The organism is Cohnella zeiphila (assembly GCF_014212055.1).
GTDB classification, from domain to species: domain Bacteria; phylum Bacillota; class Bacilli; order Paenibacillales; family Paenibacillaceae; genus Cohnella; species Cohnella zeiphila.
Map to the genome: position 1 here is coordinate 57,431 of NZ_JACJVO010000022.1, position 48,454 is coordinate 105,884.

Genomic DNA, 48,454 nt, shown 5'->3' on the forward strand with positions numbered 1-48,454 from the left:
AAAATTTTGTACGGCGTCGAAGCAAACGTCGTGAACGACGCGGTGCCGATGGTGCTGAATCCGAGAGAGCAGCGCCTCGACGAAGCGACTTACGTCGTGTTCGATATCGAGACCACCGGCTTGTCGGTCACCGCCAACAAAATCATCGAGCTCGCGTGCGTGAAGATGAATAACGGCCAGGAGATCGCCCGATTCGCGACGTTCATCAACCCGCATGAACCGATCCCGTACAATATCCAGCAGCTCACCAACATCAACGACGAGATGGTAAAGGACGCGCCGGAGCTGGAACCGAAGCTGCATGAGTTTCTGGCATTCATCGATGACGCCGTGCTGGTCGCCCACAACGCGCGGTTCGATATCGGCTTTATGCAGGAAGCCTGCAAGCAGCATGGGCTGCCGCCGATTCCGAATCCGGTGCTCGATACGCTGGAGCTGGCGCGATTCCTTCATCCGACGATGAAAAACCACCGGCTCAATACGCTGGCCGATCTGTACAAAGTCAGCCTTGAGAGCCATCACCGGGCAATCGACGACACGATCGCGCTCGGCGGCATCCTAAACGGGCTGATCAAGGATTCGGTCGCCCGCGGCGTCACGCAGCTGGACCGGCTCAATTCGGTCAACGTGAACAGCTGGAAGACGACGCGCCCATTCCACTGCGGCATCTATGCGTTGAACGCGGCGGGCAAGAAAAACTTGTTCAAGCTGATCTCGCTGTCGCACACCGATTATTTTCACCGAGTCGCCTGCATTCCGCGAAGCAAGCTGGTTGAAATGCGCGAAGGGCTGCTCGTCATCTCCGGTTGCGAAAGAGGCGAGCTGTACGAGACGGTGCTCAACAAGTCCGAGGAGGAAGCGGAGGAAGTCGCGGCGTTCTACGACGTGCTGGAGATTCAGCCGCTCGACTTCTACATGCATCTGCTCGACAAAGGGCTGGTCGGCAGCCGCGCCGAGCTCGAAGAGGCGCTGCGAAAGATCGTCCGGATCGGTCAGAAGACGGGAAAACCGGTGATCGCTACCGGCAACGTGCACTACCTGGAGCCGCGCGACAAGCTGTTCCGCGACATTACGATCCACGGCATCACCGGCTTCAGCCCGTTGAAGGACCAGCGCAAGCCGGACGCGCATTTCCGTACGACGACGGAGATGCTGGAGGCATTCGCTTTTCTGGGCAAAGAGAAAGCGCACGAAGTCGTCGTCAAGAACCCGAACGAGCTGGCCGACCGGTTCGAGGAGTATCCGCTGTTCCCGGACGAGCTGTACACGCCGATTATGGAAGGGGCGGACGACGAGATTCGCAATACGTGCTACGAGACGGCCAAGTCGATGTACGGCGAGCCGCTGCCGGACGTCATCGTCCAACGTCTGGAGAAGGAACTCGTGCCGATTATCAAATATGGCTTCTCGGCCAACTATCTGATCTCGGAGCGGCTCGTGAAGAAGTCCAACAGCGACGGCTACCTGGTCGGTTCGCGGGGTTCGGTCGGCTCGTCGGTCGTCGCGACGTTCCTCGGCATCTCAGAGGTCAATCCGCTTCCGGCGCACTACTTGTGCCGCGTTCCGGAATGCAAGCACAGCGAATGGATTCTCGACGGCAGCGTGCCCAGCGGCTTCGACTTGCCGGACAAGCCGTGTCCGAAGTGCGGCCAGACGATGAAAGGCGAAGGGCAGGACATTCCGTTCGAGACGTTCCTCGGGTTCAAGGGCGACAAGGTTCCCGATATCGACCTCAACTTTTCCGGCGAATACCAGCCGCACGCGCACAACTTCACGAAGGTCATGTTCGGGGAGAAAAGCGTGTTCCGCGCCGGGACGATCGGCACGGTGGCGGAGAAGACGGCATTCGGCTTCGCCAAAAAGTACGAGGAGGAGCACGGCAAACAGTGGCGCGGGGCGGAGCTGAACCGGCTGGCGGCCGGATGTACCGGCGTCAAGCGCAGCACGGGCCAGCATCCCGGAGGCATCGTCGTCGTTCCCGACTATATCGAAGTGGAAGACATCACGCCGGTCCAATATCCGGCGGACGATACGAGCGCCGATTGGAAGACGACGCACTTCGACTATCACGCCTTCGACGCGAACCTGCTCAAGCTCGATATTCTCGGGCACGATGATCCGACGATGATGCGGATGCTGCAGGATTTGACCGGGGTCGATCCGACGACGATCCCGATGAACGACCCGAAGGTGATGAGCATCTTCAGCTCGGTCGCGGCGCTCGGCGTTACGCCCGAGCAGATCCGCACGCCGGTGGCGACGTACGGCGTTCCGGAGATGGGAACGCGGTTCGTACGCCAAATGCTGGAGGAGACGAAGCCTTCGACATTCGCCGACCTGCTGCAGATTTCCGGCTTGTCCCACGGAACAGGGGTATGGCTCGGCAACGCGCAGGAGCTCATCAAGAACGGCACTTGCACGATCAAGACGGTCATCGGCTGCCGCGACGACATTATGCTTTATCTCATTTATAAGGCGGGCATGGACGCGTCGCTCGCGTTCAAGATTACGGAGAGCGTGCGGAAGGGCAAGGGGCTGACGCCGGAGTGGATCGAAGAGATGCGGAAGTGCGGCGTTCCCCAATGGTACATCGACTCCTGTCTTCGCATCGAGTACATGTTCCCGAAGGCGCACGCCGCGGCTTACGTCATTTCGGCGGTGCGCACGGCCTACTTCAAACTCTATTATCCGATCGAATATTACGCGACCTACTATTCCGTTCGGGCCGCGGACTTCGATGTCGAACTGTTCTGCCAAGGGTACGACGCGATTCTGAAGACGCTGATCGAGATCGAGCAGAAAGGCTTCCAGGCGACGACGAAGGAGAAAAGCATGATCTCCATTCTCGAGATGGGGCTGGAGATGACGGCGCGCGGCTTTCGCTTCAAGCCGATCGACCTGTACCGCTCCGAAGCGACGCGCTTCATTATCGACGGCGACGCGCTCATTCCGCCGTTCGGAGCGATCGCCGGCATCGGCGAGAACGCCGCGAAGAATATCGCCGCCTCGAGGGAAGGCGGAGAGTTCCTGTCGGTCGAAGACTTCCAGCAGCGTTCGAAGGCGAGCAAGACGATCGTCGAAATGCTAGCCGGCATGGGCTGCTTCCGCGGTCTGCCGGAGACGAACCAGCTGTCGCTGTTCTAGGGACCGGTAAAATTTCGGTTGCGTACCGAAAAGGGGTTATGGTATATTAATTCTGGTAATCATGTGGATATCACTGTCTGCAGAAGAGTGGGGAAACCCACTCTTTCCGTTTTGCCATGGGCCTTTTTGGGCTGCGGCGCGGCGCGGACGATCCATTGGGGCAGGTAGGAGGTCGTGCATTGAGCGCACCGAAAATCAAAAGCGAAGTAGAATCCTTCATTACGCCGTATTTGGACGAGAATGGCTACCAGCTCGTTGACGTCGAATACGTAAAAGAAGGAAGCAACTGGTACTTGCGGATATACGTGGACCGGGAAGAAGGCGGCATCGACATCGACGATTGCGGCCGCATCTCCGAATTCGTCAGCGCGAAGCTCGACGAGCTCGATCCGATCGAAGGCGCGTATTTTCTGGAAGTCAGCTCGCCCGGGGCGGAGCGGCCGCTGAAGAAGCCGGAAGACGTGGCGAAGGCCGTCGGCAAGCACGTATTCGTGACGACGTACGAACCGGTAGGCGGTGCGAAAGAATTCGAAGGAAGGCTGGACAGCTTCGACGGCAGCGTCATCGAGATCACCGTGAATCGCCGCAAGCATGCCATCCCTTACGATAAAGTGGCCTCGGCACGCCTGGCCATCGTTTTCTAAACTTTGAAGGAGGAATCATTGTCACATGAGCATGGAGTTTATCGAGGCGCTGTCCGAAATCGAGCGAGAGAAGGGCATCTCCAAGGATGTTCTGATCGAAGCTATCGAAGCGGCACTGATCTCCAGCTACAAGAGGAATTTCAACACGGCCCAGAACGTGCGCGTCGACATTAACCGGACGACGGGACTTATTAAAGTGTACGCCCGCAAAACGATCGTCGAGGAAGTGCTCGATCCCCGCATGGAAATCTCGCTGGAGGCGGCCAGGGCGATCAACCCGCACTACCAGCTGGAGGACATCGCGGAGATCGAAGTGACGCCGCGCGATTTCGGCCGCATCGCCGCGCAGACGGCGAAGCAGGTCGTCACCCAGCGGATCCGCGAAGCGGAGCGGGGACTGATCTACAACGCCTACGTCGACAAAGAGCAGGACATCGTCACCGGACTCATCCAGCGGATCGACATGCGCAACCTGTACGTCGATCTTGGCAAAGTGGAAGCGGCGCTTCCGCTGACCGAGCTCATGCCGACCGACAAGTTCAAGCAAGGCGACCGGGTCAAGTCGTACATCACCAAAGTCGAGAATACGAGCAAAGGGCCGCAGATCATCCTGTCCCGTACGCATCCGGGATTGCTCAAGCGGCTGTTTGAGCTGGAAGTTCCGGAAATTTTCGACGGAACGGTCGAGATCCGCTCGGTGGCGCGCGAAGCCGGCTTCCGTTCGAAGATCGCGGTGTATTCGCGCAATCCCGAAGTCGATCCGATCGGTTCCTGCGTCGGTCCGAAGGGCGTACGCGTCCAGACGATCGTCACCGAGCTGAAGGGCGAGAAGATCGACATCGTCCAGTGGTCCGATTCGGTCGAGGAATACGTCGCGAACGCTCTCAGCCCTTCCAAGGTGCTGGAAGTGATCGTGTTCGAACCGGAGAAGATGGCCCGCGTCATCGTGCCGGACTATCAATTGTCGCTGGCCATCGGCATCAAAGGGCAGAACGCCCGGCTGGCCGCCAAGCTGACCGGCTGGAAGATCGACATCAAGAGCGAGACCCAGGCGGAGCAGGAGTATGGCCGTCCCAGAACGGGGAGCGGCGAGGTCATGCACCAGGACAGCGTGACGATCGACTAGCTGCCGATGATATGCGGTAACAAGGCGGGGGAGGGATCCAACCTTGAAAGTCAGAAAAATACCGCAGCGCAAGTGCGTCGCCTGCCAGGAGATGAAGCCCAAAAAGGAGCTGATCCGCATCGTCCGCACGCCCGAAGGGGATATCCAGATCGACCTGACGGGCAAGAAGGCGGGACGCGGCGCCTATCTGTGCGGCAAGGTGAGCTGCTTCAAGCTGGCCAAGAAGTCGAAGGCTTTTGAACGGGCGCTTAAAGTTCCGGTGGCCGCTGAAATTTACGACCGGCTGGAAGCCGATTTTATAAAAGTGGAAGACGAGTTCCTTGCCAAAAAGGAGCTGGAGCCGGACGATGACGACGAATAAGGCGCTGTCCCGGCTCGGGCTGGCCAGACGCGCTGGGAAGCTGGTGTCCGGCGAGGAGCTCGTGCTGAAGGCGATCCGGTCCGGCGAAGCTAATCTGGTGCTGCTCGCTGAGGACGCTTCGGCGGGTACGCGCAAGAAGATCTCGGACAAATGCGCAAGCTATGGAGTGGAACTGCTTGTCGGGTATAGCCGCATCGAGCTGGGGGGAGCCGCGGGCCAGCCGGAGCGGGTGCTGTTCGCCGTGACGGACCGAGGCTTTGCGGAGATGATCCGAAGCGGCTGGGTTCAACATTCGGAGGTGGAGAATATTGAGTAAACAAGATACCAATGACAACAAGGATAAGCTGCGAGTATACGAGTATGCGAAGCAGCTCAACATGAGCAGCAAAGAGGTTATTACGATTCTTAAGCGGGTGAACATGCCCGTCAACAATCATATGAGCGTTATGGAAGACGGAATGGTCTCGGCGGTCCAGAAGTTTTTCCACGACGTTAAGGCGAATGCCGCGGCGAAAATGGCGCAGAGCGGCGCGAAGCAGCAGGGCGGCGGAGCCCGCCAGGAAGGCGGAGCCAGACAGGGCGGCGGAGAGCGCCGGCAGGCCGAAGGGCAAGGCGCTTCCGGCGGCCAGGCGCCGTCGCGGCGCGCGGAAGAAGGCGGCTCCGGAACGAGGCCGGCGGCCGTGGCGTCCAGACCGGCTCCTACGCCAAGTTCTTCGCCTGCGCCGGCAGAGGCGGCGCCGAGCCGTCCGCAAGGCGGGGATCGGCCGCAAAGCCAGAACGATGGAGGCGGGAACCACCGTCAGGGCGATCGTCCGCAAGGCGAACGCGGGCAAGGCCAGAACGGCGGCGGCGGATATAACCGTCCGCAGGGCGATCGTCCGCAAGGCGATCGCCGGCAAGGCCAGGGCGGCGGCGGGTATAATCGTCCGCAGGGCGACCGCCCACAAGGCCAAGGCGGCGGATACAATCGTCCGCAGGGCGACCGCCCGCAAGGCCAAGGCGGCGGATACAACCGCCCTCAGGGAGATCGTCCGCAGGGCCAGGGCGGCGGATACAACCGTCCGCAAGGCCAAGGCGGCGGGTATAATCGTCCGCAAGGCGACCGTCCGCAAGGCCAAAGCGGAGGCGGGTACAACCGTCCGCAAGGCGACCGTCCGCAGGGCCAAGGCGGAGGCGGATTCAACCGTCCGCAAGGTCAAGGCGGCTTCGGCGGCGGACGTCCGCAGGGCCAAGGGGGCGGCCGCCCGCAAGGTCAAGGCGGCGGCGGTTTCGGCGGCAGCCGTCCGCAAGGCGGAGGCTTCGGCGGCGGCGGACGCGCTCCCGCTCCGGCTCCCGCAGCAGCCGGCGCAGGCAGCCGCGGCGGCGCGGGCCGGCCGGGCGGCGGACGTCCGGAAGGGCGCCGCGACGGCGATAACCGTGGAACCCAAGGCGGCAAGCGGAAGGATAACGACTTCGGCAGAAGGTTCGACGAAGGTCGTCCCGGCGGCCCGAGAGGCAAAGGCAAGGGCGGCAAGAACGCGAGGGGCAGAAGCAACCAGCCGCCGCGCGAGAAGATCGACAACACGCCGAAGAAGATCATCGTCCGCGGCGAGATGACCGTAGGCGATCTTGCCAAGCTGCTGCACAAGGACGCTTCCGAAGTTATCAAGAAGCTGCTCATGATGGGCGTCATGGCGACGATCAACCAGGATCTCGACCTCGATACCGTTCTGCTCGTCGCCGGCGAATTCGGCGTCGAGACCGAAGTGAAGATCGTCGTCGAAGACACGAACTTCGAGACGATCGAGGAGAACGACGATCCCGACGATCTGGTTGCCCGTCCGGCTGTCGTCACGATCATGGGCCACGTCGACCACGGGAAGACGACGCTGCTCGACGCCATCCGCGAGACGCAAGTCGCGAGCGGGGAAGCAGGCGGCATTACCCAGCATATCGGCGCTTATCAGGTCGAAGTGCATGGTCAGAAGATTACGTTCCTGGATACCCCGGGCCACGAAGCGTTCACGACGATGCGCGCCCGCGGCGCGCAGGTGACCGATATTACGATTCTGGTCGTCGCGGCCGACGACGGCGTCATGCCGCAGACGGTCGAAGCGATCAACCACGCCAAGGCGGCGAACGTGCCGATCATTGTCGCGGTCAACAAGATCGATAAGCCGGGCGCGAACCCGGACAAAGTGAAGCAGGAGCTGACCGAGTACGGTCTCGTGCAGGAAGAGTGGGGCGGCGACACGATTTTCGTCGAGCTGTCCGCAAAGCAGCGCATCAACCTGGACGGCTTGCTCGAGATGATTCTGCTCGTCGCCGAAGTGAACGACTACAAGGCGAATCCCGACAAGCGGGCGCGGGGCACGGTCATCGAAGCCGAGCTGGATAAGGGCAAAGGCCCGATCGCGCGCATCCTCGTGCAGAACGGTACGCTGAAGGTGGGCGACGCGTTCGTAGCGGGCGACTGCTTCGGCCGGATTCGCGCGATGACGAACGACCGCGGCCGCCGCGTCAAGGAAGCGGGACCGTCGACCCCGGTCGAGATTACAGGCCTGACCGAAGTTCCGCAAGCCGGCGATCCGTTCATGGTGTTCGAGGACGAGCGCAAAGCGCGGGAGATTGCCGATAAGCGCTCGATCAAGACGCGCCAGGACACGATGAAGTCGAACCAGAAAGTCACGCTGGACGATCTGTTCAACAAGATCAAGGAAGGCGAGATCAAGGACCTCAACGTCATTCTCAAGGCGGACGTCCAAGGCTCGCTCGAAGCGCTCAAAGGCTCGCTGGAGAAGATCGAAGTCGAAGGCGTTCGCGTCAAGACGATTCACAGCGGCGTCGGGGCGATCACCGAATCCGATATCTCGCTGGCGCTCGCCTCTTCGGCCATCGTGATCGGCTTCAACGTCCGTCCGGAGCCGCGCGCGGCTGCGGCTGCCGAGCAGGAGAAGGTCGACGTTCGCCTGCACCGGATCATCTACAAGGTGATCGAGGAGATCGAGCAAGCGATGAAGGGCATGCTCGACCCGGTATTCAAGGAGAAAGTGATCGGCCACGCGGAAATCCGCGAGACGTTCAAAGTCAGCAAGGTGGGCACGATCGCCGGCTGTATGATTACGGACGGCAAGGTGTCCCGCAATGCCGAAGCCCGCGTCGTCCGCGCCGGAATCGTCGTTCACGAAGGCAAGATCGATTCGCTCAAGCGGTTTAAGGATGACGCAAGGGAAGTTTCGGAAGGCTACGAATGCGGCATTACGCTGGAGAAGTTCAACGATCTCCAGATCGGCGACGTCATCGAAGCGTTCGTGATGGAGTCCGTCGAGCGTTAAGCCCCGCAATTTCCAAACGAGGTGATCGGCATGGCGAAATTTCGCGTAGGACGCGTCGGCGAACAGATCAAGAAAGAGATCAGCTCTTTGATCCAGACGGAGCTGAAAGACCCGCGCATCGGTTTCATTACGGTGACCGGCGTGGACGTCACCGGGGATTTGTCGCAGGCGCGCGTCTACTTGAGCATCCTCGGCAGCGACGAGCAGAAGGAGGCGACCCTTCACGCCCTTGGCCGGGCCAAGGGCTTCCTTCGCACGGAGCTGGGCCACAGAATGCGCCTTCGGCATACGCCGGAAATTGAATTCCGATTCGACAGCTCGATCGCTTACGGCAGCCACATCGAGGCGCTGCTGCAGGAGATCAACCGGGAGAGCCGCAACGCATGATGCGGGAGCGGGAATTGGACGAAGCGGCGGCTTACGTTCGGGAGCGCGACGATTTCCTTGTCGTCTCCCACGTTCAGCCCGACGGGGATGCCATCAGTTCGACGGTGGCGATCGGCTGGCTGCTGGACAAGCTGGGCAAATCTTTCGCCATGTATAACGAAGGGCCGGTTCCCCGGCGGCTGGGCTATCTGTGGAATAGCGGCGATATCGCGACCGCCGCCGAAGGAACGCCTGCGCGCCGTTTTCGGAACGTGATCGCCGTGGATTGCGCCGATTTCGCCCGCTGCGGGAGCGCCAAGGAGCGGTTCGCGGAAGACGCGGAGCTGCTGAATATCGACCATCATTCGACGAACGACGCGTACGGACGGACGAACCTGATCGTTCCGGACGCCGCCTCGACGACGGAGATCGTGTTCCGGCTGATCGAGAGGATGGGAATTTCGCTCGATCCGGCTGCCGCAACCGCCTTATATACCGGATTGCTGACCGACACCGGAGGGTTCCGGTATGCGAACACAAGCCCGGATGTGCTGAAAGTCGCGGCCCGGCTGCTCGATGCCGGCGCGGAAGGACCGATGCTGGCGGAGACGCTGCTGGAACGGATGTCGATGAACCAGGCCAGAATGCTCCAACGGACGTTGCCTCGCCTTGCGTTCAGCGACGATCAGCGAATCGGGTGGCTTTGGGTGACCGTCGAAGATTTGAGCGAGACGGGAGCTTCCAACGAGGATTTGGAAGGACTCGTCAATTACCCGCGCAACGTCGATGGAGTCGAGGTCGGCCTGCTGTTCAAACAGCTTGTCCCCGGCTCGGTCAAGATCAGCCTTCGTTCGACGGGGAAAGTCGATGTGGCGGCGGTCGCCCAACGGTTCGGCGGCGGCGGGCACGTGCGCGCCGCCGGATGCAAGCTGGACGCGGATTTGCCCGAAGCGATCGAGCGGGTGGTAACGGCGGTTCAGGAAGCGTTGGGGGATGCCGGATGAGGCTGGAAGATCAGACTGCGGTGCCGGAAGGCGTGCTCGGCATCTGGAAGCCGGCCGGCTGGACTTCGCACGATGTGGTGGCGAAGGCGAGACGGATACTGCGCGTCAAGCGGATCGGGCACACGGGTACGCTCGATCCCGCCGTGACGGGCGTGCTGCCGATCTGCATCGGCCGCGCCACGCGGATGGTCGAATATTTGCAGGAAAAACCGAAAGCTTATGAGGCCGTGCTGCGGTTCGGGATCGGGACCGATACCCAGGACCTGGACGGCGAGGTGCTGGAGCAGCGAGAGGTTACGGACTTGACCGAAGAGCAAATCCGCGAAGCCGCGCTCTCTTTTGTCGGGAACATCCGGCAGGTGCCGCCGATGGTATCGGCCGTCAAGCAAGACGGCAAGAGGCTGTACGAGCTGGCGCGCCAAGGCGTGACCGTCGAACGCGAAGCCCGGCCGGTCACGATTCATCGGCTGGACGTTCTCCGCATCGACGCGGCGGGGCCATACCCGGAGATCGGCTTCTCCGTGCGCTGCTCGAAAGGAACGTATATCCGGACGCTCTGCGTCGACATCGGAAGGAAGCTCGGCGTTCCCGCCGTCATGGCGGCGCTCGTCCGCACCGAGAGCGCGGGCCTGACCGCCGCCGATTGCGTGACGCTCGAGGAATTGGCGGAGCTGAAGGAGTCGGGCAGGCTGGCGGATCGGCTGATTGCCGCGGATCGGCTGCTGGACGAGCTTCCGTCCGCGGCGGCGCCGGAGCAGCCGGCGGTTCATGCGCTGCAGGGCAAGACGCTTCCCGTCGGCCGTCTGCGCCCGGTTCCGGAGCAGACCGGGCTATGGCGGTTATACCGCGAAGCGGACAGCGTCTTCCTCGGATTGTTCGAGAAGAGGGAGACGGACGACGTTCTTCGACCGGTTAAAGTTTTTCATCCTTCCGAAGAATAAGGAAGCCAGACCCAAGGCAGCCGGAGTCTGGGATGCAGGAGGACAGCAGTGGAACGTTACGAGATTGCATATTCGCAGGCCGAGGAATCGTTCGTGATTCCCGCGGAGGCCGTAAAAACCGGCGGGATTTCGCTGGCCATCGGATTTTTCGACGGCGTGCACCTGGGGCATGCCGAGGTGGTGCGAAGGGCGGTCGAGCAGGCCCGCGAGCGCGGGCAGACGCCGGCGGTATTGACTTTCGATCCGCATCCGCGCGTCGTGCTCGGCAAGGACCAATACCATACGGTACTCACTCCGTTTCCCGGCAAGCTGGAGCTGTTCGAAACGCTCGGAGTGGAGATGGCGCTGGTGCTGACGTTTACGCCCGATTTCTCGCAAGTATCGGCGGAACGGTTCGTTCGCGACCTGCTCGTCCCGCTCGGCGTCGGAACCGCCGTCGTCGGGTTCGACTTCCGCTTCGGGCATCGCGGCCTCGGCGACGCCGGACTGATGAGCCGGGCAAGCGGCAGCGCCATCGACGTGCAGGTGGTCGAGCCGGTGTACCTCAGCGGCGCCAAAGTAAGCAGCACGAGAATTCGCGAGCTGCTGGACGCCGGACGCTGCGAGGAAGCGTCTCAGCTGCTGGGACGTCCGTTCGAGGTTCAAGGGACCGTCGTTCACGGCAGAGCGCTCGGGCGCCAGCTCGGATTCCCGACCGCCAATCTGGAACTGGCCTCCCCGTACTTCATTCCCCGTTACGGGGTTTATGCCGTAACCGTGACGGGCGAGGGTATCGCCGCTCCGCTGGGCGGCGTGATCAATGTCGGCTTGCGGCCAACCGTCGACAAGCCTGGCGGAGAGCCGAAGCTCGAAGTCCATCTGTTCGACTTCAGCGGAGATTTGTACGGCAAGCGCTTGACGGTACGTTTCCAATCGTTCCTGCGGCCGGAGATGAAGTTCGATTCGCTGGACGCGCTCATCGCCCAGATCGGGCGGGACGCCGACGAAGCAAGGAAGACGCTCTCCGTTTCGGATTCTCGCATCTCTTAAAAAGGCGGGAAAAGAGCGCGACATCTTTTTCGGGGTTCGGATTGAATTGGGCCTCATTCGTATGCTATACTAAATCTCGTTGCGCCGTCGGTTTCAGCCGAACTGCGTACCGAACCTTGGCTTGGCCGACCGCGCTCACCTTCCAAGCGGCGGCGAGGCTAACGGCGATTTCGCGAATTAAGGAGGTGAGCACGAATGGCTTTGACACAAGAACGCAAGCAAGAATTGATCGAACTTCACAAGACGCACCCGACGGACACCGGATCCCCGGAAGTCCAAATCGCGATCCTGACGGAGAACGTCAACAACTTGACCCAGCACCTGCGGGAGCACAAGAAAGACCACCATTCCCGCCGCGGTCTGCTCAAGATGGTTGGCCAACGCCGCAAGCTGCTGGCGTACCTGAAGAACAAGGACGTCAGCCGTTACAGCGCTCTGATTGAGAAGCTCGGCCTGCGCCGCTAATTCTTTTTCCAGAAAAGCAACCTGATCGTGTCGCACGGGAACGATTCCGGCGGCGCCGGGTTGCTTTTTCCGTATAGCGTCTGCTTGCGGCTTCGCGAAGCAGGAAATAATGGGAAGAGTGTCGAACTTACATAGGTCACAATGAGGAGGGATTATCGTTGGAGCAAAAAGTTGAGATGCAGCTCGGCGGCCGACCGTTCACGCTGGAGACCGGACGCCTTGCCAAGCAAGCGAACGGAGCGGTCGTCGTGCGTTACGGCGATACGGTCGTGCTGTCCACGGTGACGGCGTCGTCGGAACCGAAAGACCTCGATTTTTTCCCGCTTACGGTCAATTATGAAGAACGGTTGTACGCGGTCGGGAAAATTCCGGGAGGATTCATCAAGCGGGAAGGACGCCCGAGCGAGAAGGCGATTCTGGCCAGCCGGCTGACGGACCGTCCGATTCGTCCGCTGTTCCCCGAAGGGTTCCGCAACGACGTGCAGATCGTCAACCTGGTCATGAGCGTCGACCAGGATTGTTCGCCGGAGATTGCGGCGATGATCGGAACATCGGCTGCGCTGTCCATTTCCAACGTGCCGTTTAACGGACCGATCGGCGGCGTCATCGTCGGACGGATCGACGGGAAGTTCATCGTAAACCCGACCGTCGCGGAGGAAGAGAAGAGCGACATGTACGTGGTCGTGGCCGGCACGCGGGACGCCATCATGATGGTGGAAGCCGAGGCCGACGAAGTGCCCGAATCGGACATGCTCGAAGCGATCATGTTCGGCCACGAGGAGATCAGGAAGATCGTCGGTACGATCGACCAGCTTGTCGCCTCCAGCGGCCAGCCGAAGATGGAAGTAAAGCTGCACCAGGTAGATAGCGCCGTTGATGCTGATGTACAAGCCTACGCGCAGGAGCGTCTGGTGGAAGCGGTTCGCATCGCCGAGAAGCACGCCCGTCAGGAAGCGATCGACGCGATCAACGACGAGACGGTCGAGCACTTTACCGCCTTGTACGCGGAAGAGCCGGAGAAGCTGGCGGACGTCAAGGAAGTGCTGTACGATATCGTCAAGAACGAAGTCCGCCGCCTGATCACGCACGACAAAGTGCGTCCCGACGGCCGCAAGGTCAACGAGATTCGCCCGATATCCGGCGATGTCGGCCTGCTGCCGCGCACGCACGGTTCGGGGCTGTTCACCCGCGGACAGACGCAGGCGCTCAGCATCTGTACGCTCGGCCCGCTGGGCGACGTGCAAATTCTCGACGGCATCGGCCTTGAGGAATCGAAGCGGTTCATGCACCATTACAACTTCCCTCCGTTCTCCGTCGGCGAAGCCCGTCCGCTCCGTCCCCCGGGACGCCGCGAGATCGGCCACGGCGCGCTGGGCGAACGCGCGCTGCTCAAGGTCATCCCGCCGGAGTCGGAATTCCCGTACACGATCCGCCTCGTCTCGGAAGTGCTGGAGTCGAACGGTTCGACGTCCCAGGCGAGCATCTGCGCCAGCACGCTGGCGATGATGGATGCGGGCGTGCCGATCAAAGCGCCGGTCGCGGGCGTGGCGATGGGCCTCATCAAGGACGGCGAGCATTTCACGATTCTGACCGACATTCAAGGGATGGAAGACCATCTCGGAGACATGGACTTCAAGGTGGCCGGCACCTCCAAAGGCGTTACCGCGATCCAGATGGACATCAAGATCGACGGCATCGACCGCTCGATTCTGAACCAGTCGCTGGAGCAGGCGAAGGAAGGCCGGATGTTCATTCTCGGCAAGATGATGGAAGTGATGAACGAGCCGCGCAAAGAGCTTAGCCCTTACGCGCCGAAGATCGTCACGATGCGCATCCATCCGGACAAGATCCGCGACGTCATCGGTTCGGGCGGCAAAGTGATCAACAAGATCATCGAGGAGACCGGCGTCAAGATCGATATCGAGCAGGACGGCATGGTGTACATCGCTTCTTCGGACGCCGTCGCCAACGAGAAAGCGAGGTCGATCATCGAAGGCATCGTGCGCGAAGTAGTCGTCGGGGAAATTTATCTCGGTACCGTCAAGCGCATCGAGAAGTTCGGCGCCTTCGTGGAAATTTTACCGGGCAAGGACGGTCTGGTTCACATCTCCCAACTGGCGAACGAACGCGTCGCCAAAGTGGAGGACGTCGTGAACATCGGCGACAAGATCCAGGTGAAGGTTACCGAGATCGACGCCATGGGCCGCGTCAACCTGTCCCGCAAAGTTTTGCTCGCGGCGGAAGCGCCTGCGAAATAACCGAATACCCGTCATCAAAAGAGACCGATTTCAGTCAGTCTCTTTTTTTGTTGTTTAGAAAATGGCGCGAATTGATCTCCCTGGATAATGGGGGCTCCCCCAAAAGTAATCGGAATCAACTTCGAAGATTTACTTCACTTTTGGGGGATTAATCCGGGGGCTCCCCCAAAAGTAATCGGAATCAACGCCTGCCGCTTCGCCTCCCCCAACCATACATAATTGACGCCCGAATGACATAGGATGAGAGACAAGAAGTTTTGTTGGACTGGCTCCGAACGTGATCGGGAAAAACGGCGAACGGTGCCGGAAGCGGGAGGCGAGCGAGCGATGGGCAAGACGTCGCCCGTCCGGCTGGCAGCGATGCTGCTCTGCCTGGCGGCGGTGTTGGCGGCCGGAAGGTATTACGGACCGCTTCACTTCTATGTGCAGGCCGTTAAATCCCAGACGGCTGCGGCGATCGTCTCGGACGGGCGGACAAGCTCGCTGGGCGCGGACCTGATGGAGAAAATCCGAACCGAAGCGGCGAAGCGCCGCTCCCAACCGGTCGATGCGGTCGTCGACCGGATCTGGAAGGCGATTCCCGGCTACAACGGACGGGAAGTCGATATTGCGGCTACATACGAGCAGGCGCGAGCGCTCGGGCTGAACGGCGCGGCGCCCGCCGATCAAATTCCGTGGGTTTACAAGGAGCTGCCGCCGGCCGTCGGGCTTGGCGACCTGAAGCCGAACCCGATTTATCGCGGCAATCCGAACAAGCCGATGGTCGGGCTGATGATCAACGTCGCGTGGGGCAACGAGTATTTGCCGTCCATTCTGGAGACGCTCCGCAAGGAGAAGGTGTCGGCTACGTTCTTTTTCGACGGGAGCTGGTTGGCCAAGAACGGCGCGCTGGCGCAGGAGATCGTACGGGAAGGGCATGAGGCATCCAATCATGCCTATACCCATCCGGCCATGAGCTCGCTAGGCGCCGCCCGCCAGCGCAGCGAGATCGCCAAGACGGAGGAGCTGCTGAAGACGAAGCTCGGCGTCCAGAACCGCTGGTTCGCGCCTCCCTCGGGCGACTTCAACCAAACGACCGTCGACGTTGCCGCCGAGGCCGGATTGAAGACGGTGCTTTGGACGCTCGATACCGTCGATTGGAAAAAACCGCCCGCCTCCTCGGTGGTGGCCAAAGTGACCGCCCGGGTACAGGCCGGCTCGCTCATTCTGATGCATCCGACCCAGACGACGCAGGACGCGCTCCCGGGCATCATCCGGGCCATACGCGCCAAGGGGCTCATTCCCGGAACCGTCTCGGAGACGCTGTCCGAGAAGCGGATCGATGCGCCAGGCAAAAAGTAACGGTCCGGGGTCACGGCGCAGCCGAATCGCCGCCGATCCGGGTTGTTCCGGTTCCCGAAATGCATGAAATCCTTTCCTGCCGTCTCGGTTGTGACGGTTGTCGATATTTGATATAGTGTTACTATTGATCTTTAGGGGGAAATCGGGTGAAGAAATATACATTAAACAACGGTTTGCGCGTCGTGATCGAGACGATTCCGACCAGCCGTTCGGTCTCGTTCGGCATCTGGGTGAAGACCGGCTCCCGCTACGAAACGCCAAGCAACAACGGGATTTCCCATTTCATCGAGCATATGCTGTTCAAAGGAACCAAGCGCCACAGCGCCAAGGAGATCGCCGACCGGTTCGACGGAATCGGGGGCAACGTCAACGCGTTCACGTCCAAAGAGTATACGTGCTATTACGCGAAAGTGCTGGATCAGCATCTTCCGATTGCGGTCGATATTTTGTCGGATATGTTTTTCGAGTCGCAGCTGGCTCAGGAAGAGCTGGCCAAAGAGAAAAACGTCATCCTCGAGGAAATCTCGATGTATGAGGATACCCCCGACGACACGGTACACGATTTGGCGTCCCGCGCCTCGATGGGCGATCACCCGCTTGCTTATTCCATTCTCGGAACGGCGGAGCGCCTGAACGCAATGGGCCCTGCCGATTTGAGACAATACATGTCCGAGCGCTACTCGGTCGCAAACACCGTCGTAAGCTTGGCGGGCAACGTGGACGAGAAGGTATTGGAGCTCCTGGAGAAGCACTTCGGCGGCTTTAACGTCGCCGGCCAAGAGATGAAGCTGGAAGCGCCCGCCTTCCGGCCCGGCGCGCTTTTCCATAAGAAAAAGACGGAACAGAACCATCTGTGCCTTACGTTTCCGGGAGTCGCGAACGACGATCCGAAGATGTACGCCATGATCCTGCTCAACAATACGATCGGCGGCGGCATGAGCTCGCGCCTGTTCCAGGAGATCCGCGAGAAGCGGGGACTGGCTTATTCGGTTTATTCGTACCATACCTCGTATGCGGACAGCGGCCTGTTCACGGTTTATGCGGGCACCGCGCCGAAGCAGACCCAGGACGTGTACGATCTGACGCTGGAGATGCTGGCGGACGTTCAGGCGAAGGGGCTGACGGAAGCGGAAATTCATCGCGGCAAGGAGCAGCTGAAGGGCAACCTGATCCTGAGCCTGGAGAGCACCAGCAGCCGAATGAACCGGATCGGCAAAAACGAGCTGATGCTCGGACGCCATTATACGCTGGACGAGATGCTGCAGCGGATCGACGACGTCCAAGCGGAAGACATCGAAGCAATGATCGCCAGAATCATGGGAGAAGCCGGCTCCATCGCCGTCGTGGGAGCGAAGGAAAACGTGTTGTCCGGTTTGGGGAGGGAATTTCTTGTATCCAGTTCAACTGAAGAGGCTTCCGGGGAATGAAGACGTTCCGTTGCCGAAGCGGATGTCCGATTGGGCCGCAGGATTCGATATTCATGCCGCGGTGAGCGAGCCTCTTACGCTCGCACCGGGTCAAAGGGCGCTCGTGCCGACCGGCTTCGCGATGGCGATGCCTCGAGAGTTGGAGGCGCAAGTCCGGCCTCGCAGCGGGCTTGCCCTGAAGCACGGCATTACGTGCTTGAACTCGCCCGGAACGATCGATGCCGATTACCGGGGCGAAGTAAAAGTGCTGCTCGTCAACCTCGGCCAGGAGCCGTTCGCGATCGAACGCGGCGAACGCATCGCCCAGCTCGTCTTCCAGCTCGTGCCGCAAGTCGAGCTGTCGGAAGTATCCGAGCTGCCGGACACCGATCGCGGCGCCGGCGGATTTGGCCACACCGGCAAATAAGGCTGCGCACCATGCGCCCTTCAAAATTACCTCTTGCACAACGGACGCTTATTTCGCGTCTTCGGCGGGCAAGAGGTTTTTTATTGTTTAGGGAACGATGCGACTTGATTTCCCGTAGGTAACGGGGGGGCTCCCCCAAAAGTAATCGGAATCCGCTTCGAAGCATCACGTCACTTTTGGGGGATTCAATACAGGGGGGCTCCCCCAAACGTTTCTTTTGGGGGATTTGTTCCTGCCCTGCTACAAAACTGATTCGACAACCGTCTTTTACATGAAAGGGGGGACGGCGGCACGATGGAGGAAGGCCCGCAAGTACCCGAGCTGTTCCAGCGCTTGTTCCGGGAGCATTACCCCGAGGTGGCAAGAAAGCTCTATGCATTGACCGGCGATTATGCGGCGGCGGAGGATCTGTCCCAAGAGGTGTTCCTGAAGCTCTACCGGAGCCCTCCGGATCGGCTCGAGGCCGTGGGTGCCTGGCTGCACCGGGTGCTGACCCGGGTCGGTTACGATTATTTAAGGCAACAGACGTCGAACAAAGCGTTATTGGAGAAGGAAACCGCCCGTATGGCATCTTGGTCGGAAGCCGCCGCCCCTTCGGGAGAGACGGAGGTCATCCGCGAATGGGAAAAGGATGTGGTCCGCCGGGTACTGCAGAAGCTCTCGGACCGGGACCGGACCGCTCTCTTGCTTCGGGAAGAAGGCTACAGCTACGAGGAGATAGCCGTTCGTCTGGAAGTGAACCCGAAGATCGTCGGCACTTTGCTGGCCCGGGCAGAGGCGCGTCTGAAGAAGAAATACGGGCAGGAGGAGGAGCGGAGCGATGGCGGAGGAAGCGAAGAGGAACGGCGGGGAGCCGGGATTTGATACGGAACGGGCTTGGGAACGGTTCGAGAGACGGGCGGCCCGGGAACCGATTCCGGTTTTCTGGAAGCAGGCGGAGGAAGCTTTATGCTCGGAAGAAACCAGGATTGAAGCCATATCGGCCGGGAATCCGGAACAAGACGCGAAGGACGGTGTAAGAGTGATGAAAAAGTTGGAAGCAATCCATGAGGCGCAAGGGTCCCCGGTTGTCGAGGCGACGTCGGGTGCAGGACCGGCAAGTGCGAACGGGGCGAACGGAGCTTGGCGGACGGAGAGACCGGCGAAACGCAGGCTTCGGAGGCTGACCGCAGGGGTGGTTGCCGCCGCCGTGGGCATCGGTCTGTACACCACCCCCTTGGGGGACCGCGTGCTGGCCGCCATGCAGCAAACCTTCCGCATCCAGCATATGGTCGGAGTCGGAATCTCGGCGGATGACATGGCAGCCGTCTCGGATCTTCTGGAGCACGGCTCGCCGGACGGAGACCGGAGCTTCAGCCTCGCCCAATACGGCACCTTGACCCAATCCGGCGGCGGGGAGTCCGTTGCCTTGACTTGGGACGAAGCGGAAAAACGGATGGGCGGCCCCTTGCTCCAACTGGAAAATCCTACGGCCCCCGACTATCAACCGGCAACGACGCTTACGTTCAACCTGAAAGTGAAGGCGGTCAACCGGCTGCTCACCCGTTTGGGCGGCAGCTCCACCCTCCCTGCCGAAGCGGATGGCAAAGCGATTCAGCTGTACGTCCCGGCAGGAATCTCCACGGAAGGAGCCTTGTCAGGCAAACCGGCGCGGCTGCTCGAATTCGGCAAGCCGGAGCTGACCGTGGAGGACGGAATCGATGCGGGCGCCGTCCGCGAAGCGGTTCTGGGGCTGCCCGTTCTGCCGGACAGCCTGCGCGCGAAGCTGGCCGCCATCGGCGACTGGCGGAGCACTCTCCCGGTTCCTGCCCAAGACGGCGTGACGACCAACCTTCGGCTGGGCGGGCATGATGCGGTCATGACCGTGGACGGCTCGCAGCGCTACTTGCTCTGGCTCGACGGGGACCGGATCAGCCTGCTGAGCGTCGATACGAAGGATTTCCCCACGGATTCCGCCTTTCAGAGGGCCGCGGAGGAGCTTGTGCAGCCATGATGATCGATACGTCGGACTTGACCAAGACCTATAACGGCCGCGGCGGCTGCCGCGGCATTACCCTGCAGGTGCCGGAGGGCTGTATCTTCGGCCTGCTGGGACCCAACGGTGCCGGCAAAAGCACCTTCGTCAAAATGCTGGTCGGGCTCCATCGCCCCGATTCGGGAAGGGCCACCGTTCTGGGGCAGCCCCTGGGCCGGCCGGAGGCGCGACGCAAGCTCGGGTATTTGCCCGAGCTGTTTCGCTTTCAGGATTGGCTGACACCGGTGGAGGTGCTTCGGTTCCATGGCCGGTTGGGGGGGCTGAGCCCGAAGGAAACAAGATCCCCCGCCTTCCGCAACCGAGTCCGGGATACGCTGGAGCTGGTCGGCCTATCCGAAGCCGCGAACCGCCGGGTCGGCGGCTTCTCCAAAGGAATGCAGCAGCGTCTCGGCCTGGCTGTCGCCCTGCTCCTGGATCCCGAGTTCGTGATCCTGGACGAACCCGCTTCCGCGCTGGACCCCATCGGCCGCTATGAGATTCGCAGTCTGCTGAAGCAGCTTCGGAGCAAAGGGGTAACGATTTTTCTCAACACCCATCTGTTGGAGGATGTAGAGGAGCTGTGCGACGAAGCCGCCTTCCTCTATGAAGGAGAGCTGCTGGCGTCGGGGCCGCTGGACAAGCTGATCGGCGGTTCGGGCGAGAGCGGGGACGGCGGCGTCAACTGGCGCTTCCGGCTTGGCGGCTGGCTCCCGGAGACGTGGGAGGAACTGAATGATGCCGTCGGCGACGCGCTTTCTGCCATGATGCGGCTGGTCGAGAGCGACGACAGCGGCAACGCTTTTCTGACCGCCCGCGTAACGGACCGGGAACAGGCCGGCTACCTGGCCACCTTGTTCATCCGAAGCGGCTTGACGCTCTACGAATCCGGGCCCGAGCCTAGCAACCTGGAAGCCTGGTTCGTCCGGATGGCCCAGTCCCGCAGAGGAGGTGTCCCGCAATGACGATGTACATCTCCGCCACCTTCAGGGAGCTGACCCGCAAACGGGTGTTTCTGGTCACGTTAATTCTGACGATCATCTTTCTGGTCCTGTTCGCGTTCGGGGTTCGTGAGCTGGCCGGCACGGACGGGCAGAATCAAGATTCTCCCGCCGAACGATTGCTGAACAGCATGGTGCTGACGGTGCTGGGGATTTTCTTCGCGCAGTTTCTGGCGGCCTTCTTCGTCCTCTTCACGACGATGGGGACCGTCACGGGCGAACAGGAGAACGGCCTGCTGCTGGCCGTCGCGGCCCGCCCGATCCCCCGCTGGAAGCTGTATCTCGCCAAATGGCTGGGCCACGCCGTCTGGATCGCCGTATACAGCACGGTTCTATTTGTCTCCGTGGTTTGGACCGTTCACGGCTTGGCGGGGCTTCCCGTATTGGCGGAGGACATGCTGCGAGGCTGGGCGTTGTTTGTCTGGATGCCGCTTCTTCTTCTCACGCTGACGATGCTGGGCTCCGTCTATTTGCCGATGCTGGGCAACGGAATCTGCGCTGCCTTGTTGTACGGGTTCGCTCTTTTCAGCGGGCTGGTCGAAGGGGTGTCGGCCTATGGAGGGATCAATCCCGCCGTGGGAAAATATGTCCTTCTGACCGGGCTGATCCTGCCCACGGACTCCGTCTACCGCAGAAGCCTCTATGAGCTTCTTGGGGGAGCGGATTGGGCCGGATTGGCGACCTCGGACATGGGGCCTTTTTCGATACCGAGCGTGCCTTCCAATGCCTTTCTCCTGTATACGGCAGGGTACGCGATCGTTCTTCTTCTGCTGGGGTGCAGGGCTTTCAGCCGGAAGGACCTGTAGCGAGGTTCTTCCAGGCGACGCCCCGAAGCATCCCGGGCCCAATCCGCGCACAAAAAAAGACACGCATGCGTGTCTTTCGCATTTTTGGGTGATTTGAAGACGAGAGGGGCGTATTTCACGTCCCAATAATATTATTATAAAATTTCGATTCGAATAAGTCTATATTTGGGAAGAAATTTCCTATAATATCTTCCTCGTGTCCACAAGCCACAGACGAACGAGGAGGCAGAGAAGCGATGTTTCCAGATTTGATGCTGCATCCGGAATACAAGCGGAACCAGACGAAGGCATGGTGCGATCAGCTGGCGGCGAAGACGGGGAAGTACGAATTTCCCTGGCGCACAGTCCCCGATGGGAGAACGGCGGAGGACATTTTCACAGACAAGTTGGGCAAAGCGATTCGGGGCAAGGTGCTGGACGTGGGGTGCGGCCACGGAGATTTTACGAGCCGATGGGCGGATCTAGCGGATGAGCTGGTTGGGTTCGACATAACGGCAGGGTTCATCGCGACCGCCAATCGGAACCGGCCGCCGAATGTCCGGTATGTCGTAGGGAATACGCATGACGGTCTGCCGTTTTCCGACGATGCGTTTGATGTCGCCTATACCAAAAAGGGGCCGACGAGCTGGTACGCGGAAGGAAATCGCGTCGTTCGTCCAGGAGGTGCGCTTCTGATGCTTCATCCCGGCGATGGGCTGGGAGCGGAGCTTGCGCGCTGCTTTCCGGGGCTGCTTCCGCAGCCGGAACCGGGAACTCCGATTCGGGATACGGCCTTGGAACGTCTGGCCGCCAGCGGGCTTGTCGACATCGAATGGTCCGTTCTGGAAGAGGCGGGCTGGCTTCCGACGCCCGAAGACGTCTGGGAGCTCGCCTGTTTTGGGCAAAGCGAGGGGTTCTCCCGGTACGTCAGAGAGACGTGCTTCGAACGGATCGTCGATCAGTTCGCAAGTCATGCGGTCTATGGCAAAGGCATCCGAACGACCGGAAGCTTCTACTTCGTGCAGGCGAAAGCCGCCTCCGTCAAATAAGCGCCTCCTGCCGGATCAGCTCCTTGCGGACCGCCTGCACGTCCGACACGCCATTGCCGACGAATTGGGCAGCGGCGACGCCGGCCGCATGTCCGGTGGCGAAGGAAGTGCCGATGACGCGGGCGGAGGCGAAGGCGACCGGGTCGCACGAAATAATGCGGCCGGCGCACCACAAGTTGCGGATTCCCGCGACTTTGAGCGATTGCAGCGGAATTTCGTAAAACGATTTGTCCCGAATGTGGCGGTAGACGGCGGGAGCGCCTTTCTCGTGGATCTCGACCGGCCAGCCGCCTCTGGCCACCGCGTCGGGGCAGCGGACGCCGTTCAGGATGTCTTCCCCTCTCAGCGTGCCTTCACCGACGACGTGCCTCGTCTCGCGAACGCCGATGGCCGGCCCGGTCTGGCCGAGGTAGGCATTTTCGAAGCCGGGTATGTAACGCTGGAACACGCGCAAATAAGACCATGCCTGCCGCCGCGCCGACATTTCGGCCTCCGTCAGGCTCGACGAATCCAGTCCGTTGACGTACTCGTCGGCGAACATCGCCAGCACGTCCTGGGAGCCGGGGAGCCGCAGCACCATTCCTTTTTCTTTGGTCAGGGACGTCTCGCCGTTCAGCTTCGCCTGCTGGATCACTTCGGTGAAGCCGTTCCGCGCCAAATCCGCATGCGGAGCCACGCCGCCGATACGCATAACCAAGGTGCTTGCCTGCACCTGGCCTTCTTCGTCGCCGAACCGAACTTGGCCGCCGGCCAGAACGGAAAGGTCGGCCTCGCCGCTCGCGTCGACGAACGCCGAAGCTTCGACGAGGAAGCGGCCGGTGTGGTCGTAGCATTCGATCGCCCGGATCGCTCCGTCTTCCACGACGGCCCCGATGACCTGGCAGTGCAGCAGCGGCTTGGCGCCGGACGCCAGCACGACCTGGTCGAGCGCGTATTTGGTCGCTTCCGCGTCCAGCAGGACGATGACGTTGCCGGATCGCGGGTTGCGGTACGGTTCCCGGTACATATGAAGCTGGCGGAGTTCCTCCAGCACCTTCTCGCCGACGCCGCCGACGATTTGCTCATACGGATCGCTCTGCGTGAAAAAACCGCAAAACGTCAGCACGGAGCTGTGCGTGGCGGCACCGCCCAAGTAGGGATTTTTCTCGATGAGCAGGGTTCGCATGCCTGCGTTCGCGGCACCGACGGCTGCGGCCACTCCCGCGCTTCCTCCGCCGGTTACGACAACATCGAATTTCATTTTCCTCTCGCTCATGCGAACATCCTCCTTGAAAATCAATCAGACAAGCCCTCTATCTTATTCTTATTCGACGCGGATACATAAAAGTCTTCTAATTTGGCGCTCATCTTTGAAAATTCCTCTTGAAAAAAACCGGAAGTCAGGGGAATGCAGGGCGAAGTGGAACTTTTCGGAAGAAAATGCGTATAACCTGTTGTCGCTTCAAGCGAAGATCAGATGGAGAATGCGGGGGATCGGACAAAGATGGGGAGTTTGGCACCGGATCAAGGCATGGGCATGTTCGGTTTGATTTTCAGGATTTTTCCGATCGTCTTCATCATCGTGCTCGGCTTGATCGTATTCCGCGCGGTGCGGGGAGTCGGGGAATGGAGCCGCAACAACCGGTCGCCGGAGCTCAGCGTGCGCACGAGAGTGGTCAGCAAGCGGACGGAAGTTTCGCATCATCATCACAATACGAACGACTCGTTCCACAGCCACTCGGACACGGCTTATTACGCGACTTTCGAGGTAGAGAGCGGAGACCGCATGGAGCTGAAAATAAGCGGTCGCGAATTCGGAATGCTGGCCGAAGGGGATATCGGGAAGCTGACTTTTCAGGGGACGCGGTATCTCGGATTCGAGCGGGAATGAAATGTTAAAAAAGCGCCCTTCCGGAATCGCCGGGAGGGCGCTCTTGCGCGTCAGCGCGGCCTTACGAGCTGCAGCCGATAGACGTATTCGAACAGGAATTCGAACGCCTCGAGATGCTTCTTGGCCTCGAACGCGTCGCGTCCCCAGGCGTATATGCCGTGCTTGCGCAGCAGAATCCCGGGAATGCGCGGATTCAGGCGTTCCGTTACTTCCGGCACGATGCGCGGAATGTCGGCGAAATTGGAGACGATCGGCACGTCGATGACGGCTTCTTCGTCCCAAATGTTGAACGCCTTGATCAGCTCGACGCCTTCGACCGGGACGGCGCGACGATCCCAGAACAGCTCGGAGACAAGACTGTTGAACACGGAATGGATGTGGAAAATGGCTCCGCAACCGGTAAGCCGATAGATCTCGCAGTGGATCAGCGTCTCGGCGGACGGCTTCAGCTTCGTCGGCTCGCAAGCCCCGCCGGTCTGGTCGACGAGCAGGAAATCTTCCGGCGTGGACGCCGCCTTGTCCTTGCCGCTTGCCGTGACGGCGAAGACGAAGTTGTCCGGCTCGAAGCCGCCGACTCGCATCGACATGTTGCCGCTCGTGCCCGGGAACCAGCCGCGCGAAGCGAGATCGGCTTTGGCGATGCTGAGTTCGCGGTAGATCCGCTGCTTTTCTTCCAGTAGAATCGGTTCGCTCATGAATTCCAGTCTCCTTGCTCCAGATGATGGACGACGTCGCGGAACGTCTCGAACGGGATGTGCGGCAGCCCGAGCTCGCGGCAGCGTTCGGTCAGATGTGACCGGGAGAAGACGAGGTCCACCAGCTTCGCTCCGGCAAAATCGGTGATGCTGTCGCCGATCATGATACGGGTGAAGCGATCCTGCGGGAAGCGGCGGATAATCGTCGTCTTGCACATGCCGCAGTCGTTGTCGCACGCGTCATCGCAAGCGTGGGGCCAAGTGATCCGGACCCGTTCGCCGCTGAAGTCGCTGCCGTTGCAGAAAATATGATCGTGCGGAATGCCGAACGGCTCGAGCAGCGGATAGACGAAAAAGTCGATGCCGCCGCTCGTCACGTAAAATTCCACTCCGTGCTCCCGGCACCAGGCCAGCAGCTCGGAGAAACCGTCGCGGATTCCCGCGTTTTCCAGCACGTAGGCGGTCAGCTCTTCCTTCATGGAGGAGGGTAGCAGCGCGAACATCTCGCCGACGCCTTGACGAACGGACTTCTTCAACGCGACGATATCGCGGACGATCGGCTCCCAACCCGGCGGGTTAAAGTGCTTCATCAGCGCGACGATATTGTCGTTCAGCGTAATCGTACCGTCGAAGTCGCAGAACAGGACGGGGGGCTTGCGAAAAGAATCGGTCATGCGTTCCGTACCCCCCAACGTTCGACGGCGATCCGCAGCTCCTCGTGCTCCTTCGCCGCTTCCGCCAGATCGCGGCCGGCCAGCACGGCGTCGATCGCCTGCCGGAACGCCCGGCCGCCGGCCGCCGCGCCGAGCGGATGTCCGTGAACGCCGCCGCCGGCGTTCACGACGACGTCATGGCCGAAGTCGCGAAGGATGAGCGGGACGAGGCCGGGATGGATGCCGGCGGACGGTACCGGGAACGGCGCCCGGAGCGGCAGGGACGGATCGATAAGGGCCGCTTGGACGGCCAGGTTCTCTTCCTTCGGCATGACGACGGAGCCGTAGGGGGAAGGGAACAGCGACAAGTCCGCGCCGGCGATTCTCGTCAGCTTGCCGAGCAGAAGCGGCGCGGCGATGCCGTGGTAGGGCGACGGGTAGAACGCGCCCGCAAGCGCCGGATGAGCGGCGATCGGCACGTTGATGCCGCTGTCCGCAGCCAGCTCCGCCATCGCGTCGTAGCCGTAGGACAGCACGTTGAACAGGAAGCCGTTCGCGCCGGCGTCGATCGCCCGGCGGGCGTTCTCGCGCAGCTTCGAGGTAGGGCCGGTCAGGTTGGTGAAGTAAATCAGCTTCTGACCGGTCGTCTTCTCGGCTTCGCGCGCGGCGTCCACGCATACTTCCACCCGGCGCTCCAACGGCGTCAGCGGATTCTCGAACAAAATCTCGTCGTCCTTGATCAGGTCGACGCCGCCGAGCGCCTGCTGCAGGAACTGCTCGCGCAGTCCGTCCAGGTCGTAGCCGATGACCGATTTGAAGATGCTCATCAGCAGCGGACGCTTGTCCACGCCGAGCGTCTCGCGAACGCCGGCGATGCCGAAGCGCGGCCCGCTGAACGCCTGCAGGAATTCGGCCGACGGCTGCAGGTCGAGCAGCTTGATGCGGCCGTCCATCGACAGCTTGCCGAACACGGTGACGAGCAAAGCCGGCAGGTCGCGGCTGAAGTTCAGCTCGGGGTAGGCGATCGTAATGTCGGCGTAGCGTTCGCCGGGAGCGGCGCCTTCGGGCTCGTGCGGCCGAACGTCGACGACGAGGCCGAGATGCTTCTCCATCTTCTGCCGCGTCACTTCGGGCAGGTCGGTCCAGCTGCCGACGGTCAGGCCGACGGCGATTCCTTCCGCTTTCTTGCGGAAGTCGGCCTTGTCGTCGTAGAGCCGGTATGTGGCCAACGTGTAGCCTGGCTTCGCGTAGGAAGCGTTGCTCATTTTGTCATCCTTCTTTCTGTTTCTCGTCAAGCGCAGAAGCTCAGTTTGCTCGCCAAAACCTGCATTTGTGCAGGTTTTTGGGGACTTGAGCGGCTTTCGAGGTCTAAAGCCTGCGATTATGCATCTTTTTCCGATGCACCCCCGCGAATCGGGCTCTCAAGCCTTCCAAAACCTGCACATTTGCAGGCTTTTGCGCCCGAGGCCCACATTCGCATGCCAAAAACTGCACAATTGCAGTTTTTGGACGGAATTCATCGCGTGATCAACAGTCCGGCTGCTCGCCAACGTCACTTTTGGGGGACTTCATCCCGGGGGCTCCCCCGAAAGTAATCGGAATTCGGTGCGGAGCTTCACGTCACTTTTGGGGGCATGTTCCCGGGGGCTCCCCCGAAAGTAATCGGAATTCGGTGCGGAGCTTCACGTCACTTTTGGGGGAGCCCATCCTGCGAGAGCGCTTCGTCGGCAATGGCCCGGCCGATCTCGCCGGCGCGCTTGGCGCAGCGGTCCATCGCTTGGCGGACCGCAGAGGCGAAGCCGAGCCGCTCGAGCGTCTCGATCGCCGCCTGCGTCGTACCGTTCGGCGACGTTACTTTGCGCCGCAGCTCGGCTGGCGCTTCTCCGGTGCGGCGCACCATCTCGGCCGCGCCGAGCACCGTCTGCACGGCGAGGTCGCGCGCCGCTTCCGGCGTCAGTCCCTGGGCGGCGCCGGCATCGATCATCGCCTCCATCATGTAATAGATGTAGGCGGGCCCGCTCCCGGATACGGCCGTGACCGTATCCAGGAGGCGCTCTTCGACGACCGTCGTCATGCCGATGGCGTCGAACAAGGCAACCCCGAGCGAGCGGCCTTCCGGAGACAGCGACTCGGAGAAGCTGATGCCGGCCGCGCCGAGACCGATCGTGCTCGACGTGTTCGGCATCGTGCGGACGATCGGATGCGGCCTGCCAAGCAGCGCTTCGATCGTGCCGATCGACAGGCCGGCGATGACCGACACGAGGATCTGCTCGCCGCGCAGCTTCGGCTTCAGGGAGACCAGCGCGGCCGCCGCGTCCTTCGGCTTCATGCCGAGCACGATGACGTCGGCTTCGGACAGCGCGCGCTCCCGGTCTGCGGGATCGATCGCCGGAACGACGCCGTACGTCCGCTCCAGTTCCCGCAGCCGGTCCGCGTTGCTGCGGTTCATCACGCGGATTTGCCGCGGCGAGGAGACGTTTTTCTCCACAAGGCCGCGCAGGATCGCTTCGGCCATCGAGCCGGCGCCGTAAAAACAAAGGGTAGCGTTCGCCGGAAGGGAAGTAGCGGATTGCGTCATGATCGGAACAACTCCTAATTGTTCGAATGGTAAGGCGGTCGGTCTATGGATCAGCCCCGAACCTGGCCGGAGCCGGTCACGATGAATTTGGTCGAAGTCAGCGCCGGCAGGCCCATCGGTCCGCGCGCGTGAAGCTTCTGCGTGCTGATGCCGATCTCGGCGCCGAAGCCGAATTCGAAGCCGTCGGTGAAGCGGGTGGACGCGTTATGATAGACGGCGGCGGCGTCCACTTCCTGCAGGAAACGGTCGGCGTGGCCGGCCGTTTCGGTGACGATGCATTCGGAGTGCATCGTGCCGAACCGGCGGATGTGGTCCAGCGCCTCGTCCAAATCTTTCACGACCCGAACGTTCAGGATGTAGTCGTTGTACTCGGTCGCGTAATCCTCGTCGGTCGCCGCTTTCGCCCAAGGAATCAGCTCGCGGGAAGCGGCGTCTCCGCGAAGCTCGACGTCCCGCTCGCGGAAGCGCTCGGCGAGTTCCGCAAGATGACGCTTCGCGAACGACTCGTGGACGAGCAGCGTCTCCATGGAATTGCAGACGGAGGGACGCTGCACTTTGGCGTTGATCGCGATCGCTTCGGCCATGGCGGGCTGCGCGGTATCGTCCACGTACGTATGGCAGATTCCGGCTCCGGTCTCGATGACCGGCACGGTGGCGTTCTCCACGACGTTGCGAATGAGGGAGGCGCCGCCGCGCGGAATGACGACGTCCAGCAGGCCGTTCAGCTTGAGCATCTCGTCGACCGAGGAGCGGTTCGGATCCTCGATCAGCTGCAAGGCGTCGGGCGGCATCGCGGAGGAGGCGAGCGTCTCGCGCATAATGCCGACGATCGCGCGATTCGATTCCAGCGCGGCGGAGCCGCCGCGAAGCACGACCGCATTGCCCGTCTTCAGGCAGAGCGCAGCCGCGTCGACCGTTACGTTGGGACGCGCTTCGTAAATCATGCCGATGACGCCGAGCGGAACGCGCTTCTGAACGACATGCAGCCCGTTCGGGCGGTCGAACGTCTCGAGCACGTCGCCGACCGGGTCGGGCAGCTCCACGACTTCGCGCACGCCTTGCGCGATGCCTTCGATCCGTTCGGGCGTCAGCTTCAGTCGGTCGAGCAGGGAAGAGGACGTTCCGTTCTCTTTTCCGCGGCTCAAATCCCGCTCGTTGGCGGCGATAATCTCTTCCTGACGGGAGATCAGCGCGTCGGCCAGCCGCAGCAGCGCCTCGTTTTTTTGTTCCGTCGTCAACAGGTTCAGCGCGGCGGCCGCGTTTTTGGCCAGCGCCGCTTTTTGTCTGACTTCACTCATGCAATTGCGCCTCCTTTTTCACATGGGTCGTGACCCAATCGTCCCGATGAATGACTTCGATGCGGGATACGCCCGCCCTCCGGGTCGCCTCGTCGCTTGGGAGACCGGCGGCGGCCACCGTCTGCCAGGCCGAATAGTGCGTCACGCCCCGGCCGAGCGTGCGGCCTTCCGCGTTCGCCACCTCGACGACATCGCCCGGATGGAACTCGCCCTCCGCGCCGGTGATGCCGGCAGGCAGCAAGCTTTTGCCTCCGTGCAGCAGCGCTTCTTCCGCCCCCGCGTCGACGAAAATTTTCCCTTGCGGAACGGCGAGGAAGCCGATCCACTTTTTGCGCGCGGGAAGCGAGTGGAGGGAGGTCGTAAAATACGTCCCTCTGCCGCGCCCGTCCACCGCGTCCGCCAATTGGCCGGGCTCGCTCACCCGGCCGATGAAGGTGGCGACGCCGCCGCCCATCGCGATGCGCGCCGCCTCGATCTTCGAGCGCATCCCGCCCGTCCCGACGCTCGATCCCGCGCCGCCGGCAATGCGGTACAGCTCCTCGGAGATGACGTCGATCCGTTCGATCCTACGCGCGCCCGGATCGACGCGAGGATCGGCGGTATACAGTCCTTCGATGTCCGTCAGGATGTACAAGGCGTCCGCTTTGGCCAGGTTGGCGACGAGCGCCGACAGCGTGTCGTTCTCGCTGAATTTGAGCTCGTCCGTCGCCACCGTATCGTTCTCGTTGATGATCGGGACGACGCCTTGCTTCAGCAGCTCCTCGATCGTGCGCTCCGCATATTGCGAACGCGTCCGGCTGCCGAAGTCGGGCCGCGTCAGCAAGATCTGGGCCACCGCCAGACCGTGTACGCCGAACGCCTCTTGGTAAGCCTCCATCAGCAGCGCCTGGCCGACGGCCGCGGCCGCCTGCTTCTGGTGCACCTGCTGCGGCCGCGCCGCATAGCCGATCCGGCGGAAGCCCGCCGCGACCGCTCCCGACGTGACCAGCAGCACCTGGGTGCCGCTTTTCAGCAAAGACGACAGTTCATCCGCGAAAAAACGGACGCGTTCCCGGCTCAAGCCTCCCTCCTCGGAGGTCAGCGAGCTGCTGCCTATTTTGACGACGATTCGCCTGCTCATCTCTCTCCCGCCTTCGCTAAAAGCATCTGCCGCCAAACAACAAAAAAACTTTCATCCTTCTTCCAAAGGACGAAAGTTGCCTTCCGCGGTACCACCTTCATTGACGCCGTCCCGATCGGGCGCGGCATCCGCTTGAATCCTGGTAACAGCAGGAACTGTCCGGCTCGTCGCCGGCCGCTCGGGGGTGGGAGAAACGGGGAGCCGCGCGGATTCTTCCAGCCAAGGAACCCGCTCTCTGATGCCGCCCGTGTCCGTTTCGTTGCCCGTCGTCGCGTTTGTCGCTTCATGGGAACCGCCCGTCGCAGGCGGCTTTGATTAAATTTAAGATTACCACGCTCACCGGCCTTTGTAAAGGAACGAACGGGGGGATTCGGAGGAGATCGGGAGGAGCCGCCCGCTTCGACAAAATTCGTTCCGAACCGGGCAAGAAAGCGGGGGATATAGGCAGAAAGGTGGGAGGTAGGGAAGAATCTTTGGACTCTACTGTTCCCTTTGCCCGCATGATATAGTCGGCTTGAATCTACCATGCTTTTCCTTATCCTGCCGCTTTCAACCAGAACTGCATCCAATATCGGTACCGATCGATCAATTTGGAGAGGAGTTCACATTCATGTTCGAATGGTTCGAAAAGCTGGTCAAAGACATCGTTTGGAAGGCGATCGACGATTTTCTCGAGGCGCTGCCGGGCGAACTGGAGGACAAAGTATTCGAATTTCTAAGCGGCCTCACAGCCGGGGAGACCATCTCGGCTTCCCCGCTGGTCAAAGTCCTCGCCGTCGACGGCGCGGCGGAGACCGTGACGTTGCTCGTGAGAGGATCTCTATCCTTCGGAGGGGTTACGCCTTTCACGCGCATCGAGATCGTCGTTTCCTCCGCGCGCGCTGACATTCATGCGGACGGATCCGAGCCTCCGATTGCGATCAAACGATGGAACACGGTGCTCGGCGACTTGACGGTCGAGAAAAAGAAGACGTACAAGGGCAATCTCGCCTTCGGCTACGACGATAGCGGAGGAGGAAGCTGGCTCGGCCAGGGCTCGCTCAAGCTGATACCGCTCAGCCTCGGAGCCGGCATCTACGGCGGCTTCAGCGACCGCGGCGTCATTCTCGGCCTGGACGCGGAAGTTCCGAAGGGAGCGTCGATTCCGCTGGGCCCGACCGGGCTGGCGCTTCGCGGCATCGGGGGCGACTTCGCCTACAATTTTATCGCCCGGCTGGAGAAGGACGGGATGCCGATCCCGCAGCCGACGGCGGCCGATTACGTCAAGTGGGCCCGCGACAAAGCGAGCGTCGACCGCTGGCAAGCCGGTCCGATCGATCAAACGTCGGTCGGCGTCGGGATCCGGACGATCATCTGCACGAAGGCCGACGAAGGATATGCCTTCGAAATGAACCCGGTCGGGTTCTCGTTTCTGCTCCCCGGGGGCACGTTTATTTTCGGCGGCAAGCTTACCGTGCTTCGGATCGAAGGCTTCGGCGCGGAAGGCTATTTCGTCTTTGACGCAGCCAGCGGCTCGCTCGCGCTCGGAGTCGGCGTCAACGTGGACATGGAGCTGTTCAAAGGCAGCGGCCAGCTGGACCTTTTTTTCTCGTTCTCCGACCCTGCCGCCTGGTCCCTGGATCTGGGCACCGAGAGCAAGCCCGTCAAGCTTGAAGTGCTGCAAAAAGTGCCCGTTCTTCATCTCCTGTTCTCGCAAAAAGCCGAAGCCTACTTCCGCATCAACCATCACCGCATCGCGTTCGGAGCCGCCTTGGCCATCGGCGGCACGTTCGAAATCGGCGATATCCTGAAGCTCGTCGCCAAGCTCGCCGTTTCGCTGAACGCCTACGTCGGCTGGGATCCCGTCCTCGTCAACGCGCAAATCAAGGTTCACGGCGAAGTCGGCATTCAAGTGTGGAAATTCGAGTTCGTGCTGACCGGCGACGCGGAAGCCGAAGTGTTTTTCCCGAATCCGACGCTGTTCAAGTTCGAGATCAAAGGCAAGCTCAATCTGCCCTGGCCGATCCCGGACGTCGAATTCGGCAAAACGTTCGGCGACGACGTTCCGACCCCTCCCAAGCTCAGTTCTCCTTTAACCGCAGGAACCTACGTCATCGACGGAGCGCCGACGAACCAATCGACGCCGGTGGAAGCGGTTCACATCATCAGCGACATGAAGTGGAATTTGGACGCGGATAAGCCGTGGCCCGATCTGGACCTGGTCGTCCCGTTCAGCCGAAGGGTGACCGACCGGACGGGAAAAGTGGACGCGAGCCAAGCGGTCAGCCCCTCCGTGCAGGGCGGCTATACGGTGACGGACGAGCTGCTCGAGCTGGAATTGACGGACCTGACGCACAACGTTCCCGTTGCCGACGTGAGAGCGGTTTGGGCGGACGGTCCCGGCGGGAGCACGGCGCAGCTTCATGTGCTCGGTCTGGATCCGTATTCGTGGATTACCGCCCAAATCGATACGTCGATAGTTCCGTTCATGGCGCAGGAGCGGACGGTCGATACGTTTTTCGGCTACGGTCCCGCGCAGCCATTGTCCGGCACGCAGCGGTTCGGCGAAGTCGATTGGACGCCGATGCGCGACTGGGACCGGCTGGTGACGGCATTCCGGCCGGAAATCGCGACCCGCATCGCCGAAACGTCCGGCTTCGAGCTTCGCTTTACCGATCGCGGCGGACAGTCTCTTCGAGTATCCGAGGTCGTCTTGTTCCTGATCATGCCGGCGCCGAAACGCTCCTTCGTCGCGATGCCTCTCGTTACCGAAGACGGCGTCAAGGCGGTCTATTACGATCACGGCACCGTGTGGGGCAACCTGCATCTCGTCTCGGCGCGCTTCGACTTTCCGGCATCCGTCGATCAATTCCGGTTGAAGCTCGAGAACGAGAGGCAGCGGCTGAACGTATACGTCGTCCGTTACCGGACGGCCGCGCCTGCGGGAACGGTCGGCTTCAGCAAGAAGCTGCTCCTGCCCGGCCGCTACCGCTTGCACCTGCACGGCGTCTCGTCGGCGGCGCATCCGTCGGGCGGCGCGGGTTCTCCGCTGCCTCCGTCCAAATCCGTCGATTGGAGATACGATAAGGATTTCGAGATCGCCTATCCGGAGACGCTGCGTCCCTACATTTTTTATTCCACGTTCGGCGATGCGGCCCTGTTCGCCAGAACGCAATTCCCGTGGTCGCAGTGGACGGCGGACGCTTGGAATCCGACGCTGTTCGGACTCGGATTCCCGCTGTACCGCCGCTATAAGCTTGCCGTCCGATTCCTCGTTCCGTATGTGAGCGGCATCTTCCCGAGTCCGCAATTGAAGCTGCGCCTGACATACGAGCAGGGCGGCGAACGGACGGAGACCGCCGTTTTGGGCCCAACGGCGGACGGGACAAGCTCCCTGCCTCCGGAGAGCGCGAACTGGATCGCCGCCCGCGGCGGTTCCGTCCCGCCGGACGAGGAGATCGTCATGCAAGCGGCGCTGCCGGCTTCCGGCACGGCGAAGCTGACGATTCTGTTCGAGCACCCGCAGAACGGAGAGGCGCGTCTCGACGAATGGTCCGGCTGCGTGTCGGCATTCGACGATTTCAGGGCGCATATGGCTTGGGGAGAGACGAGCCTGTCCGTCTATTACGACGGCGCGGGGCGCCATGTCGTGCCGGAATGTCCGTTGCCCGGCGGCACGGTCAAGCTGGGCAAGCTCGATCCGATTCGCCATTACGGAGCTTTAAGCGGCATCGGCAGCATCGTTCTGGACAAAAAGCCGCTGGCGTCCAAGTCCGCCGCGGAGGTTTCGAGCGCGCTTGCGGAAGCGGCCCGACCGGCCGATCTGCAGATCCGTTCGGATATCGGATCGATAATCCATTCGATTCCCGATACGATTCAATGGCCGGTGAAGCCTTATCCGGAGGAGCTGACCGTTCCTCCGAGCGATTGGCGCCTGCCGTCGGAGCTCGCTTCCCAGGTCGGACCGTTGGACGGCGAATCGGCGCTTCGTTTCGTCCGGTTCGCCGCGGCGTCCGGCGCGCGGTTCGGAGCCGGAGACGTGCACCTGGCCGGCCTGAACGATACGGTGACCGGCACGACCGTCGAAGCGGTCGTCGACGGGAAACAACGCCCTTACGCGCTATGGCTTCGTACGCCCGAACCGATCGACTGGCGGCGCGTCGGCGCGTCGCTCCGCATTCGCCACGTCGAACCGGATACGGGGTGTCCGAACGGATATGCGTACCGCCGAGAACTCGTCCCGGACGTAGCGGTGCTGCCGAGCTTCGACGGCAGCTCGGCGTGGCTGGTCGGCTCGCTCGGCGGTATTCCGATGAAGCTGCCGCGCGGCGAATATACGCTGACGCTTACGTTCGATTCCCGGAAAGCGGGGCTGCCGCCGTTGTACCCGGACGTTGCGGCGGGGGCTTCGCCGGAGACCGCAAGCCTGCGTTTCGTCATGCCGCTCGGACTGAAGTGGCCATTGCCGGCCGGAGGCATCACGCCGGTCCCGATTCCGATCCCGATCCCGATTCCGATTCCGGTCAAGCCGGTTCCCGTTCCGATCCCGGATCCTCATCCCGAATGGTTGCGCGACGCGGCGTCCTACTTCGCTCCCGCAGCCGGGACGTCCGCGGATTCGGCAGGTGAGACGCCGGATGCGTCCGCCTCCGAGATTTCGTCCGTCGATCGCCCGGCGTTCCTGGAATTGCCGCTGCCCGGACCATTTCGCCGGGTCGCGAACCTCATCTCATCGCTGCCGAAAGGAGAATGAACGGCCATGACGATTTATTTATCCGCACTCGGATGGATCGGAGACAAGCCGGAAGGGAATCGGCTGCGCTGGCGCGTTCCGATGGGAGAGCCGGACGGCGCCGGCCGGTATTTGGGGTTGCCGAAGGAGATCATCGTCGAACGGGCGCCCTTCGATCTGCGTTCTTATTCGAAGCGCTTCGCGGCTGCGTATTCTACGACTTGGTGGGAGACGCTGGGAAGCCCGGCGGTCGGGGGGATTTTCCTCGCGGACGAGTACAAGCTGCCCGGACCGGTCCAGGCCGTATCGTTCGTCTGGCAGGGCGGCCCGGCTCGCATCGAATTTCTTAACGGGCGGGAAGGCACGCGGGAAGGGATGAGAACCGCCGTCAACGGGGACGCGATCTCGGTCGAAGGCTCGGCGATCGATACGATCGCGGTGCTCGGCACGGGCGGCACCTTGGCCAATCTGCGCGTGCTCGATCTGTTCCGCGACCGCGGGCTGGATTGGCAGCCGATCGCCGAGATTGCCGTGGAGCGGAGCTTCACGGCCGATCTGGACACTGTCGCCAAACGGTACGGACAGCCGACGACGCTGTCCGAACGGGAGTGGGACGAGCTTAAGCAGGCGGCGCAAAAAGCGATCGCCTCGGGCCCGGCGGACGCCGTGCCGGGAGAACCGACCGCCTGGGAGACGCTGGAGCTGCTCATGGGCATTCGCTGGGAGTTCGCGCTGCTCTGCGGCTTTGCCTACTTCGACGGTCCGGACGCGACCGGCTGCGAATTCGACAAGCTGACGGACCGGCCGTTGGAACGTCCCCAGTCGTTTTCGGAGATTCTCGCGTACGCCTACCGGGTCCGCGACCCGGACAGCGGAGAGACGAGCAACATGGCCGTCGTCCCGCTGACGATGGCGCCGCCCCTCAACGCTCCGATCGCCCCGCAAGTCGTCGGAGCGGAAGTTCGCGTCCCCGAAGCGCCTTCTCCGGCGGAAGGCTCCGCCGGTTCGACCGGTTCGCTTAAACTGTTTACGCCGCTTCCGTTCCTGCCGGAAACGTATCGCGCGCAGCTTACTCACGCCGTGACCCTGTCCGACGAGCAGGCCCAGGGCGCAGAGCTGGAGGAAGCCGTCGGCGCAAGCCCGACGACGGGAGCGGGCGAGGAGAGGCGGTCTTTCTTCCTGCGCTCGCATAGGCCCGAAGATCCGCCGTCGTTCTATGAGGCGGCGCGTTCCGTCGACGTCAGCTTTCCCGATGTGCGTATTCGTTCCCGAGCGCGGGCGCTGGACGCGTGGGACCGACTCAGCGATTACTCGCCCTGGTCGGCGCCGGTCTTGCCGGAGCTTCGGCACGAGCCGCTGCCGCCGACGTTCGAGTCGGTCTCCTATGCGTCCGGTACGGCAAGCATCGTGCTCAGCGACCCGGATTGGCAGCCGGATTCGCTCGTTCGGAAAACCGGCGGACGGCTGGCCGTCTATCGGCAGACCGCCGTTCCGCGCACGGCGGACGCCGTCTTCGGCGCGGCCGTGCCCGCGGGAAGCGGCTTGTACCGCGCGACGGTGTCCGGCGTCGGCTCGCTGGCGGATTTTATCGGGGGGACGTTGTCGGTCGGAGGCTATACGGAGACGATCGCGGCGGTCTCCGGCACGGAGGTCGTATTTCGCTTGCCGGATCAGGCCGGAACCGCCGCGGCGGTATTCGGACCGGGCAGCGGCCGGCTCGTCCAGGATTTGAAACATCCGTCATTATGGACGCATGTGGCCGATTTTCCGGCGGAACATTTGCCGGACACGCTGCTGTTCTCCGATCCGCTGCCCGCTCCCGCCGGGGTATCGGTCGTCAGCTATGCGGGGCGCTTGTCATACTTCGGACGGCTCGGTCCGTTCGGCGGCATCGTCAGAGGGCTGCGGTATCCGGAGACGCCCGTCGTGCCCCCGCCTTTTACGGTGGAGCCGCTCGGCATCGATTTTTACCACCGGACGCTGCTTCAACTGCGATTTACCGTTCCGTCGCCCGACGGGGCGTTTACGGTATGGTGGTGCGACGGCGAGGCCGGCGCCGAGGAACTGGCGAGCAGAGGGGCTCCGGGCAGCCACAAGGCGCAGACGGCCAAGGACGGCTTATACTTGTATGAATCGCTCGCGCTGCCCATCCCGCAGCACTCGGACCGCATGATTACAATCGGCGTGCAGCGCGTCGGCGAAGGCGCGCAAAGCGACTTCGCGGTGGTCTCCTGCCGGCTTCCGGCTCTGCATGGATAAGAGAAAGCCCGGCAGCGGAGCTGCCGGGCTTTCTATCGGGAATCTTCGCTATTCGAACAGCTTCAGCCGGCCGATCCGTTCCGCGGCTTCGCGCAGCCGCTCCTCGGAGGCGAGAAGACCGAGCCTGACGAACCCTTCGCCGTTCTCGCCGAAGCCGTTGCCGGGGGCAACGACGACGTCGGCCTGCTCCAGCAGCAGATCGGCGAACGACATCGACGTGTGGCCTTTCGGAACCGGCAGCCAGCAGAAGAACGAGCCGGCCGGCTTCGCCGCCTTCCAGCCGATGCCTTCCAGCGCGCCGAACAACGCGTCGCGCCGGCGCTCGTACGTGGCGACCAGCTCGGCGACCGAATGCTGCGGTCCGGTCAGCGCTTCGGCCGCCGCTTCCTGGATTCCGCCGAACAGGCTGCAGTAATAATGATCCTGGATCAAGTTCAGCAGCTCCACGATCTGCGGGTTGCCGAGCGCGAAGCCGACGCGCCAGCCGGCCATGTTGTACGTTTTGGACAGCGTATAAAATTCGATGCCGGCTTCCTTGGCGCCCGGCGTCTCCAGGAAGCTGACCGGCCGCTTGCCGTCGAAGCCGATCGCCCCGTACGCGAAGTCGCTGGCGACGGCGATGCCGTGACGCTTCGCGAACCGGACCGTCTCTTCGTAAAACTCGCGGGAAGCGACGGCCGAAGTCGGATTGTTCGGGTAGTTCAGGAACATCAGCTTGGCCCGCTTCAGCGCTTCCTCGGAGATCGAACCGTAGTCCGGCAGGAAGCCGTTCGCTTCGAGCAGCGGCATGAACGCCATCTCCGCGCCGGCGAGCGCCACGCCCGACCAATAATCGGGATAGCCCGGATCCGGCACGAGGCAGACGTCGCCGGGATTCAGCAGGCATTGGCTGATCTCGACGAGTCCCGTTTTGCCGCCGAACAGGATGGCGACTTCCGTCGCCGGGTCGAGCTCGACGCCGTAATCTTCCTTGTACCGGCGGGCGACCGCTTCCTTCAGGAACGGAAAACCGCGAAACGGGGGATATTTATGGTAGAGAGGATTGTCAGCCGCCTGCTTCAGCTTGTCCACGATCGGCTGCGGGGTCGGCAGGTCCGGGTTGCCTTGCCCGAGGTTGATGACATCCCGTCCGGTGGCGGCGCGGGCGTTGGCTTTGCCCACCAAAGCCGCGAAAAACTGCTCCGGCAGCGTCTTCATGCGCTCGGCCGGCTGAATTCGAATCGACATCGTTCCCGTTCACACTCCAAATCATGCGATAAAAAGATACGATGAATGTAGCATAACCGGGCGGGCATAGGCAATCGGAAAAGACGGAATATGCGCCTTGCGCAAGCCGAAGCGGATGGAGTACGATGGGGAAAACCAAGCGGCCGCGCGTGCGGTCCGCATTGCCGAAGGAGACACGAACCCGATGACCGACAAGTGGCGCATCGCCCTTATTCAAATGGAAGTCCGCGCGGGAGAGCCCGACGCCAACTTCGCCAAGCTGGCCGAGCTGCTGGAACGGGCTGTCGGCGGCGGGCCGAAACCCGACGTCATCCTCGCGCCCGAGATGTGGAACACCGGCTATGCGCTGGACCGGATCCGCGAGCTGGCCGACGAAGAAGGACGCCGCACGAAAGCGTTCGTCGCGGATTTTTGCCGCCGTCACGGGGTGAACGTCATCGCCGGCTCCATCGCCGAGCTTCGGCCGGGCGAAGGAGGCAGCGCCGTGACCAATACGGTCTACGGCTTCGATCGCGAGGGCAACGAGATCGCCGAGTACGCCAAAATCCATCTGTTCAAGCTGATGGACGAGCATTTGCATCTGGAAGCGGGGGAGAAGACGGGCCGATTCGAATTGGAAAAGGTGCCAGCCGCCGCGATGATCTGCTATGACATCCGCTTCCCCGAGCTCGCCCGGAAGCTCGCGCTGGACGGAGCGAAAGTGCTGTTCGTGCCGGCCGAGTGGCCGCATCCGCGGCTGCATCACTGGCGGACGCTGCTGCAGGCGCGGGCGATCGAGAACCAGATGTACGTCGTAGCCTGCAATCGCGTCGGAACGAGCGGAACAACAAGCTTTTTCGGCCACTCGATGATCGTCGACCCCTGGGGCGAGATCGTCGCCGAGGCGGGCGAAGAGGAGACGATCCTGACGGCCGGCATCGATCTCGGCTTGACCGACGAAGTGCGCGGGCGCATCCCGGTGTTCGCCGACCGGAGGCCCGCCCTGTACGAGTGAAGAGGAGTCGTACCCGTTACGGAGCCGAATCGGCAGCGTCCAGCTTTTTGATCGTCTCCCGGAACACGGAGATAAAAGCTTCCGCCGCGTTGGACATATAGCGTCCTTTGCGGTAGCCGATGACGAGCGTGCGCGTCGGGCGTTCCGCCAGCCGGACATAGACCGGCGCTTGCCCGACGGCGGTGCTGCGCGCCACCATATGGGGGACGAAGGCGATGCCGAGACCGGCGGCCACGAGCGACTGCACCGTCTCGATGTTGCTGCTCTCGAACGCGACCGTCGGCTGGAAGCCGCCCTGCCGGCAGATGTCGTGCGCGATCGCGCGAAATCCCTGGCCTTTCTTGAGCAGGACGAACGGTTCGTCCCTCAGCTCTTCGACCGGCACGGAGCGTCCTTCGCCGGCCGCTTCCGCCAGCCGGTGATCCGGCGGCACCGCGAGGAAAATCTCTTCCTCGATGATCGGCTCGAAGTCGAGCGAGGGCTCGATCAGCGGCAGCGAGAGCAGGCTGACGTCCGTCCCGCCGCTGGCGGTCAGCTGCTCGAGCTTCGTCGTCGTCTCCTCGACGAGCGCGATCTCGATGTTCGGGTGCGCCGCCCGGAACGCGGTCAGCACCAGCGGCAGCACGTGGGCGCCGGTCATCGGCAGGCTGCCGACGACGACGCGCCCGCGTCTCAGGTCCGCGATGTCCTCCATTTCCCGGCGCAGCTGCTCGGTCATGTCGACGATGCGCTGCGCTTTTTCCACGAACACGCTCCCCGCATGAGTCAGCTCCACCGAATTCGTGCTTCGCTTGAACAGCAGCACCCCCAGCTCCTTCTCGAGCTTGGACAGCTGCTGGCTGAGCGAAGGCTGCGCGATATGAAGCTTCTCGGCCGCCCGCGAAAAATTCCGTTCCGCCGCGATCTGGATCACGTATTGAAGCAAGCGAATTTCCATGCGAATCGCTCCGTTTCTTTTTCGATAATCGTCTTCGCGCCGCATTGCGAAAGGGGACCCCAGTTTTCAGCCGGATCCGGGCGAGAACTCCGCTTCCGCTTTTTGCCGCATCAGACCTGCAAAAATGCGGGAATTCCGGCGTTGCCCCGTATCGATGGCGGAAAAGCCTGCGATTTTGCAGGCGCTCGGCCGGGGAATGGCCGAAAGGCTGCTTCTTCCGGGAGAAAAACGGCATTTTTGCAGCCATTTTCCTCGAGAATGCCGTCAGTCGGCGAATAAACTGCATTTTTGCAGGAATGAGGCGTTTTCGCAGCCGACTTCGCATTTAGCGCCGGCTTGCCGGGCGCAAGCCGGCGCATCGGCGCATCTCTCTGCATTATAACATGGAACTATAATCCTTATAGGTATTATATCTTGGAACAATGATCTTGCGGATGTTATGATAGATTCAGTATTTAGGAGAAGACCAACCACGGGGTGAAATGATCATGAGCAAACAGACGATGTTCGAGAAAATTTGGAACAATCACGTCATTTTCTCGGAAGAGGGCAAGCCGAGCATTCTGTACATCGACCTGCACCTGGTTCACGAAGTGACTTCGCCGCAGGCGTTCGAAGGCCTGCGCATGAACGGACGCAAGGTTCGCCGTCCGGACCTGACGTTCGCGACGATGGACCACAACGTGCCGACGAAGGACCGGTTCAACATCTCCGATCCGATCTCCAAGCAGCAAGTCGACACGCTCACGGAGAACTGCCGGGAATTCGGCGTCAAGCTGTACGACCTGAACACGATCGACCAGGGCGTCGTGCACGTCATGGGGCCTGAGCTGGGGCTGACCCATCCGGGCAAAACGATCGTTTGCGGCGACAGCCACACGTCCACGCACGGCGCGTTCGGCGCGCTGGCGTTCGGGATCGGAACGAGCGAAGTCGAGCACGTGCTGGCTACGCAATGCCTGCAGCAAGCGAAGCCGAAGACGATGGAAGTCCGCTTCGTCGGCAAGCGTCCGGCCGGCATTACGGCGAAGGACCTCATCCTCGGCCTGATCGCCAAGTACGGCACCGACTTCGCGACCGGCTACGTCATCGAGTACACGGGCGAAGCGATCCGCGGCCTGACGATGGAAGAGCGGATGACCGTCTGCAACATGTCGATCGAAGGCGGCGCGCGCGCCGGCCTGATCGCGCCCGACGAGACGACGTTCAACTATCTCCGCGGCCGCGAATACGCGCCGCAGGGCGCCGACTTCGACCGCGCGGTCGAGCAGTGGAAGGCGCTTCGTTCGGATGAAGGCGCCGAATACGACCGCGTCGTCGAGCTGGACGTCGACTCGCTGATTCCGCAAGTCACCTGGGGCACGAGCCCGGGCATGGGCACGGACATTACGTCTGCGGTTCCGGACCCGGCGAAGATGGCGACCGATAACGAGCGCAAAGCGGCCGAGAAGGCGCTGGAATACATGGATCTGAAGCCGGGCACGCCGATGTCGGACATTCCGATCGACTACGTGTTCATCGGCTCCTGCACGAACGGACGGATCGAAGACCTCCGCGCCGCCGCCAAGGTCGCGAGCGGCCACCGAGTCAGCCCGAACGTGACGGCGATCGTCGTGCCGGGTTCCGGCCGCGTCAAGATCCAGGCCGAGAAGGAAGGGCTCGACAAGATCTTTACCGCCGCCGGATTCGAATGGCGCGAAGCGGGCTGCTCGATGTGTCTGGCGATGAACCCGGACGTTCTGCAGCCGGGACAGCGCTGCGCATCGACGTCCAACCGGAACTTCGAAGGCCGTCAAGGCCGCGGCGGACGCACGCACCTCGTCTCGCCGGAGATGGCCGCGGCAGCCGCGATCAAGGGCAAATTCACCGACGTTCGCAACTGGGAATTCAAATCCGAAGTGACGGCATAAGAAGGGAGCTGCATCTGTCATGCAACCATTTACGAAATTGACGGGTCTCGTCGCGCCGGTCGACCGCGTGAACGTAGACACCGACGCCATCATCCCCAAGCAATTCCTGAAACGGATCGAGCGCAGCGGCTTCGGCCAGTTCCTGTTTTTCGAATGGCGCTTCGACGAGCAAGGCAACGAGATTTCGAGCTTCAGCCTGAACCTGCCGCGCTACCAAGGAGCGGAAGTGCTGATCTCGCGCGCCAACTTCGGCTGCGGCTCGTCCCGCGAGCACGCGCCGTGGGCGATTCTGGACTACGGCTTCCGCGTCGTTATCGCGCCGTCGTTCGCCGACATTTTCTACAACAACTGCTTCAAGAACGGCATTCTGCCGATCAAGCTCAGCGAGGAACAAGTGGAAGAGCTGTTCCAGCGCACGAACGCACGCGAAGGCTACAAGCTGACGGTCGATCTGGAGAACAAGCGGATCGCCGACGATGCCGGCCTTTCCATCCCGTTCGAGCTGGACGAACACCGCCGCCAGTTCCTGCTGCAAGGGTTGGACGACATCGGCCTGACGCTGCAGCATGCGGACGAGATCGCGGCTTACGAAGCGAAAAACGAAGCTCGCCTGGCCAACACGTTTTAAGATAGCTCGTACGTTAACGCTTCGCGATGAGGCGAAAATAGTCGGCCTGCGGCCGGAGCGGTCCCGCGGAATTTTCCGCCGGACGCGCTTCGGCCGCAGGCCGTTAGCCCCAGAAAAACGCAAGCTGAGGCAGCATCTTCGGCCCTTTGTCTCCGAATCGGCAAAATTCGGGACAAAGGGCCTTTTTTTCCTCTGAATCTCGCAACTTTTACCTATTCGCGACGTCTAATGTTTCATAGACACGCCGGACGGGTAAATTGCCGCCCGTTCGGGCGATGGATCGACATTTTCGACACCGAGGTGAAGCATGAAGAAGTGGACGTCCCTGTTGTTCGTCGTCGCGGTCATGCTGTTCCTATCGGCCCAGGCAGCCGCCGCCCAGACGGTGACTCCGAAGCTGATACTGGACGGCAAAGTTTTGAATCCGACCGAGCCTCCCGCCCTTGTCGGCAATTACACGATGGTGCCGGTTCGGATCGTCGGGGAGAACTTGGGGTACAAGGTCGATTACGACAGTACCTCGAAGAAAGTGACCGTCGCGGACGGCGATTCGGTCGTGTCGATGGTGCTCGACAAGAAGGCCGCAACGGTCAATGGACAAGCCGTCAAATTGGACGCGCCTCCGACGGCCAAGTCGAACACGACGCTCATTCCGCTTCGTTTTGTCGGAGAAGCGTTCGGGCTGCAGGTTTTTTGGGAGAACTCGAACAAGTCCGTCTTCCTGTACAGCGGCCAAGCCTCCGGCGGAAGCGGTTCCGGCAGCTCGGATTCGGGCGGCTCGTCCTCCGGCGATCTGAGCGACACGCAGCCACCGGACGGCAGTCTGATCGGCATTGTGGGCCCGGAAGACGGTTCCGGGAGTGACGGGAACGGCGGCCAGCCGGATTCGGATCCGTCAAGCGGCGACCAGTCGGGATCGGTCCCGCAAGGCTCCGTTGCGCAGGTTCATTCCGTCTCCTTCGAAGACGGAGCGGTCGTGATCAAGTACAACAACGGCTTCCTCATTCCGAAGACGTCGATGTTGACCGGACCCGACCGGATCGTCGTCGATCTGCCTTCGGCGAATTTCGCCGCGGACTTCGCGCCGGCGCTCAGCACGGACGAGAACGGGAACGCGAAGCCGATCGGCGAGCTGGCGGTGACCGACGATGCGGCCTTGACGAAAATCCGCTACTCGCAGTTCGCCGACAGTCCGAGTACGCTGCGGTTCGTGCTGGACCTGAGCAAGACGTGGGGCTATACGATCTCCAACGACGCGGCGGCCGGCGTGATGAAAATCGCGCTTCAGGATCCCGCCACGCTGCCCCCGGCCGACACCGGAACCGGGACCGATACCGGAACAGGCAACCCGAAAGGGACGTACACGATCGTGCTCGACGCGGGCCACGGCGGTTCGGACCCCGGAGCGATCAGCATTACCGGCCGCTCGGAGAAAGACTTCACGCTGCCGGTCATTCTGAAGCTGCAAGCCCTGCTCGCCGCCGACAAGCGGCTGAACATCGTGTTGACCCGGTCGGGAGATACCTATCCTTCGCTGTCGGATCGATACAACCTGGCGAACTCGCTCAATGCCGACCTGTTCTTGTCGGTTCACGGGAACAGCAATACGAAGAGCTCGATTACCGGAACCGAAATTTACTACACCCGGGACGCCAGCCTCGATTTCGCGAACACCGTGCGGAAGTATGCGACGCCTTCCACCGGGCTTCAGGACCGGGGCGTCATCAAGCAGAGCCTGGCCGTCACGCGCGAGACGAAGATGCCGGCCGTATTGGTCGAAGCCGGTTATTTGTCCAATAAGAGCGACGAGAGCAAAATGTACACCGACGACTTCCAGAATTCGCTGGCGGCAGGAATCGCCGAAGCGATCAAGAAGTATTTAAACCTGGATTAATTGCGCTCCGCTCGTGCCGGGACGGCACCGGAAGACGAATCACATGGAGGAGAAAACATGGCGTTGGTGTCGCGTGGGAAGATTTGGACAAGCCTTCTGCTGGTGCTGATGCTGATCGGGACGGGAGCCGCTTATGCGGCTCCGTCTGCGTCTGCGGCCTCGGCAACCCCTTTCGGAGACGTGCCTGCGGGCCATTGGGCCGAGAAGCATATCGCCAAGCTGGCGCTGCAAGGGCTCGTAAACGGAAAGGCAGAGGGGCAATTCAAGCCGAACGATGCGTTAAGCCGCGAAGAAGCGGTCGTCCTGGCCATCCGGTTCATGGGTCAGGCGGACAAAGTGGATACGAAGGAAGTGGTTGCTTTTCCGAGCACGTTCTCGGTGGACAACTACTTTAAAGCTTATGTGAACTACGCCTTTAAGCAAGGGCTGCTCAACATGACGGAGGAGTTCAAGCTCGCGAGCTCCGAGCCGTCCAAGCCGTGGGGCAGCGCCTCCGCTTCCCGCGAATGGGTCGCCCGGCTCCTCGTGCGCGCGATCGGCAAGGAAGCCGACGCGACGGCAGCCGCGACCAAGGCGACGTCGTTCTCCGACAACGCCTCGATCGATCCGGCGCTTCTCGGCTACGTGAACGTGGCCGTCAGCACCGGGCTGGTGAAAGGCGTGGACGAGAGCAAGTTCGATCCGAAGGGCACCTTGACGCGCGCCGCCGCGGCGACCTTGTTCAGCCGGGCGGAACCGCTCGTCCAGACGGCGTACCCGGGTCAGGCGTCCGGCATTTGGCTGAACATCTCGCCGACCGAGCTCACGATGCTCCATTCCGACGGAACGACGTCGACGTACTCGGTGACGGATTCGACGCTCTTCTCCCGGGCCGACTCCGAGAAGCTGCTGACGGAAGACGCGCTGACGCTGTACGGAAAGGCGACGGTCATCAGTCCGGAAGGCGGCCAGGCCGACTACGCGGAGCAGCTCGACGACACGCCTCAGGTGAAGACGGTCGAAGGCAAGCTCGTCGTCGTGAACGAGTCCAAGCATAAGCTGTCGGTGCTCGTCGGCCAGGACGTGGAGGAGTACGAATACGACCCGGATCAGGAGCCGGTGGCTACCGATGCGGACAACAACGCGATTGAGCTCGGCGCACTGCCCGCGGACGCGAACGTCACGCTGATGGTCGACGCGTTCAGCCAGTCTCCGAAGCTCGTCGCCGTCAGCGTCAAATCGTCCACGGTCGCCAAGTCCGGAAGCGGAACGATCGTATCCGTCGATACATCGGCCAGATCGATTCTGGTGAAGGACGCTTCCACGGCGGTCGCAAGTCCGCTTGCCGTCGCCTCGACCGCCACGATCCAGAAGAACGGCACCTACGTCAACCTGCCCGAGCTCGCTGCCGGAGACGCGATCACGTATAGCCTGCTCAACGATGAAGTGACCAGCATTGTCGTAACGCCGTCTTCTGCCAATACGGTCCAAGGCTATCTGTTCAAGGTCGATACGACCGCCAAGACGGTTCAATACACGGCGGCCGCAGGCTCCTCCGACATCAAGGCGAAGTTCTATGCCGACAACGTGACCGTATCGATCCCGAACGCGACGAGCCCGGATCTCAGCAATCTGTATGCCGGCGACGCGATCACGATGACGCTGGATGCCAATGGCAAGATCGTCGGCATCGAAGTGAAATCCCGGGCGTTTACTTCGGTAACCGGGGGAACGATCACCTCGTACGATGCCGATTCGAAAATTCTGGTCGTGAAGGATCCAAGCGGCACGCCGGGCGCGTATACGCTGGACGACGCGACCAAGTTCGATCTGAACGGGACGGCGATCTCGCAATCGACGGCTTCTTACTATTTAACGAAGGGCAAGAAAGTGAACCTGGGCTATTTGGGCACGAAGCTCGTTTTCCTGTCGGTCGTCTCCAGATACGAGGGAACGGTCGTCAAAAACGATACGAACGCCCATACGCTGCAATTGACGCTGAAAGACGGCAGCAGCGTATCGGTCGGCTACGGTACGCCGGCCGTGGACATCTACGGCGTCACGACGGCCAATTACAGCAACGTGGCTGCCGGAGATAAAGTGACGGTGCTGCTGGATTCCAACCAGAACATGGCCACTTCGATTCTGGTGAACAAAACGGTTCAGTACGATATTTATTCCGCGAACGCCGCGCAGAACAAGCTGAACGTGACGGATTCCGCCGGCACGACGACGGAATGGACCGTCGGTGCAGGCGTCTCGATTCTGGGCGAGAACGGACAAGCGGCCGATCTGAGCGTCTTCACGGCGGGCTCCGCGCTGAACGCCGTATACGAAGGCAAGACGCTTCGTTCGATCCAACTGGTGCCGGTCGTCTTCGGGCAAGTCGCGTCGGTCGACGCCGCCGCCGGCACCGTCACCGTGCAGCCGGGCGCGAACGCGGCCGTCACGCGTACGGTCGGCACGTCGCCGATCATTACGAAGAGCGGCTCCACGGTCAGCTCGCTCTCTTCATTGAGCGCCGGCGACCGGGTGGAGATCCGCAACAACGCCGCGAATCAAACCGTCATCACCGTCGTAGCGGGAACGGCGAAGGAAGTTTGGGTGTCGGACGCGGTAAGCTCCTTCCTCAAGTTCAAGACATCGTCGTTGACCGAAGATTCGGTGAAGGTCGCCCCGACGGCTTACATTCACCAAGGCGCGACGACGCTGACGCTGTCGAACCTGAGCAACGGGGACAAGGTAACGGTGTACGTGCTGCGGAATAAAGCGGTCGAGATCGTCAAGTCGTAAGGAAGGTTGCCCGCAAGGCAGCCCTTCATCGATCCCGGAAAGAGGGGAAGCCCTTTTTCCGGGATCGTTTTATTTTTGTTTAGGAAATGATGCGATTAAATTTCCTGTGGATAACCGGGGGCTCCCCCAAAAGTATTCGGAATTAACTTCAGAGCATCGCTTCAGTTTTGGGGGTTCTTATCGGGGGCTCCCCCAAAAGTATTCGGAATTAACTCCAGAGCATCGCTTCACTTTTG

38 protein-coding genes (1 of these 38 only partly in view) are annotated in these 48,454 nt (G+C 61.7%); 28 read left to right on the forward strand and 10 right to left on the reverse strand.

The annotated features are described in order from the left end of the window. The 20 genes from H7C18_RS18410 to H7C18_RS18505 form a co-directional block, all read left to right on the forward strand. Positions 1 to 3,144, forward strand: partial view of a PolC-type DNA polymerase III gene (locus H7C18_RS18410; RefSeq protein WP_185130556.1) — the 3' portion only. It extends 1,170 nt beyond the left edge of the window; the window shows 3,144 of its 4,314 coding nt (coding positions 1,171-4,314); its start codon lies off the left edge, out of view; its stop codon occupies positions 3,142 to 3,144. Positions 3,145 to 3,323: 179 nt separating this feature from the next. Beyond that, positions 3,324 to 3,788, forward strand: coding sequence for a ribosome maturation factor RimP (rimP, locus tag H7C18_RS18415; RefSeq protein WP_185130557.1), 465 nt, complete (start codon positions 3,324 to 3,326; stop codon positions 3,786 to 3,788). Positions 3,789 to 3,813: 25 nt separating this feature from the next. Continuing rightward, positions 3,814 to 4,914: a transcription termination factor NusA gene (gene nusA, locus H7C18_RS18420; RefSeq protein ID WP_185130558.1), complete on the forward strand. Its 1,101-nt coding sequence runs from the start codon at positions 3,814 to 3,816 to the stop codon at positions 4,912 to 4,914. Positions 4,915 to 4,957: 43 nt separating this feature from the next. Continuing rightward, positions 4,958 to 5,275: an RNase P modulator RnpM gene (gene rnpM / locus H7C18_RS18425; RefSeq protein ID WP_185130559.1), complete on the forward strand. Its 318-nt coding sequence runs from the start codon at positions 4,958 to 4,960 to the stop codon at positions 5,273 to 5,275. Next, complete coding sequence (locus H7C18_RS18430; protein ID WP_185130560.1) at positions 5,262 to 5,591, forward strand: L7Ae/L30e/S12e/Gadd45 family ribosomal protein; 330 nt, start codon at positions 5,262 to 5,264, stop codon at positions 5,589 to 5,591. Before rnpM ends, H7C18_RS18430 begins: the two co-directional genes overlap by 14 nt. Beyond that, positions 5,584 to 8,589: a translation initiation factor IF-2 gene (infB, locus tag H7C18_RS18435; RefSeq protein WP_185130561.1), complete on the forward strand. Its 3,006-nt coding sequence runs from the start codon at positions 5,584 to 5,586 to the stop codon at positions 8,587 to 8,589. The genes H7C18_RS18430 and infB overlap by 8 nt, the downstream gene beginning before the upstream one ends. Positions 8,590 to 8,619: 30 nt before the next feature. Continuing rightward, complete coding sequence (gene rbfA, locus H7C18_RS18440) at positions 8,620 to 8,976, forward strand: 30S ribosome-binding factor RbfA (RefSeq protein WP_185130562.1); 357 nt, start codon at positions 8,620 to 8,622, stop codon at positions 8,974 to 8,976. Continuing rightward, positions 8,973 to 9,959, forward strand: a complete 987-nt coding sequence (locus tag H7C18_RS18445) for a DHH family phosphoesterase (protein WP_185130563.1) — start codon at positions 8,973 to 8,975, stop codon at positions 9,957 to 9,959. The genes rbfA and H7C18_RS18445 overlap by 4 nt, the downstream gene beginning before the upstream one ends. After that, entirely contained in the window at positions 9,956 to 10,900 is a 945-nt protein-coding gene (gene truB, locus H7C18_RS18450) for a tRNA pseudouridine(55) synthase TruB (RefSeq protein ID WP_185130564.1), read from the forward strand. Before H7C18_RS18445 ends, truB begins: the two co-directional genes overlap by 4 nt. A 48-nt stretch (positions 10,901 to 10,948) precedes the next feature. After that, complete coding sequence (locus H7C18_RS18455) at positions 10,949 to 11,929, forward strand: bifunctional riboflavin kinase/FAD synthetase (RefSeq protein WP_185130565.1); 981 nt, start codon at positions 10,949 to 10,951, stop codon at positions 11,927 to 11,929. A 195-nt stretch (positions 11,930 to 12,124) separates the two neighbouring features. Beyond that, the gene (gene rpsO, locus H7C18_RS18460) at positions 12,125 to 12,394 is read left to right on the forward strand and encodes a 30S ribosomal protein S15 (protein ID WP_185130566.1); all 270 of its coding nucleotides are present in this window, start codon (positions 12,125 to 12,127) and stop codon (positions 12,392 to 12,394) included. A 158-nt stretch (positions 12,395 to 12,552) separates the two neighbouring features. Beyond that, a complete protein-coding gene (gene pnp / locus H7C18_RS18465) occupies positions 12,553 to 14,652 on the forward strand; it encodes a polyribonucleotide nucleotidyltransferase (RefSeq protein ID WP_185130567.1) in 2,100 nt (699 codons plus the stop codon). Between the two features lie 327 nt (positions 14,653 to 14,979). Then, positions 14,980 to 15,993 carry a polysaccharide deacetylase family protein gene (locus H7C18_RS18470; protein WP_185130568.1) on the forward strand — a complete coding sequence of 338 codons (1,014 nt, stop codon included), beginning with the start codon at positions 14,980 to 14,982 and terminating at the stop codon, positions 15,991 to 15,993. 146 nt (positions 15,994 to 16,139) lie between these two features. After that, positions 16,140 to 17,420, forward strand: a complete 1,281-nt coding sequence (locus H7C18_RS18475; RefSeq protein WP_185130569.1) for an insulinase family protein — start codon at positions 16,140 to 16,142, stop codon at positions 17,418 to 17,420. Then, the gene (dut, locus tag H7C18_RS18480; RefSeq protein ID WP_185130570.1) at positions 17,383 to 17,826 is read left to right on the forward strand and encodes a dUTP diphosphatase; all 444 of its coding nucleotides are present in this window, start codon (positions 17,383 to 17,385) and stop codon (positions 17,824 to 17,826) included. The genes H7C18_RS18475 and dut overlap by 38 nt, the downstream gene beginning before the upstream one ends. A gap of 294 nt (positions 17,827 to 18,120) precedes the next feature. Continuing rightward, positions 18,121 to 18,690 (forward strand): sigma-70 family RNA polymerase sigma factor, encoded by a 570-nt coding sequence (locus H7C18_RS18485; protein WP_185130571.1) that lies wholly within the window; start codon positions 18,121 to 18,123, stop codon positions 18,688 to 18,690. After that, entirely contained in the window at positions 18,647 to 19,819 is a 1,173-nt protein-coding gene (locus H7C18_RS18490) for a hypothetical protein (RefSeq protein ID WP_185130572.1), read from the forward strand. The genes H7C18_RS18485 and H7C18_RS18490 overlap by 44 nt, the downstream gene beginning before the upstream one ends. Continuing rightward, the gene (locus tag H7C18_RS18495; RefSeq protein WP_185130573.1) at positions 19,816 to 20,802 is read left to right on the forward strand and encodes an ABC transporter ATP-binding protein; all 987 of its coding nucleotides are present in this window, start codon (positions 19,816 to 19,818) and stop codon (positions 20,800 to 20,802) included. Before H7C18_RS18490 ends, H7C18_RS18495 begins: the two co-directional genes overlap by 4 nt. Then, positions 20,799 to 21,644 (forward strand): ABC transporter permease subunit, encoded by an 846-nt coding sequence (locus tag H7C18_RS18500; RefSeq protein ID WP_185130574.1) that lies wholly within the window; start codon positions 20,799 to 20,801, stop codon positions 21,642 to 21,644. The genes H7C18_RS18495 and H7C18_RS18500 overlap by 4 nt, the downstream gene beginning before the upstream one ends. Before the next feature lie 236 nt (positions 21,645 to 21,880). Further along, entirely contained in the window at positions 21,881 to 22,672 is a 792-nt protein-coding gene (locus H7C18_RS18505) for a class I SAM-dependent methyltransferase (protein ID WP_185130575.1), read from the forward strand. On the opposite strand, the gene H7C18_RS18510 is transcribed toward H7C18_RS18505, so the two are convergent. Continuing rightward, positions 22,665 to 23,927 (reverse strand): FAD-dependent oxidoreductase, encoded by a 1,263-nt coding sequence (locus tag H7C18_RS18510; RefSeq protein ID WP_185130576.1) that lies wholly within the window; start codon positions 23,925 to 23,927, stop codon positions 22,665 to 22,667. The two genes, H7C18_RS18505 and H7C18_RS18510, sit on opposite strands and share 8 nt — an antisense overlap. A gap of 228 nt (positions 23,928 to 24,155) precedes the next feature. Here H7C18_RS18510 and H7C18_RS18515 point away from each other — a divergent pair, with 228 nt between their 5' ends. Continuing rightward, positions 24,156 to 24,542 (forward strand): DUF2500 domain-containing protein, encoded by a 387-nt coding sequence (locus H7C18_RS18515; protein ID WP_238357790.1) that lies wholly within the window; start codon positions 24,156 to 24,158, stop codon positions 24,540 to 24,542. Between the two features lie 50 nt (positions 24,543 to 24,592). On the opposite strand, the gene mtnB is transcribed toward H7C18_RS18515, so the two are convergent. The 6 genes from mtnB to proB all read right to left on the reverse strand — a co-directional run bounded on the left by mtnB (position 24,593) and on the right by proB (position 30,886). Further along, a complete protein-coding gene (gene mtnB / locus H7C18_RS18520; RefSeq protein WP_185130577.1) occupies positions 24,593 to 25,237 on the reverse strand; it encodes a methylthioribulose 1-phosphate dehydratase in 645 nt (214 codons plus the stop codon). Beyond that, entirely contained in the window at positions 25,234 to 25,911 is a 678-nt protein-coding gene (locus tag H7C18_RS18525) for a 2-hydroxy-3-keto-5-methylthiopentenyl-1-phosphate phosphatase (RefSeq protein ID WP_185130578.1), read from the reverse strand. Before H7C18_RS18525 ends, mtnB begins: the two co-directional genes overlap by 4 nt. Further along, on the reverse strand, positions 25,908 to 27,155 hold the full coding sequence (locus H7C18_RS18530) for a 2,3-diketo-5-methylthiopentyl-1-phosphate enolase (protein WP_185130579.1): 1,248 nt from the start codon (positions 27,153 to 27,155) through the stop codon (positions 25,908 to 25,910). The genes H7C18_RS18525 and H7C18_RS18530 overlap by 4 nt, the downstream gene beginning before the upstream one ends. Positions 27,156 to 27,577: 422 nt before the next feature. Then, positions 27,578 to 28,468, reverse strand: coding sequence for a pyrroline-5-carboxylate reductase (proC, locus tag H7C18_RS18535; RefSeq protein ID WP_185130580.1), 891 nt, complete (start codon positions 28,466 to 28,468; stop codon positions 27,578 to 27,580). 50 nt (positions 28,469 to 28,518) lie between these two features. Next, positions 28,519 to 29,766 (reverse strand): glutamate-5-semialdehyde dehydrogenase, encoded by a 1,248-nt coding sequence (locus H7C18_RS18540; protein WP_185130581.1) that lies wholly within the window; start codon positions 29,764 to 29,766, stop codon positions 28,519 to 28,521. After that, entirely contained in the window at positions 29,759 to 30,886 is a 1,128-nt protein-coding gene (proB, locus tag H7C18_RS18545; protein ID WP_185130582.1) for a glutamate 5-kinase, read from the reverse strand. The genes H7C18_RS18540 and proB overlap by 8 nt, the downstream gene beginning before the upstream one ends. A gap of 610 nt (positions 30,887 to 31,496) precedes the next feature. Between proB and H7C18_RS18550 the strand changes: the two genes are divergently transcribed. Together H7C18_RS18550 and H7C18_RS18555 are read left to right on the forward strand one after the other, a co-directional pair. Then, positions 31,497 to 35,618 carry a hypothetical protein gene (locus H7C18_RS18550; protein ID WP_185130583.1) on the forward strand — a complete coding sequence of 1,374 codons (4,122 nt, stop codon included), beginning with the start codon at positions 31,497 to 31,499 and terminating at the stop codon, positions 35,616 to 35,618. Between the two features lie 6 nt (positions 35,619 to 35,624). Next, positions 35,625 to 37,856: a hypothetical protein gene (locus H7C18_RS18555; protein ID WP_185130584.1), complete on the forward strand. Its 2,232-nt coding sequence runs from the start codon at positions 35,625 to 35,627 to the stop codon at positions 37,854 to 37,856. A 48-nt stretch (positions 37,857 to 37,904) separates the two neighbouring features. Here H7C18_RS18555 and H7C18_RS18560 read toward each other — a convergent pair whose 3' ends face one another. Then, the gene (locus tag H7C18_RS18560) at positions 37,905 to 39,083 is read right to left on the reverse strand and encodes a pyridoxal phosphate-dependent aminotransferase (protein ID WP_202887145.1); all 1,179 of its coding nucleotides are present in this window, start codon (positions 39,081 to 39,083) and stop codon (positions 37,905 to 37,907) included. A 184-nt stretch (positions 39,084 to 39,267) separates the two neighbouring features. Between H7C18_RS18560 and H7C18_RS18565 the strand changes: the two genes are divergently transcribed. Beyond that, positions 39,268 to 40,077, forward strand: coding sequence for a carbon-nitrogen family hydrolase (locus tag H7C18_RS18565; protein ID WP_185130597.1), 810 nt, complete (start codon positions 39,268 to 39,270; stop codon positions 40,075 to 40,077). 16 nt (positions 40,078 to 40,093) lie between these two features. Here H7C18_RS18565 and H7C18_RS18570 read toward each other — a convergent pair whose 3' ends face one another. Both H7C18_RS18570 and H7C18_RS18575 read right to left on the reverse strand, forming a co-directional pair. Continuing rightward, positions 40,094 to 41,014 carry a LysR family transcriptional regulator gene (locus H7C18_RS18570; protein ID WP_185130585.1) on the reverse strand — a complete coding sequence of 307 codons (921 nt, stop codon included), beginning with the start codon at positions 41,012 to 41,014 and terminating at the stop codon, positions 40,094 to 40,096. Between the two features lie 110 nt (positions 41,015 to 41,124). After that, positions 41,125 to 41,373: a hypothetical protein gene (locus H7C18_RS18575; RefSeq protein WP_185130586.1), complete on the reverse strand. Its 249-nt coding sequence runs from the start codon at positions 41,371 to 41,373 to the stop codon at positions 41,125 to 41,127. 129 nt (positions 41,374 to 41,502) lie between these two features. Here H7C18_RS18575 and leuC point away from each other — a divergent pair, with 129 nt between their 5' ends. The 4 genes from leuC (at position 41,503) to H7C18_RS18595 (ending at position 48,218) form a co-directional block, all read left to right on the forward strand. Beyond that, a complete protein-coding gene (gene leuC, locus H7C18_RS18580; protein ID WP_185130587.1) occupies positions 41,503 to 42,924 on the forward strand; it encodes a 3-isopropylmalate dehydratase large subunit in 1,422 nt (473 codons plus the stop codon). Between the two features lie 19 nt (positions 42,925 to 42,943). Continuing rightward, positions 42,944 to 43,552 (forward strand): 3-isopropylmalate dehydratase small subunit, encoded by a 609-nt coding sequence (leuD, locus tag H7C18_RS18585; RefSeq protein ID WP_185130588.1) that lies wholly within the window; start codon positions 42,944 to 42,946, stop codon positions 43,550 to 43,552. Between the two features lie 307 nt (positions 43,553 to 43,859). Continuing rightward, positions 43,860 to 45,446: an N-acetylmuramoyl-L-alanine amidase family protein gene (locus tag H7C18_RS18590; protein ID WP_185130589.1), complete on the forward strand. Its 1,587-nt coding sequence runs from the start codon at positions 43,860 to 43,862 to the stop codon at positions 45,444 to 45,446. Positions 45,447 to 45,503: 57 nt separating this feature from the next. Continuing rightward, positions 45,504 to 48,218 carry an S-layer homology domain-containing protein gene (locus H7C18_RS18595; protein WP_185130590.1) on the forward strand — a complete coding sequence of 905 codons (2,715 nt, stop codon included), beginning with the start codon at positions 45,504 to 45,506 and terminating at the stop codon, positions 48,216 to 48,218. The last annotated feature ends 236 nt before the right edge of the window (positions 48,219 to 48,454 follow it).

What these genes read in the sequence shown, in the direction of transcription:
- leuD (WP_185130588.1), top strand. Translation starts at nt 42,944, where the DNA reads ATGCAACCATTTACGAAATTGACGGGTCTCGTCGCGCCGGTCGACCGC.
- H7C18_RS18525 (WP_185130578.1), bottom strand. Translation starts at nt 25,911, where the DNA reads ATGACCGATTCTTTTCGCAAGCCCCCCGTCCTGTTCTGCGACTTCGAC.
- H7C18_RS18470 (WP_185130568.1), top strand. Translation starts at nt 14,980, where the DNA reads ATGGGCAAGACGTCGCCCGTCCGGCTGGCAGCGATGCTGCTCTGCCTG.
- H7C18_RS18495 (WP_185130573.1), top strand. Translation starts at nt 19,816, where the DNA reads ATGATGATCGATACGTCGGACTTGACCAAGACCTATAACGGCCGCGGC.
- truB (WP_185130564.1), top strand. Translation starts at nt 9,956, where the DNA reads ATGAGGCTGGAAGATCAGACTGCGGTGCCGGAAGGCGTGCTCGGCATC.
- H7C18_RS18590 (WP_185130589.1), top strand. Translation starts at nt 43,860, where the DNA reads ATGAAGAAGTGGACGTCCCTGTTGTTCGTCGTCGCGGTCATGCTGTTC.
- leuC (WP_185130587.1), top strand. Translation starts at nt 41,503, where the DNA reads ATGAGCAAACAGACGATGTTCGAGAAAATTTGGAACAATCACGTCATT.
- H7C18_RS18445 (WP_185130563.1), top strand. Translation starts at nt 8,973, where the DNA reads ATGATGCGGGAGCGGGAATTGGACGAAGCGGCGGCTTACGTTCGGGAG.
- proB (WP_185130582.1), bottom strand. Translation starts at nt 30,886, where the DNA reads ATGAGCAGGCGAATCGTCGTCAAAATAGGCAGCAGCTCGCTGACCTCC.
- H7C18_RS18570 (WP_185130585.1), bottom strand. Translation starts at nt 41,014, where the DNA reads ATGGAAATTCGCTTGCTTCAATACGTGATCCAGATCGCGGCGGAACGG.
- H7C18_RS18430 (WP_185130560.1), top strand. Translation starts at nt 5,262, where the DNA reads ATGACGACGAATAAGGCGCTGTCCCGGCTCGGGCTGGCCAGACGCGCT.
- mtnB (WP_185130577.1), bottom strand. Translation starts at nt 25,237, where the DNA reads ATGAGCGAACCGATTCTACTGGAAGAAAAGCAGCGGATCTACCGCGAA.
- H7C18_RS18530 (WP_185130579.1), bottom strand. Translation starts at nt 27,155, where the DNA reads ATGAGCAACGCTTCCTACGCGAAGCCAGGCTACACGTTGGCCACATAC.
- nusA (WP_185130558.1), top strand. Translation starts at nt 3,814, where the DNA reads ATGAGCATGGAGTTTATCGAGGCGCTGTCCGAAATCGAGCGAGAGAAG.
- H7C18_RS18575 (WP_185130586.1), bottom strand. Translation starts at nt 41,373, where the DNA reads ATGCGCCGGCTTGCGCCCGGCAAGCCGGCGCTAAATGCGAAGTCGGCT.
- H7C18_RS18510 (WP_185130576.1), bottom strand. Translation starts at nt 23,927, where the DNA reads ATGAGCGAGAGGAAAATGAAATTCGATGTTGTCGTAACCGGCGGAGGA.
- H7C18_RS18505 (WP_185130575.1), top strand. Translation starts at nt 21,881, where the DNA reads ATGTTTCCAGATTTGATGCTGCATCCGGAATACAAGCGGAACCAGACG.
- H7C18_RS18550 (WP_185130583.1), top strand. Translation starts at nt 31,497, where the DNA reads ATGTTCGAATGGTTCGAAAAGCTGGTCAAAGACATCGTTTGGAAGGCG.
- H7C18_RS18540 (WP_185130581.1), bottom strand. Translation starts at nt 29,766, where the DNA reads ATGAGTGAAGTCAGACAAAAAGCGGCGCTGGCCAAAAACGCGGCCGCC.
- proC (WP_185130580.1), bottom strand. Translation starts at nt 28,468, where the DNA reads ATGACGCAATCCGCTACTTCCCTTCCGGCGAACGCTACCCTTTGTTTT.
- rbfA (WP_185130562.1), top strand. Translation starts at nt 8,620, where the DNA reads ATGGCGAAATTTCGCGTAGGACGCGTCGGCGAACAGATCAAGAAAGAG.
- H7C18_RS18485 (WP_185130571.1), top strand. Translation starts at nt 18,121, where the DNA reads ATGGAGGAAGGCCCGCAAGTACCCGAGCTGTTCCAGCGCTTGTTCCGG.
- H7C18_RS18515 (WP_238357790.1), top strand. Translation starts at nt 24,156, where the DNA reads ATGGGGAGTTTGGCACCGGATCAAGGCATGGGCATGTTCGGTTTGATT.
- H7C18_RS18595 (WP_185130590.1), top strand. Translation starts at nt 45,504, where the DNA reads ATGGCGTTGGTGTCGCGTGGGAAGATTTGGACAAGCCTTCTGCTGGTG.
- H7C18_RS18565 (WP_185130597.1), top strand. Translation starts at nt 39,268, where the DNA reads ATGACCGACAAGTGGCGCATCGCCCTTATTCAAATGGAAGTCCGCGCG.
- rpsO (WP_185130566.1), top strand. Translation starts at nt 12,125, where the DNA reads ATGGCTTTGACACAAGAACGCAAGCAAGAATTGATCGAACTTCACAAG.
- H7C18_RS18500 (WP_185130574.1), top strand. Translation starts at nt 20,799, where the DNA reads ATGACGATGTACATCTCCGCCACCTTCAGGGAGCTGACCCGCAAACGG.
- H7C18_RS18560 (WP_202887145.1), bottom strand. Translation starts at nt 39,083, where the DNA reads ATGTCGATTCGAATTCAGCCGGCCGAGCGCATGAAGACGCTGCCGGAG.
- H7C18_RS18555 (WP_185130584.1), top strand. Translation starts at nt 35,625, where the DNA reads ATGACGATTTATTTATCCGCACTCGGATGGATCGGAGACAAGCCGGAA.
- H7C18_RS18490 (WP_185130572.1), top strand. Translation starts at nt 18,647, where the DNA reads ATGGCGGAGGAAGCGAAGAGGAACGGCGGGGAGCCGGGATTTGATACG.